The sequence below is a fragment of the Halomonas sp. CSM-2 genome (genome assembly GCF_002119345.1).
GTDB classification, from domain to species: Bacteria; Pseudomonadota; Gammaproteobacteria; order Pseudomonadales; family Halomonadaceae; genus Vreelandella; species Vreelandella janggokensis.
On the sequence record NZ_NBYR01000014.1, the window covers coordinates 1 to 56,429 of the forward strand.

The following is a 56,429-nucleotide window of genomic DNA, read 5'->3' on the forward strand; positions in this document are numbered from 1 at the left end:
GAGCAGGACCTCTTCCTGWWGCTGGCCAGCTTCAGGAAGAGGTCCTGCTCCGGGTACTGGCTGCTCAACATCAGCCGAATCGTGCGCGTGTTGCGGGTGATGACAGCGCCGATCTTCAGCAGCTTCAGGCGGAGGGTGTTGACCTGGGCCTGGGCGAAGGCGGTGCGCTTGAGGTAGACCCGGCGCAGCCGCTCCAGCAGCAGGTAGGCCAACCCCGACAGCAGCAGTCGGTACTGGTTGGGCCACCATTCGTGGCAGCTGGTGCGGTCGGAGAACAGGAACTGCTGCTCCTTGATACGGTTCTCCATCTCGCCCCGAGCACAGTAGCGGTGGTCATAGAGCCACTCGGCGCTGCAGCCGCGCAGGCTGGTGACCACATAGCGGGTGTTGAAGCCACGCCGGCTGGTCTCGGACTTGACGATGACCTTTCGTCGACGCTCCTTCCAGCTCTTGGCAGCGTACTCGATGAAGCCGAAGACACGCTCCTTCTCCCAGGTCTTCTCGAAGCGGATGGCCGACGCGTAGTCGATGTTCAGAGCCAGCTTGGCCAAGCGCTTGTTGCCGGCGAGGCCGATGATGTAATCGACGCCGTGGCGGTCACACCAGTTGAGGATCAGTGGACGGCAGAAGCCGCTGTCGCCTCGGAAGACGATCTTCACCTCAGGCCACGCCTGGCGCAGCCGCCGGACCAACAGGGCGAGGATGGCACCGGCGTGGTGAGCGGCATCCAGCGAGGCCGGACGCAGATAGCTGACCAGCAGCTGGTCGCCACAGAATACGAACAGCGGCAGGAAGATGTAGTGGTTGTAGTAGCCGTTGAAGTGCCGCCCGAGCTGCTGGCCATGCACCCGATCGTCGGTGGCATCGAAGTCGAGGTAGAGCGGTTTCTTGGGTGGCCGCCGGAACGAGCGGATGAACTGCTCGATCATCTCTTCGTGGATGGTGATCGCCCAGTCCCGGTCGGCTTGCTGCTCGAAGCGGCACAAGGTGGACTGACTGGCCAGCACGCCATCGGTATCGACGGCGGTCTGCAGGGCGATATCGTGACGCAGGGCCTGGTGGTCATTGAGATCCTCATAGCCCAGCGCCAGGCCGAACACGCGCTGCCGGACCAGGGTTTCGGTGCGATGCAGGCAGCGCTGAGCGTCGCGCTCGTCGCTGAGCCGGCGAGCGACGGCGCGGGTCAGGCCCATCTCGCGATCGAGCTGCCGCAGCAGCAGGATACCGCCGTCGGAAGTGAGATCACCGCCATCGAAACGGGCGATGACCTGACGGCCTTTGCAGCGTGGAAAGGAAGCGGACGGCGTGGTACATTTTGTCATGGCGGCTGAGGCGGTTGGTTCTTGTGTAGGAGCTTGAATTATAACCGATTTTCAGCCGCCTTTTTCATGTCTTATGCAATATCCAGGATAGCGGTCGGCGGCTTCATTCAGCATCATGCGCAATGGCGTCATGATGTGGTTGATACGACTGGCAGAGAGCTTCTTGCCGCTCCGGGAGTTAACTTTGGCGAGTGATGCCCGGAACTCAAGAATTTCTGCACGGGTGATGCTGCCGACCTCTTTATGCCCTAATGCTGGCAAGATATGGCGATCCAAACAGCCCTGCACCGTGACGATCTGCGACTCACGCCATTCGATTTCTTTCTCCGCAAACCACGTCTCTGCAAACTGCTTCAGCAATGGCGTCGCCTGATACCCCCCGACGGCCGTCAGTGCCCGTTTGCTTAGCGTCTTCGCTCGTGGGCTATCCGGAAAATAGCGCCCGTAATCAAACGAGCCCAGCGTAATCTCCGCTTCGATCTTCTCCAGGATCCGCTCTAACTTCTTACGGTTGGCAGCTGTGTTATCCAGAGAGGTCTGCTCGCGGCAACGTTTTCCCAAATAGCGAAAGTCAAAATACAGCTTGCCGGTTTCTTGGCGTGTAGCAATTTTACCCATGACATACACCCCCACCCGCCATCGGTACACCGATGCTTTCCTCTTGCGAATGCAGCTGCATATCGCGCTCGATCGGCTCCCACAGAAATAGAATCTTGCGGCCGCCAAATGGGCGGATGTAGTGAATACCTTCCAGCAACACGTCGTCTTTTAAGCACTCACGGATGGTGCGCGCATCGTATTTGATACGCTCAGCAAGCTCACCCGTTGTTAAGTAGTGAATAGACATCTTATGTCCTCTTTAGCGGCTTTATGTAGCTTACACGCTACATAATAGACATCGAAAAGATGCTGTCAAGCTACTTTTGTAGCTTTTTCTCAACATAAGATGCGGTAGACCACTGTATTTGATAGGATGCGACCAATATCAAAAGGTCATTTCCCATGATTCGATTTCGTTTAAAAGAGCTACTTGCTGAGAAAGGCTTTCAAGAAAATCGGCGGGTTACGCTTGATGAGGTATCACAGGAAACCGGCATACACCGGACAACACTTTCCAAAATTGCCAATCAACGTGGCTACAACACTGGCACAGAAAGTATTGATCGTTTATGCGCGTATTTCGACTGCAAGGTCGAAGACATTATCGAGTATGTGCCCATCTCAGATACGCCCAAATCAGCTGATTAACTTTATAGCCAAGGAAGCAACATGATCCTCACCCTCAACCAGCTGGAACGGCACCTGTTCAAGGCAGCCGATATCCTGCGTAGGCGCGGACGCCTCTGAGTTCAAGGAATACATATTCGGTATGCTTTTCCTGAAACGCTACTCGGATGTCTTCGAGCAGCGCCAGCAGCTCGCCCAAGCAGGCAAGAGCGAGATCGACATCGCCAACGTCATTGAGATGCCGAGCTGGTACAAGGCGACCTCGTAAGGAGTACGTCAATGGCGAGGGGTTTCTCTACCTTGGGCGCAGCTACCGGCTGAAGCGGGTGCCTAGCGATACTCAGGACACCCCATTGAAGCTCGTCGCCGGGCGCTTCCAACTGCGAGAGGACATCCTGGCCGACGCCCGGGAACATTTCGTCCGCTGGTACAGCGCCCGCGCCAGCGACTGGCTTACCACCAGAGTAAAGGAGCACGCCCGGCGGATGGGCGTCGAGCCCGCCGGCGTGACGGTGCAGGATCTCGGCTACCGCTGGGGTTCCTGCGGCAAGGGCAACCGCGTCTACTTCCACTGGAAGACCATCCTACTGCCCCGACATATCGCCGAGTACGTCGTGGTACACGAACTCGTCCACCTGTACGAACCCCATCACACCCCCGCCTTTTGGCGCCGCCTAGAGCGGGCCATGCCAGACTATGAGCAACGAAAGAGCTGGCTCTCCAGACATGGGATTGAAGTGGAGGGGATATAGGGCTTTCTTAGATGTGACCAAGCCTGTGACTACTAAAAGCCAAAGGTCACCGAGAAAAATGCTTACCACGAGTGTGGTTAAGATATTGTGGTCACGATGTGGTCACAGGATGGTCACACGCAAAATAAAAGGGCTCACGCATTAACGTAAGCCCTTGAAATCGTTGGCGCGCCCGGCAGGATTCGAACCTGCGACCCTCGGCTTCGGAGGCCGATACTCTATCCAACTGAGCTACGGGCGCTTAGGGGGCGTATCCTACCCGCGCGGGCGGGCTGTGTCCAGCCGCGGGAGCGCTTAGCGGCTTAAGTCAATTGACCCTTTTCAGTTCCTTGGTGCATCCTTAACGGGCATCTCTGAACCTCAAGAACCGGGAACACAATAAAATGAAAACATTTGTACGTAGCACGCTGGCACTGGGCATCTCACTGGCGCTGGTAGGTGCCGCTAATGCCTCCGTTGACGATATGGACCCCGTTACCCTGCGCCTGGCGCATGTGGTTAACGAGCAGGATGGCTTCCATATCGCCGCCACCAAGTTTGAAGAGCTTGTTGAAGAACGCACCGACGGCAAGGTGGATATCGAGATCTACCCCAACGCCTCGCTGGGCGATGAGCGTACGCTGCTCGAAGGCATGCAGATCGGCACCGTCGATATGGGCGTGATCACCAACGGGCCTGTGGCCAACTTTGTCGAGGAAATGGCGGTGTTTGAGCTGCCGTTCCTGTTTCCCTCACCGGAAGCCGCCTACGAAGTCCTCGATGGTCCCATCGGTCAGGAGCTGCTGGACAAGCTCTCCGAGGTCAACCTGAAAGGCCTGGCCTACGCCGAGCGTGGTTTCCGCAACCTGACCAACAGCGAACGCCCGGTCAACGCGCCGGAAGATATCGATGGTCTGCGCATTCGCGTGATGGAAAACCCGGTATACACCGATACGTTCCGCGCCCTGGGCGCCAACGCCATTCCCATGGCCTGGACTGAAGCCCTGACGGCCATGCAGCAGGGCACCATCGACGGTCAGGAAAACCCGGTCAACGTGATCCACTCGTTCAACCTGGACGAAACCCAGAACTACATGACCCTGTCCCGGCACACCTACGCGCCGGCGATTTTTGTCATGGGGTCTTCCGTGTGGAATCAACTCCCCGAAGACGCGCAGGTGATTCTGGAAGAAGCCGCTCAGGAAGCGGCCGAGCATGAACGCCAAGTCAACGCCGAGATGGAAGCCGAACAGCTGGCCGAGCTGCGCGAGGCAGGCATGGAAATCAATGACTCGCCGGATATCGAGGCCTTCCAGAAAGCCGTGCAGCCTGTATACGACGAATACGCCGAGCAGTTTGGTGACTATCTACCGCGCATTCGGGAGGCATTGGAATAAGTGACCCAACGCACCCGCGCGCTGATCGCGGGGCTGCGCCGTGTTGAGCACGGGCTGGATGCCATCATCCAGCCCGTGGTGTTTATGGCCATGGCGGCCCTGATTGGCGTTATCACACTACAAATCATTTCCCGCGTACTGTTCACCGCCGTGGAGTGGACCGAAGAAGTCGCCCGTTTTCTGCTGGTGTGGTTGACGTTTCTTGCCGGCACCCTGGCGTTCCAGCGCGGCCGACATATCGCGGTCGCCTTTGCCGTCGATGCCCTGCCCGCTCGGCTTCGCCTGTTAGCGCGGCTGCTGGCCTCATTGGTGGTCGTGGCGTTCTTGATTGCCCTGGCGGTGATTAGCGTGGAATACATGCAGGTACAGAGCTTCCAGAAGTCGGCGGCGCTGCGCGTGTCGATGTCTTATGTCTACGCCGTGGTGCCCTTCTGCGCCGCCGTGATGGCCTGGTACGCCCTGGTCGATGCCGTCGAACTGGTCGTCACTGGCGATACCCACGAGCCAAGGGAGACACCGTCATGACGATGCTCCTGTTCGGGCTGTTTTTTGCCTTGATGCTGCTCAACGTGCCCATCGCCTTTGCGATTGGCGCCAGCACGCTGTTTGCGCTTTATCAGGCGGGCGTGCCGCTGATGGTGGTGCCCCAGCAGATGTTCCAGGGGATTAACTCCTTCGCCCTGGTGGCAATCCCGATGTTTATTCTGGCCGGGGATTTAATGGCCCAGGGTAAGGTCAGCGAAAAGCTGGTGAGCTTTGCCGATTCATTGGTGGGCTTCATGCGCGGCGGGCTGTCGCTCGTTTCGATCATGGCGGGGATGTTCTTTGCCGCCATTTCCGGCTCGGGGGCGGCCACCACCGCCGCCGTCGGTTCAAGCCTGGTGCCGGAACTCAAGCGCAAAGGTTACGACCCCGCCTCCGCCGCCAGCTTGATCGCCGCCAGCGGTACCATTGGCGTGGTGATTCCGCCGTCGGTGCCGATGATCATCTACGCGGTGATCGCCCAACAATCAGTTTCCAAGCTGTTCTTGAACGGCTTTCTGCCGGGCCTGGCGATGGGCCTGGGGCTGATGGCAATCGCCATTACCCAGGCTTATCGGCGGCAGTACCCCAAGGGTACACCGCTGTCTTTGCCTGTTATTCTGCGCACCTTCAAAGACGCCAGTTGGGGACTGATGACGCCGGTGATTATCCTTGGCGGCATCTTCTCGGGCATCTTCACGCCGTCTGAGGCGGCGGTGGTCGCGGTCAACTACGCCATTATGGTGTCGTTGTTTGTGTATCGCGATTTAACGATCCGCAATGTGTACCAACTGCTGATTCGCTCGGCGATGACCACGTCGGTGATCATGCTGGTGATTGCCATGTCGGCGGTGCTCAGTTGGACGCTGTCCAGTTGGCAGGTACCTGGGGCTATTGCCCAGTCGGTGCTGTCGCTGTCCACCGACCCGTACGTGATCATGCTGCTGATCGTCGCGGTCATTCTGCTCACCGGGGTGTTTATCGAAACCGCCAGCGCGTTGATCATTCTGACCCCTGTGCTGCTGCCGCTTGCGCTGCAGTTGGGCATCGACCCGATCCACTTTGGCCTGATTATCGTGGTGGGGCTGTCCATCGGCATGATTACCCCGCCGGTGGCCATCAACCTCTATGTGGCTTCCTCGGTGACGCAACTGCCGCTGGAGCGCATCACCCAGGCTATTGTGCCATATCTACTGGGGTTGATCGGCGTACTGCTATTGGTGGTTTACGTGCCGATGTGGCTTGGCTGGTCGGGCTGAGTTGATAAATGCAGGGGAATCGTTATTCCCCTGCGGCCAGATCACGCACCGGCTGGCCTGTGTCAAAAGCCACGACGTTGTCGAACGCATCGCCAAAATAGAGCTCGTAGCTGTCTTTTTCGACATAGCCCAGGTGCGGCGTTGCCACGACGTTCGCCAGTTCCAGTAACGGGTGCGCCCGCACCGGCTCGTCATCGAACACATCCACGGCGGCCATGCCTGGCCGCCCGTCGTTGAGAGCAGCTTCAAGCGCGCCGTCTTCCACCAGCGGGGCGCGACTGGTGTTCACCAGCAGCGCCGTGGGCTTCATGGCGGCGAGGTTTTCGGCGGTGACGATGCCGCGGGTTTCCGGGTTTAGCCGCAGGTGCAGGCTGAGCACATCGCTGCGCGCGAAGAAGTCCGCCTGGGAATCCGCCACCTCAAGCCCTGCGGCCGCGGCTCGTTCACGGGTCGTCTCCCGCCCCCACACCAGCACCTCCATTTCAAACGCCTGACCGTAACGCCCCACCAGCTGGCCGATCTTGCCGTAGCCAAAAATACCCAGCGTGCGGCCTTTCAAGCCGGTACCCAGCGTCCGCTGCCAACGCCCGGCCTTGAGATTATTCACCTCGTCGGGGATATGCCGCATAGCAGCCAAGATCAACCCCCAGGTCAGCTCGGCGGCGGCATAGGGCGAGCCGGTACCCGCCAGCACGGTCACGCCGTGCTGGCGGCAGGCCGCCATGTCTACATGAGCCGCCCCACCGCCGGTCTGGCTGATCAATTTGAGCTTGGGTAGCCGCGCCAGCAACGACGCGGTTATCGGTGTGCGCTCGCGAATCAGCACCAGCACCTCGGCGTCTTGAAAGCGCGCCACTAACTGGTCTTCATCGGTCACCGTGTCGTTATAGACGGTGACCTGATGACCTGCCAGCTTGGCAAAGGCATCCAGCGTGCGGACACAATCCTGATAATCATCGGGAATCACTACCTTCATGAGCGCGTTTCCTTGGGGGGTTCAGAAGCAAGCGGGGTAGCGCCTTTAGGCGTAGGGGTCGCAAAACGCTGCCACGCGAAGATACCTGCTATAACGGCAATCCCGGCGACATCGGTGATGGCTTGCCCATTGATCAGCATCAGGGCGGCGAACAGCAGCAGTCCACGTTCTAACCAGGAACATGGGCGCGCAAAATAGCCGATGGTCGATGCCGCCAGGGCAATAATACCCAGCACCCCGGATGCCACTGCCATGCCAATTTCCAGCTTCGTGCCTTGGCCCAGAAGCGGCGGGTGGTAAATGAACATGAAGGGAATCAGGAAGCCGCCCAGCGAAATCTTGGTGGCCGTCAGTGCCGTACGGAACCAGTGGGAACCGGCAATCGCGCCACCGATATAAGCCGCCAGCGCGACAGGCGGCGTGACGCCTGACAGAATCGCGAAATAAAGGATAAACAGGTGTGCCGAAAGACTTGGCAGCCCCGCTTCGATAAAGGCCGCCGCGACCACCGATGCCGCCAGCATATAAGCGGCGACCGTGGGCAGGCCCATCCCCAGAATAATGGCCACCACCATCGCCAGCAAAAGCGTGATCAGCACATCACCGCCGCTCACCATGACGATCAGCGAGGACACCTTGAGCCCCAGCCCCGTTAGGCTGATCACCGCGGCAATCAGCGCGACACTGCCGATAATGACGGCAATCATGGCCGCTGTCATGGCACCGGCTTCGAGGGCCGCCGGCAGGGATTTTACCCGCTCCCATAGCGTTCCCTGACTGCGTGGCGATACCAGATATAGCACCATCGCCGTGAAGTACGCTGCCACCGCGGCGGTTGTCGGTGTATAGCGCAGTATCAGCATGGTAATCAGCACGATCAGCGGCAGCAGTAAGGTTTCTACGTTGAAAAACCCTTCGCGCAAGCTTGGCCGCTGGTCTTTGGGAATCGGGTCCAGCCCTAGGCGCTTGGCTTCAAAATGCACGCTCATCCAGATAGCCAGGTAAAAAAGCAGCGCCGGTATCAGGGCAGCACTGATAATGTCCAGGTAGCTGGTCGATATTACATCGGCCATGACGAACGCAGCCGCGCCCATGATGGGCGGCAGAATCTGTCCGCCGGTCGATGCCGACGCTTCAGTCGCCGCGGCAAAACGCGGGCTATAGCCGCTTTTCTTCATCAACGGAATGGTAAACACCCCGGTGGTGGCCACATTGGCCGCCGTGCTACCGCTGATGCTGCCAAACATGGCACTACACAAGGTAGCCGCTTTGGCGGGCCCGCCTGCCATTCCGCCGGTCGCGGCGGTGGAAAGCCGCATGAACGTATCGCCGCCGCCGGTCGTGACCAGCAGCGCTCCAAACATGATGAAGATGACGATCACCGTGGAGGAGGTGCGCATCAGACTGCCAAAGATGCCAGTGGGGCCGAGGTAGAAAGTCGCCACCAGATCGTCCCAGCGAAAGCCGCCGTGGCCCCACACGCCGGGCAGGTGTTGCCCAAAGGCTGCATACGCCAGGGCGATCAGCACCAGGATCGGGAAGGCCAGACCGATAGCGCGGCGACAGGCTTCCAGAAGCAGCAAGATCGCACTCACGCCCAGTATTAGATCCAGCGCGGTAGGCGTTAGATAGCCCAGCTGATAGATGATGCGGTCGAAGTGATAAACGTAGTAACCGCTGATCACGACGCTCATGACAATCGGGACAAGATCAAACCAGGGGATCTTCTGGGCATCCCGTACCCGGCAATGGTAAGCCAGAAAAATCAGCGGCATTGCAAACAGCAGGTGAACGGCGTTTTGCGTATTCACCGGCCCGGTAACGGCCGTATAGAGGTGGAAAATCGCCATCGCAACGGCGGCTGTGCGCACCACCACAAACCAGAAGCCCGAGAGCTGTCGCTTGCCCGAATCCTCCTGATACTTTTCAACAACATTGGGATTCTTAGCGGTATCCATGGGGGGAACTCCCGCGCCGCCCGACCAAAGACGGTCGAGCAACGCGTCAGGCTGATAGCTAACGCCCCCACCGGGATACCGGCGGGGGCTCAAGAGTGTGCTTACTGAGCTTCAGGCGGAATGATGTCTTCCGGAATGTCCAGACCCAACTCCTGATAATAGCGCAGCGCACCGGCATGCAGCGGGAAGGTGGCGGTATCCACCACGGTCTGTGGCTCAACGCTTGCCGCTGGCTTGAAAGAAGCAGCCACTTCGTCGTGGTTTTCCCAGTACGCCTTGGTCAGTTCATACACCGTATCGGCGTCAAGCTCGGTGCTTGCCGCCACGCCCATGTAGATCCCCAGTGACTGGGCTTCGCTCATCCCGGTATAGGTATCCGCCGGTACAATGGCAGGCGAAAGGAAGGGCAACTCTTCAATCACGGTCTCCACCTGTTCGTCCGTCAGCGACAGCAACTGTAGCGGGCGTGAGGAATGCACCTCGGTAAACAGCGGGATCGGCGGCACACCGTTGTAGCTAAAGCCCACCAGGCGACCATCGGTAACGCCTTCCGCCGCATCGTTCACCCGCATGCGCTGGAAGTCCGGCTCGATATTGAGGATGCCAAACACCTGCTCGGTAATGTACTCGCCGCCCCCACCAATGCTGCTGGGGTTAAAGCGTTCGCCGTTCAGGTCTTCAAAGGTTTCGATATCGCTATCCTGGCGAACCGCCCAGTGCATGGTGGACGGCGCAATCCAGTAAACGAGCCGCACATCCGGGTTGGGTGTATCCTCGAAACGGCCGACGCCGTTATAGAGCTCATACCCCACAAGGGCTTCGGTGAACGCCAGGTCAAGCTCGCCGTTATTCAGTCGTATGGCGTTTTCACGAGTGCCGCCCGTTTCACGTACGGTAATTTCGTAATCTGAATTGGCGCTTATCACGCGCGCGCCTTCCGAGATACCAAAGAACCAGCCGGTACCGGTGGGCACAGCGCCCATGTTAAGCGCGGTCTGTGCCTGAACAGTGCCTGTCGTAAGCGCACCAGCGACCAACAGGGAAGCGGGCAGTAGGTGGCGTAGTTTTATTGCAGTCATTGTTATTTCCTCTCAGCGTCGGGAAGCATGTTGTGCTGTTGTTTGCTGTGGGAGGCCAAGGTCGCGCCCCTCCCGAAAACTCACCAAGCAGGGGAACATCGCTTGATGGTTGCTAGAGTGATAGCGCTAAAGGTGGGTAGCTGTATATTGGTGATTGATGAACCTGCCTTCTCCAAACGCGAAAGCTGGACGAGGAAAGTGCACAACAGCTGACTTGGAGAGCCAGACAATCAACGCACCGCCGCGGCATTCACCAAATGGTCGACCAACACCCGGGCGGCCATGGAGAGCTTGTCTAAATCTTTCACATAGATACTCAGCCGACGCCGTGCCCAGCTGTCCCGGATCGCCAACACCTTGACGTTGAGGCCATCGACGTACTGACGAATGGCACCGCGGGGCAACACGCCGATTCCCAGGCCTTCCTGGACCATCAGGCATAGCGCGTCGTAGCTGGTCACCTGAATACGGATACGCAGTGTCTTATTGACCATGCTGGCGGCGCGCATAATCTCCAGATTGATGGCACTCGCGGTATGCAACCCCACATGGGGATAGTCCAGGCACTCGCGAAAATCGATCTGCTCCCGCTCGGCAAGCGGATGCTGCTTGGGGACCACCAGCACAAGGTCATCAACGTGGTAGGGAAACTCGATGAGGTCGTAGCCATGCAGCAGTTGGGCGCAAACCCCGATATCCGCGTTGTTGTTCATGACCTCGCGGGTAATGATGGGGCTTACTTTCTCTTCCAACTGCACGCCAATATCCGGGTGCTGCTCGAAAAAAACGCGCATTTCGTTGGGCAAGTATTGCGTGATCGCTGACATATTGGCGAACACCCGCACCATGCCGCGTTGACCACTGGAATAGTCGCGCATCTGCAGATCGAGGTCTTCCAGATTATGCAGTACGCCACGGGATAGATTCAGCAGAGCACTCCCGGCGGGCGTCAGCACGATGCCTCGATTGTTGCGCTTGAGCAGTGGCGTGTTGAAGTAGGCTTCCAGCTCGCTAAGCCGCTTGCTGACGGCCGAAGTCGCCATGAACGACGCATCGGCCGCGCCGCTGATGGTGCCCGTTTCAGCCACGCGCACAAACAGTCTGAGTGAGGTCGGGTCGAGTTTCATAGCAGCTGTCGCGCCAGGTCGGTGATGTCCTCGGCGACGAAATCGAAGCGGGGATCAATGGATAAATCAGGTGTGGCGTCGGGTCCGTGCTCCAGGGGACGCTTGATAAAGGCGGTGCGCATGCCCTGCCGATAGGCGGCCTGGAGGTCATCCTGATGCGCCGCCACCATCATCACCTGCGACGGCTTGAGGTCGAGCAGTCGCATTGCCATCTGATACACCTCCGGGTCACGCTTGTAGTGCCCGGCGAGCTCCGATGACAGCACGCAGTCCCAGGGCAGGCCAGCATGGCGCGCCATGTTCACCAGCAGCGAGACATTGCCGTTGGATAGCGTGGCCAACACATAGCGCTGTTTTAGCTTTGAAAGCCCCTCAGCGCTGTCAGGCCAGGGCGTCAAGCGGTGCCAGACCCGGTTCAAATGGTCTTTTTCGGTTTCATCCAGACAGCCGGCCAGGCCATAGTCATCGAGCAACCGGTCCAGCGTCATCCGATGCAACTCGTCCAGCCGAGTCCATGGCAGTTCACCCTGGCGCACGCGATCCATCGCCGGTGCATAGCCTCCGCGCCACTCGTCAGCAAAGCGTGCCCAGTCGATGTTGAGGCCCTTGGCGTCACCCAACTGCTGGCCTTCCCGAATGACACTACTGCGCCAGTCCACCACCGTGCCAAAGACATCAAAGGTGAGGGCTCTCACCTCGCTTGCAATGCTCTCGGTCATGCCCTTCTCCTGGGTTGTGATGTTCATGCACGTTATCGCTTTGCCGATGCGTTTAACATGGTCGGTTTTAAGCTACAGAGGCTGTTCGGGGGTATGAGGCGCCAACAGGTGATCGACCAGGTGGCGGGCCACCAGCGGCAGAGTGGCGTAATGACGCATTCCCACCACCAGCTCGCGCTTGGCCCACTCGTCGGCCAAGGGGATCATGCATAACTTTAAATCTTTCAAATCGCGATACAGCGTCTGCTGGGGCAATACACCAACGCCCATGCCGTAATGAATCATGCGGCAAATCGCATCAAAGCTGCGTACCTGAATTCGCATGCGCAGGGTTCTTCCCGCCTGGCTGGCCTGCTCATGCAGGAGCGATTGTAGCGACGTGTCCTGTTGCAAGCCTACAAAGTCGTATTCAGCGGCCTGATGCAAATGCAGCTGCTGATGAACAGCCAGCGGATGATCCTGCGGCGTCACCAGGACCAGCTGATCGCGCCGGTAGGGCTTTACCTCCAGCTCATCCGCCGCCACATGGCTGGCAAAAATGCCGATATCGGCCACGCCATCGCGCACGGCGGTAATCGCTTCACTGCTGGTACGTTCCTGCAGGTCGATCTTGATCTGCGGGTAGGTCAGGGCAAAGGCGCTTAAATCCTGGGGAAGAAAGGCGATGATCGCCGAGGTGTTGGAATGGATGCGCACATGACCGCGCACCCCTTCGCCGTATTCGCTCAGCTCGGCCTGCATTCGCGCCACGTCTTCGAGAATGCGTCGGGCATGGTGTAAAAACGCCCGGCCTGCCGGGGTAAGTTCAACTCCCCGGGGGCGGCGATACAAGAGTTCGGTGCCCACCAGCGCCTCCAGGTCGCTGACACGCTTGCTGACCGCTGCCACGGCAAGGTGTTCACGCTCAGCGGCGGCGGTGAGCCGCCCCTCATCGGCAATGGCGACAAACAGTTTCAAGGTAACAAAATCAAATCGCAGCATCGCGCTGACCGCCCTGCTATTGGGGTAAAAGAACGTACCTCGCCATCTTAGGCTTCGTCCATGACGAACACCTAGTTCCTGATTGCTTAATTGTTCTCACACGCCAGCTCGCCGATGCTAGGTGGAAAACAAACTGACAATAACGGCATCAACAGGGTTATCAGGAGCTCTTATTATGACCACGCGCCAGCTTCCCCTCGATGGACTGAAAGTCGTAGAGCTTGGCCAACTGATTGCAGGCCCGTTTGCCACCAAACTTCTCGGCGAATTTGGCGCTGACGTGATCAAGATCGAGCCCCCCGGCACCGGCGACCCTCTTCGTAAATGGCGGATTCTCGAAGAAGGCACCTCGCTCTGGTGGCATGTGCAAAGCCGTACCAAGCGCTCGGTAACGCTCGACCTGCGTACTGAAGAAGGCCAGGAAATGGTGCGCCGCCTGGCGGCAGAGGCGGATGTCATCGTTGAAAACTTTCGCCCCGGCACGCTAGAGGGCTGGGGGCTTGGCTATGAAGCACTGGCCGCGCATAACCCCGGGTTGATCATGGTGCGCGTTTCCGGCTTCGGCCAGACCGGCCCTTACCGTAACAAGCCAGGGTTCGGGGTCATCGGTGAGGCGATGGGCGGGCTGCGTTACCTGACCGGCCAGCCGGATGAACCCTCGGTAAGGGTCGGCGTCAGCATCGGTGATTCGCTATCCGCGCTATACGCCGTGATAGGCACGTTACTTGCTCTTCAGGAACGACAGCGCAGCGGCCTGGGGCAGGAAATTGACGTCGCGCTCTACGAGTCCGTCTTTGCCATGATGGAAAGCCTGCTGCCCGAATACGATGCGACCGGTCATGTCCGCGAACCCAGTGGTAGCGCACTGCCGGGCATCACGCCCTCGAATGCATACCGTACGCAGCAGGGTGACTATGTGCTTATCGCAGGCAACGGCGACAGCATTTTCAAGCGCCTGATGCAGGTCATTGGCCGCGACGACCTCGCGCAGAACCCTGCCATGGCGCATAACGATGGCCGTTCCCAGCATGCCCAGGCAATCGATGCCGCTATCGAGGCCTGGACCCAGACCCGGGAGCGCGACGAGATACTGCGCCTCCTGGAGGAGGCGCGCGTGCCGGCAGGCTACCCCTACACCGCTGCGGATATTGCCAACGACCCGCACTACCTGGCCCGCGAAATGATTCAGACCGTGACGCGTGCCGACGGTCGTTCGCTCAAGGTGCCGGGCGTCCTGCCCAAATTGAGCGCCACGCCCGGTAGGCTTGGGCAAGGTGGCCCGCCGCTGGGTGCCCATACCGATGAAGTGCTTGACGAGTTGGGCATCGATACCGAAACCCGTGAAAAACTGCGCCATGCAGGCATTATCTAACCTTGAGAGGGCACGATGGAGACGCTACAAATCAACGAAGTCGCTCCTCGGGATGGCTTTCAGAGCGAATCGCGTTTTATACCCACCGACCAGAAGGTGGCGTTGATTGATGCCCTGACCGCCACCGGCATTGCGCGCATCGAGGCCACCTCTTTTGTGTCGCCCAAGGCGATTCCCAACCTGCGTGATGCCGCCGAGGTCGTCAGCGCCATTCAACGTCGTCAAGGCGTCGACATAACCGTGCTGGTACCTAACCTGAAAGGTGCTGAGCGTGCACTTGCCTGCGGTGTCGACGAGATCAACCTGGTGATGTCGGCAAGCGATGCCCACGGTCGGGCCAACCTGCGCATGACGCCCGAAGTGTCACTCCAGCAGTTTGCCAACATCATTAATACCGTCAGGGGCAGCGGCGTGTTTATCAACGCCTCGCTGTCGACGGCCTTTGGTTGCCCGTTTGAAGGCAATGTGCCTGAAGCGCGGGTACTCGACCTCATCGAACAACAGCTGGCGCTGGGCGTAGAGGGTGTCACGCTCTGCGATACCACCGGTGTTGCCAATCCGGTTCAGGTGAGCGCGCTGTGTGCTCAGGTACTGAAACGCTTCCCTGGCGTACCGTTTACGCTACATTTTCATAATACCCGGGGCATGGGTCTTGCCAACGCGCTGGCCGCCTGGCAGGTCGGCATTACCCGCTTCGATGCCTCGCTGGGAGGGCTGGGCGGCTGTCCCTTTGCCCCCGGCGCAACGGGCAATGTGTGCACGGAAGACCTGGTACACATGTTTGAGCAGATGGGCGTCAACACGGGTGTCAATCTGCCCGCGCTGCTTGAGGCCTGTGCCACTCTCCCCGATTTGATCGGCCACGACACCCCAGGGCAGGTAGGCAAAGCAGGCAGCGCCGATCGTCGCTATCCCCTGCCTGCCCAGGTGTAACGCAACTCCACCGACGGAGAATAACAATGACTCAGTCCGCGACATCCGCCCAACCCTTGAACCTTTCCCAGCAGTTAATCCAGCGCCATCTCGTCAGCGGCGAGATGATCCCGGGTAGCGAAATCGCTCTGGAGATCAACCAGGCGTTGCTTCAGGACGTGCTGGGCACACTGGTCATGCTGGAACTCGAAGCCATGGGACTGGACCGTGTCCATACCCAGCCCAGCGTGCAGTATATCGACCACGGTCTGGTACAAGCGGACAACCTGAACGCGGAAACCTACCTGTTTCTGAAAAGTGCCTGCGAGCGTTTCGGCGTGTGGTACTCAGGCCCTGGCAATGGCATCAGCCACCCGGTGCATATGGAAAACTTCGGCGTCCCCGGTCAGTCGATCGTCGGCTGCGACAGCCACACCACGGCGGCAGGGGCGCTGGGGATGCTGGCCATTGGCGCAGGCGGTATTGAAGTCGCCATGGCCATGGCGGGCGAACCACTGTATATCACCATGCCCAAGATCTGGGGCATTAAGCTGGAAGGCCAACTCCCCGACTGGGTGTCCGCCAAGGACATCGTTCTCGAGCTGTTACGTCGGCACGGCGTTGCCGGTGGCAAAAACACGATGATCGAATATTACGGCCCCGGGCTTGCCCACCTTTCCGCCATGGACCGCCATGTATTGGCGAACATGGGCACTGAAATGGGCGCGACGGCCACGGTCTTCCCCAGCGACGAAGAAACCCGTCGCTTTCTGGCGGCTCGCGGACGGGAGAGTGACTGGCAGCCACTGGCCGCGGAACCCGGCTGTCGCTACGAACTCAACGATCATCTTGACCTCGCGACCTTGGAACCCATGATCGCACTGCCTTCCAGCCCGGATAATGTCGTCACCGTTCGCGAAGCGGCAGGCCAGCCACTCCATCAGGCCTATATCGGCTCTTCAGGTAATCCGGGATATCGTGATTTTGCGGTCGTGGCGGAAATCGTCCGCCACCGACAGGTGGCCGACGGTGTCTCGCTGGACATCAACCCGTCTTCTCGTCAGGTACTCACCACGCTGATTCAACAGGGTTATCTGGCTGATCTTGTTGCCAGTGGCGCGCGACTCCATCAGGCAGGTTGCAACGGCTGTATCGGCATGGGCCAGGCCCCAGCCGTGGGGCTCAACAGCCTGCGCACGGTACCGCGTAATTTTCCGGGGCGCTCGGGCACACGGGAAGACAGCGTTTTTCTATGCAGCCCGGAAACGGCGGCTGCCTCGGCGCTGGCCGGGGTCATTACCGACCCACGAACGCTTTCCATGGCGTATCCGCGCATTACCGAGCCAGACAAGATAGTCATTAACCGTGCGCTGTTTAACGCGCCGCTGCCTGTTGAAGAAGCCCGCCTCAAGCCCCTGCAAAAAACGGACAACACACCGGCATTACCGGCGTTGAGCCCCCTCCCCGATACGCTGGAAGTACCCGTATTACTGGTCGTCGGCGACAACATTTCAACCGATGACATCATGCCTGCCGGTCAGCGGGTGCTGCCTTACTGGAGCAGCATCTATGCGTCGGCCCCTTTCACGTTTGAAGCCGTCGATGACACCTACGCGACCCGCGCTGACACCACCCGCACCCAGGGCGGTCATGTGATTATCGGCGGTGTTAACTACGGCCAAGGGTCAAGTCGCGAGAATGCCGCGCTGGTGCCCCGCTACCTGGGCTTGCAGGTGGTGATCGCCAAGAGTTTTGCCCGCATTCATTGGCAGAACCTGATTTGTTTTGGCGCCTTACCGCTTACCTTTTGCCACCCCGAAGATAGCGAGCGCTTGAGTCAGGGAGACGCTATTGTGATCAAGGATCTTTACAACCAACTCGCCAAAGGCGATGACTTGATCGCCGAGGTCCCCGGCAAGGGGACAATGACCTTGCACCACGGGCTGACGGAGCGCCAGAAAACGTTGATTGCGCAAGGCGGCGTCATTAATCATTTGCGTGAGCGTAATGCTCAACAAGCGACGTCGACCAGCGGCTAATCAGCGCCCGGCAGATAACCATCGAAAAGGGTTTGTCCAGTGACAGGCCCATGATCAACCAGTACCCCCTTATAAAAAGCTGCCGATCTCGATCACGCCGCCACACTGGCTGGGGCTATAGCCTGGCAGACACTGCACCGCTTCCTGGAAGGAAGCGCTGCGCAACACCTGCAAAAAGTCGGTAAATTGCGACTCTTTCAGGGAACGATGATGGCACGCCAGCAAGTAGTCTTCAGTGGCCAACGGCACAAAATCTAGCCCGAACCGCTGCGCGGCGGCCTCGACACCAAAGCCAACATCCGCCATGCCCGCCGCCACATAGGCCGCTACCGCCGAGTGGGTGTACTCCTCAACCCCGTAACCATTGACGTTGGCGGCTGAAATACCGGCCTCGGCCAGCAGACTGTCCAGCAGTTCCCGGGTTCCGGACGACGCCTGCCGGTTGATAAACGTCACCGGCCTGTCGGCCAGTGCGGCAACGCCATCAATGCCCAACGGGTTACCTGGCGCCACCATTAGCCCCTGCTGGCGGGCGATAAATCCTATCAGCCGATGATAGCGGGGTTTGAGCAGGCGGCGGTATTTACGCCGTGCCTTTTCCCCCACAGCCCCCCTGGGCAGGTGGCAGCCCGCCAGATCACAGCGGTCTTGGTTCAGGGCTGCAAGCGCTTCCACCGAGCTGCAGTACTGCAGATAAAGCTGCAGCTCACCTAGATTCTGCGGCAGCAGCTCTATCGCAAACCCGTGGCTGGCGTGGAGGCGCAGGACGGGGTGCACGCCTTCCTGGTGCTGCTGAATGGCAAGGTTCAGCTCGGAGCTCAGGCTATCGAGCTGCAGGCTTAACCGAGCGGTGGCGCGCTGCTCGGCCCATAGCAGCTTCTCACCCAGCGGCGATAACCGCGCCCCTCGCCCCCGCGCCATTTCTACCAAAGTCACACCAAAGAACTCCCCGCCCTGGCGCAGTAGATTCCACGCGTGGCGATAGGAAATCCCCGCTTCCTCGGCGGCATGGGTCAACTTGCCGTGGCGATGAACCGCCCCCAGCAGGCGCAAAAGGTTGGGATCGAGCCGGTGCCCCTCTTCATCGCTAAAGCACCAGGTCGGCGTTACCTTGATCCGTTTCATAGGCACACTATTTCATATTTTTCAGTCGATAACTTGATGCTAGCTTTGTCTTAACCGTGATGCACGTCTTTTTAAATATGAAAAGCTGTGCATATTTAAAACATAATAAGCAGTTGTGAGGTGGGCATCATGAACCATTCCCAGGCGTGGGCGCCGCAGGCAATTCAGGCCGAGGTCGACGCCCTGAAGCACAAGCCCGGCGCCCTACTGCCGATCCTCCACGCCCTTCAGGATCGCATCGGCTTCATCCCAGAGGCAGCGGTACCCATCATCGCCGATGCCCTCCACCAGACACGTGCCGAAGTGCACGGTGTCATCAGCTTCTACCACCACTTTCGCACCACGCCGCCGGGGCGCCACGTCGTGCAGATCTGCCGTGCTGAGGCGTGTCAGTCGGTCGGGGCGCGCCAGCTCGAAGCCCACGCCAAGGCGCGTTTGGGGGTCGATTACCACCAGACCACGGCGGATCGCGAAATCACCCTCGAAGCCGTTTACTGCCTGGGCAACTGCGCCTGCGGCCCGTCGATCCGCGTGGACGACAGCATACGCGGCCGCGTCACGCCGGACGCCTTCGATGAATTGATAGATGAGCTACAAACCCGGCCGCTGGAGGTGATGGGATGAGCATTCGCGTTTTTGTCCCCCGAGATACCACCGCGCTTTCACTGGGGGCCGATACGGTCGCCAGCCGACTGGAGAAGGAGGCCGCCGCACGCGGCCACCCCATCACGCTGGTGCGCAATGGCTCCCGCGGTCTTGCCTGGCTTGAGCCGCTGGTGGAAGTGGAAACCCCCATTGGGCGCTTCGCCTACGGCCCCGTAACGCCGGGGGATGTAGCGGCGCTGCTCGACAACGGCTTGCTCGAAGGTAGCGTCAGCCATCCCCTGGCACTGGGCCCCACGGAAGAAATTGACTACCTCGCCCGCCAGCAGCGCTTGACCTTCGCGCGTATTGGCATCACTGACCCGCTGTCGATTGACGACTATCGCGCTCACAGCGGTTTTTGCGGCCTGGAGGCAGCCCTGCAACGCGAGCCTCAGGACATCGTCGAGGAAGTCAAAGCCTCCGGCCTGCGCGGTCGCGGCGGGGCGGCCTTCCCCACCGGCATCAAGTGGCAGACCGTGCTTGATACGCCCGCCGATCAGAAGTACATCGTCTGCAATGCCGATGAGGGCGACTCCGGCACCTTTGCCGACCGGCTGGCGATGGAGTGCGACCCTTACATGCTGATCGAGGGCATGACCATCGCCGGGCTCGCGGTGGGCGCGACGCAAGGCTATATCTACCTGCGCTCCGAGTATCCGCTGGCGAAAGAGATCCTCGACGAGGCCATTCGCCGCGCCGAGAGCACCGGGTATCTCGGCGGCGACCTCCTTGGCAGTGGCCACGCCTTCCACCTGGAAGTGCGTCTGGGCGCCGGTGCCTATATCTGTGGCGAAGAGACCTCGCTACTGGAAAGCCTCGAAGGCAAGCGCGGCCTGGTGCGTTTCAAGCCGCCGCTGCCCGCCATCGAGGGACTGTTCGGCCGCCCTACGGTGGTCAACAACGTGCTCTCGCTAGCCGCCGTACCGTTCATTCTGGCCGAAGGCGCCGAGGCCTACGCCAATCACGGCATGGGCCGCTCGCGGGGCACCCTGGCACTGCAGCTGGCGGGCAACGTCAAGCGCGGCGGTCTGGTAGAGCTCGCCTTTGGCACTACGCTGCGCACGCTGATGGAAGACTTCGGCGGCGGCACAGCCAGCGGCCGCCCGCTACGTGCCGTGCAGGTAGGCGGGCCACTATGCGCCTACCTGCCCGAAAGCCAATGGGACATGCCGCTGGATTACGAAACCTTCGCCGAGGTGGGCGCAGGCGTGGGGCACGGCGGCGTGGTGATGTTCGATGACAGCGTCGATATGGCCGAGCAGGCGCGCTTTTCGATGGAGTTCTGCAAGGTGGAATCCTGCGGTAAGTGCACACCGTGTCGTATCGGCTCGACCCGGGGGGTGGAGGTGATCGACCGCATTCGCGCCAACGACAATCGCGACGCCAACCTCACTCTACTCCACGACCTTTGCGAAACGATGGTCGACGGTTCGCTCTGCGCCATGGGCGGCATGACCCCCTTCCCGGTGCAGAGCGCCCTGAAACACTTCCCCGGCGACTTCCAGCGTCCGGCAAATGGAGACAGATCATGATTCAGCACTTCGACCCCAGCCAGCATGCCGGCAACGCTGGGCATTGCAAAGACCTTGGCACGCCCTTCCCTGCTCAGACCATCGGCACTGCCTCGGTGAGCCTTGATATCGACGGCGTGACGATCAGCGTGCCGGAAGGCACGTCGGTGCTGCGTGCGGCGGCGCTGGCGGATATCAACATTCCCAAGCTGTGCGCCACCGATAGCCTGGAAGCCTTTGGTTCTTGTCGGCTGTGCGCCGTGCAGGTAGAGGGGCGCCGGGGCTTTCCCGCCTCCTGCACCACGCCGGTGGTGGAAGGCATGAAGGTAACCACCCAGAACGAGCGGCTCGCCAAGCTGCGCCGCAACGTAATGGAGCTGTACATCTCCGACCACCCGCTGGACTGTTTGACCTGCCCGGCCAACGGCGACTGCGAGCTGCAGGACATGGCGGGTAGCGTCGGCCTACGTGAAGTGCGCTACGGCTTTACGGGCGAGAATCATCTGGAGGCGGTCAAGGACGAGTCCAACCCCTACTTCACCTTCGATCCCAGCAAGTGCATCCTCTGTTCGCGCTGCGTGCGCGCCTGCGACGAAGTCCAGGGCACCTTCGCGCTAACCATCGATGGCCGCGGATTCGAATCCAAGGTATCGGCCGGCCAGAACGACGCCTTCATGGACTCGGACTGCGTCTCCTGCGGGGCCTGCGTGCAGGCCTGCCCCACGGCCACGCTGATGGAGAAGAGCGTGATCGACCACGGCGTGCCGGACCATAGCGTGGTGACGACCTGCGCCTACTGCGGCGTGGGCTGCTCGTTTGAAGCCCAGATGAAGGGCGACCAACTGGTGCGCATGGTGCCCTACAAGGGCGGCGACGCCAACCACGGCCACTCCTGCGTGAAGGGGCGCTTTGCCTTCGGCTACACCACCCACCCGGATCGCCTGACCACGCCGATGATCCGCGACAGCATCGACCAGCCCTGGCGGGAAGTCAGTTGGGAAGAGGCGATCGGCTTTGCCGCCAGCCGCCTGAAAGCCATTCAGGCCGAGCACGGCCGCGAAAGCATCGGCGGGATTACCTCCTCGCGCTGTACCAACGAAGAAACCTATCTGGTGCAGAAGCTGATCCGCGCGGCGTTTGGCAACAACAACACCGACACCTGCGCGCGGGTCTGCCACTCGCCCACCGGCTACGGCTTGAAGACCACGCTGGGCGAGTCGGCGGGCACCCAGACCTTCGACTCGGTGATGAAGTCGGACGCGATCATCGTGATCGGCGCCAACCCCACCGACGCCCACCCGGTGTTCGGCTCGATGATGCGCAAGCGCCTGCGCCAGGGGGCGAAGCTGATCGTCGCCGACCCGCGCCGCATCGACCTTTTAAAGACCCCGCACATGAGCGAGGCGCAGCACCTGCCGCTGCGCCCGGGCACCAACGTGGCGCTGGTCAACGCCCTGGGCCACGTGGTGGTCACCGAAGGGTTGGAAGACTCAGAATTCGTCGCCAAGCGCTGCGATAGCGAGGCGTACCATGCCTGGCGCGACTTTATCAGCGAGGCACGCCACTCCCCGGAGGCCAGCGAAGCGGTTACCGGCGTACCCGCCGAGGCGGTGCGCCAGGCCGCGCGCACCTACGCTACGGCGGGCAACGGCGCGATTTACTACGGACTGGGCGTCACCGAACACAGCCAGGGTTCCACCATGGTGATGGGCATTGCCAACCTGGCCCTGGCCACCGGCAACATTGGCCGCGAGGGCGTGGGCGTGAACCCGCTGCGCGGCCAGAACAATGTCCAGGGTTCCTGTGACATGGGCTCCTTCCCCCACGAGCTACCGGGCTACCAGCACGTGGCCGACCCCACCGCCCGGGGCCGCTTTGAGTCCGTGTGGGGCGTGACGCTCGACGACGAGCCGGGGCTGCGCATTCCCAACATGTTCGACGCCGCCATCGAAGGCACCTTCAAGGCGCTCTACGTACAGGGCGAAGATATCGCCCAGTCCGATCCCAACACCCAGCACGTCGAGGCGGCGCTCACGTCGCTGGACTGCCTGATCGTGCAGGATATTTTCCTCAACGAAACGGCCAAGTTCGCCCACGTGCTGCTGCCGGGTTCCAGCTTCCTGGAGAAGAACGGCACCTTCACCAACGCCGAGCGACGTATCAACCGGGTACGCAAGGTGACGGCCCCGGTCGCCGGCAAGGAAGACTGGCAAGTCACCCAGGATCTGGCCAATGCGCTGGGTTACCCGATGCACTACACCCATCCGTCCGAGATCATGGACGAGATCGCCCAGTTGACGCCAAGCTTCGCGGGCGTCAGCTACGCCAAGCTCGAAGAGCACGGCAGCCTGCAGTGGCCCTGCAACGCCGAGTACCCGCTGGGCATGCCGACCATGCACGAGGTTGAGTTCCCCATCGGCCTGGGCCGCTTTGCGATTACCGAGTACGTGGCTACCGAGGAGCGGGCCAACCGCCGCTTCCCGCTGCTGCTGACGACCGGGCGGATCCTTAGCCAGTACAACGTGGGGGCCCAGACCCGACGCACCGACAACCAGCGCTGGCACGATGAGGACGTGCTGGAACTGCACCCGTCTGACGCCGAGCTGCGCGGCGTGCGCGACGGCGACTGGCTGGGCATTACCAGCCGCTCAGGCCAGACGGTACTGCGCGCGCGACTCAGCGAGCGTATGCAACCCGGCGTGGTGTATACCACCTTCCACCACCCCGGCAGCGGCGCCAACGTCATCACCACGGACAACTCGGACTGGGCCACCAACTGCCCGGAATACAAGGTCACGGCGGTGCAGGTGGAAAAAGTCAGCCAACCGTCGGCCTGGCAGCAGCGCTTTAGTGCCTTTGACCTGGCCCAGCGTGATTACCTGGCCAAGGCTCAGCAGGAGGCGCCATGAGTGCATCGATGAACGACACGGCACCAGCGCCGCAGTCCGCCCTGATGCGCCAGCAGGTGGAAGTGCACCGGGGTACCAACGGCTGGTACGCCGATGCCCAGGAGGATCTTCTGGCCTTGGAAAGGCCGGTGGCGCTGGTCTACAACGGCATTTCCCACGCCGTGATGATGGCCAGCCCCAGTGATCTTGAGGAGTTTGCCCTGGGCTTCAGCCTTTCCGAGGGCATCCTGGCCGATGTCACCGAGTGCTATGACCTCGATATCCACGCAGCGCCCCAAGGCCTCACCGTTCACCTCACCATTGCCAGCCAGCGGATGGCCGAACTCAAACAGCGGCGGCGCAGCCTGACAGGTCGCACCGGCTGCGGCCTGTGCGGCACCGAAGCCCTGGAGCAGGCCATCCGCCCGATTCCCCATGTGGTAGCGCCGCCGGTGAGCGATGGCGCCATTCAGCGCGCCCTGCAGGAACTGGCCGCCCACCAGCCGCTGCAGGCAGCCACTGGCGCCAGCCACGGTGCCGCCTGGTGCAATGCCCAGGGGCGTATCCAACGGCTGCGCGAGGATGTGGGCCGCCATAACGCCCTGGACAAACTGATTGGTGCCCTTGCCCGCGAGGCCCTTCCCCTCGACGAAGGGTTCGCGCTGGTCACCAGTCGCGCCAGCTACGAGATGGTGCACAAATGTGCCAGTGCCGGTATTGGTGCCCTGGTGGCGGTCTCGGCGGCCACGGCGCTCGCGGTGGAGCAGGCCCAGGCCGCGGGCCTGCTACTGGCTGGCTTTGCGCGGCCCGGCCGCCACCTGATTTACCATCGCCCCACGTCGGCGGCGATGGCCCACGGCTGAGGAGAAACGCAATGTCATCGCAACAAGATACGCAGCTGATTCACATGACTAACCAGATTGCCGCCAACCTGGGCGGCGGTCGTGATGAAGAAACGGCTGCCGCGGCCACCTGCCGCCACCTGGAAACCTTCTGGGCGCGCTCCATGAAGCATCGCCTGGTCGCCACACTGGAACGCGAGGATGCTGGGCTTTCACCGCCGGCTATGCGCGCCGTCGCCTTGCTGGCGGAAAGATTGGCCAAGCGCCATAACGGATAATCACCACTGACGTAAACGCAATGGGGCTTGCCAGATGGCAAGCCCCGTTTTTATCCCCATCGTTCATCAGTGCTGATATCGCCCGCACTGTTCGTCAGCGTTAGAACTCTTCCCAGTCATCTGCGGCATGCTTTGCCGGTGAGGGCTTTGACGATGGCTGTGATGAGGCGTGGGATGACAGCGCGGGACGTTTCATGGCGCTATCGCTGTCACGCTGCTGAGGCGCCGGAGAGGCGAGCGCCTGATGCTGTGGCTCGCCTTCGCCAAGGACAAAAGAGTTGATTAGCTGATTCAGATGCTCCGCGTGGCGGCGCATATCGGCGGCAGCAGTGGTCGACTGTTGCACCATGGCCGCATTTTGCTGGGTCATGGTATCCATTTCCGCCACGGCGGTGTTGATCTGGCCAATACCGCTGCTCTGTTCTTTCGCTCCGGCACTGATCTCGCCAATGACATCGGTCACCTTGGCCACGCTCTCGACAATCTCGCGCATGGTGGCGCCCGCATCGCGCACCAGCTTGGCGCCGGAATCTGTGTGCTGTACCGAGGCATCAATCAGCGTGCGGATTTCCTTGGACGCGTCGCTGGAACGGCTCGCCAGGGTTCGAACTTCCTCCGCCACCACGGCAAACCCACGGCCGTGTTCGCCCGCTCGAGCCGCTTCCACCGAAGCGTTGAGCGCCAGGATGTTGGTCTGGAAGGCGATGGAATCGATCATGGTAATGATATCGCTGATACGGCTGGCCGACGCATTGATATCCTGCATGGTGCGCTCGACCTGCTCCATGGACTGTTCGCCCTGATGAGCGACTTCTGCTGTGGACTGCACCAGCTTATTGGCCTGCTGGGCGTTGTCGGCACTGTGATTGACCGTCGAAGTAATTTCCTCCATGGAGGCGGAGGTTTCCTGTAGGTTGGCAGCCGCCTGCTCGGTCCGCGTCGACAGTTCCTCGCTGCTGCGGGATATCTCCCCGGCGGAATCGTAGACGCTGGAGGTACTGTGGCGAACATCTCGCAGCGTGTCCTGCATGCGCTCGACAAAGGCATTGAACTGCACGGCCAGCTCGCCGATCTCGTCGTTGCTTTCCACCGCGAGGCGCCGGGTCAGGTCACCGCGGCCCTGAGCAATATCACTCATGGCGGCAGCCGTGCGCTTGATCGGACCGACGGTGCGCCGCACAAAAATATACGCCACCAGGGCAACCACGATAAACACGACCAGCCCCAGCAGCGCGGCAAAGATGATGCCTTGGCGCAACTCGGCCGCTTTGGTGGCTTCCAGTTCGGTCATCGCTTCATCAACATCGGTCACGTAGACACCCGCACCGATTAACCAATCCCATTTTTCAAGGCGGTCAACATAAGAGTGCTTGGGTTGAAACTCGTCGGTACCTGGATATTCCCATACATAGCTATAGAACCCCCCGCCACTCTGGGCAACGTCGATAATCTCGCGGATCAGGTAGGTGCCATCTGGCGTTTGCGCATCAATCATGTTGGTCCCTTCGCGCTCAGGCGCGGGGGCCGTCACAATATTGTTACCGTCATAGTCGTAGATAAAGATGTAATTGTTATCTTCGAAGCGCATGGAACGCACAATCTCGGCGACCCGCTGCTTGGCTTCCTCATCGTTAACACCGGCATCTTCGTAAATCGGTTCGATGGCAGTCCTCGCCATTTGCACAATATCGCGGACCGCTCTGCGGCGCTCTTCAATTAATTGGTCACGCTGTTCCGCGAGCGTGTCACGGGCGTACTGGGTCATGGTGTAGGCTTTAAACCCCACGAGGGCAACCGTGACCAGGAACAAGGGTAGCAAGACCAGTATCAGCACCTTGGTTTGCAGGCCCAAGGCCCAGCGAGAGGGAGATTCAGAGGTAGTCATTGTGAGCGAATTCCAACGTTTGTGGGTTATGAAGTATTAAAATTATTATTCGTTTCTTATCGACAAACGTTGTTTAAACTTTAATTATTCAGGACCATTCGATGGTTTTTGGCCTATTCAGAGCGAAATTAGAATGTTCATAACATAAGTTAAGGTGATGGAAAGCGCGCCGGTCCAATGTAGGGGTGTGGTGGCCAGGGACGGCCCGTTTTAAGGCTTGATGCCACCCACCTTTGTTCAGTCGCCTCGACCCTTCAACCGCCTGGTCGGGGCGACTTTTTTATTGTGCCCACCCCAGCTTAGCCCGCGATGGCCGTCCGCCGCTCGTCCAGCATCCCTTTATCGAGAATAAAGCGGATAATCTCTTCAAGCCCTACCCCGTCATAAAGATTGGTGAACACAAAGGGCCGTTCGCCGCGCATCTTTTTCGAGTCGCGCTCCATCACATCCAGCGAGGCATGCACCTGCTCGGCGATATCGATCTTGTTGATAATCAGCAGGTCGGATTTGGTGATGCCCGGCCCACCCTTGCGCGGAATCTTGTCGCCAGCGGATACGTCGATCACGTAAAGCGTGAGATCCGAAAGCTCGGGGCTGAAGGTCGCCGACAGGTTATCGCCGCCGGACTCCACCATCACCATTTCCAGCTTGGGGTGGCGTTCCTGCAGCTCATCGATGGCCGCCAGGTTCATGGAGGCATCTTCTCGAATGGCGGTGTGCGGGCAGCCGCCGGTTTCCACACCTAGAATGCGGTCGGCCGGCAGCGCATCGTGCTTGAGCAGAAAGTCAGCATCTTCGCGGGTGTAGATATCGTTGGTCACCACGGCGATATCGTAGTGGTCGCGCAGCGCCAGGCAGAGCTGCTTTAACAGTGCGGTTTTGCCCGAGCCAACCGGGCCACCCACGCCAACGCGTAAACAGTGCGTCATGATGAATATCTCCTAACTTCTAAACAGTCGTGAATATTGGGTTTCGTGCAAGGCGCTGGCCAGCGCCAAACCAGGTAGCACGGGGCCGAGCTCTTCGTCATCAAGCGACATCGCCTGATCAACGGCACCGACAAGTGCCGGGCGCAACTGCTCGATCACCCGCTGGGCAGCAGTGTGGCCCAGGGGCAGGGCTTTGCAGGCTACAGCCAACTGGTTTTCCAGCCACGCCCAGGCAAAGCCGAGCAGCGTTTGTCGAACGGATACGCCACGGGTATGAGCAGTGTACGCAAACAGGGTTACATAACCTGATTGAACCGGTAACAAGGGCGGTAGTGAGTCTTCACTTGGCATCAAATTCAGGCTACCCAGCAGACGCTTGAGTGAGGCACCCAGGCGACTGTCTTCAGCGGCCAGCTCGGCAGTTTCGCGCGTTGCCGCCAGCCACGTATCCCACTGGGCAATCGTATCGCTATCGCCTTGGCCAATGGCCTGATGCAGCCGCGCCAGCACGGGTAACTCGCAACGGGTTAAGCCGTCTTCCAATACGCCGCTTAGCCAATCGGCCAGGCTTGCTTCGTCACTTACCCAGCCAAGTTCGAAGGCACTTTCCAGGCCTTGCGAGAAGGCAAAGGCGCCGATGGGCAGCGACGGGCTGACCAGTTGCATCAGCCCCAGCAGTGCCAGCTCATCGTTTTGGCTGTTTTGCGCGGTGACATCAGTGGGCATGGTGATGCTCATGGTCGTGCGAATGGTCATGAGGGTGGTCGTGGTCATGAGAATGACCATGTGAGTGACCACCGCCGCCTACCTGATTATAGGCGCCCGGCTCCGGGTCGAAGGTGGCGTTGTGGTGCTCTAATTCTGCACCTAACAACTCGGCGAGCTCTTCCAGTACATGATCCGGCGGGAAGCGCACCCAGCCGCCTTTTTCATCTTCCCCCAGCGCCAGCTGTACGTGGCGATTGCCCAGGTGGTAAGCAAGGCGCGCCAGTGGTAAGCCAGCACTTACTCGCGCGGTCACCACCGGTTCTACGGCGGCGCAGACACGCACAACTTCACCACTTTCCGCTTTTAGGCCTTCGCCACTACGCAACACCGGGCCGCGATCCAGAAACAGCCCCAGCTCACGACCGCTGTCGCTTTGGGCTTTCAAGCGTCCGCGGATGCGTAGCTCAAAAGGCAACGTGAGTGTATCGCTGGCGGCGCTCTCGTCTATCGGCCCTAAACGCTCTATCAGTTTCAGCATTGCTACCGTCCTTTCGCTATCTATGGGGCTGTGCCGGGGGTAGGTCTACGAGAGGGCGCTGTGAATACCTCCCTGTACGCTACTTTTGCCATCCGTGGCAAAAGACCCTCTCTACGACCTACCCCCGTCACCTCTACCTAAATGAAATAGCCTCGCTCAAAACAAGTGATATCGCTGGGCCAGCGGCAGCTCGGTGGCGGGCTCGCAGGTTAAAATTTCGCCATCACAGCGCACTTCGTAGGTCTGTGGGTCGACGGTCAGCTCTGGGCAGGCGTCGTTGAGCTTCATGTCCTGCTTGCGTACCTGGCGTACGTTTTTGCACGCGGCCAGTTGGCTATTCAGCCCCAGCGTTTGTTTAATCCCCGCATCCAGCGCCGCCTGGCTGACAAAGCTGAGCCGGGTCTGGCTGGCCGCTCGGCCCAGGGCACCAAACATGTAACGGTAATGCACCGGCTGTGGCGTGGGAATCGACGCATTGGGGTCGCCCATGGGCGCCGCCGCGATCATACCGCCCTTGATGATCATCGCCGGTTTGGTACCGAAAAACGCCGGTTTCCAAAGCACCAGATCCGCCATTTTTCCGACTTCGATGGAGCCGACTTCGTGGGCAATACCGTGGGTGATGGCCGGGTTAATGGTGTATTTGGCGATATAGCGCTTGGCGCGGAAATTATCGGCGCCCAGGACCTCGTCTTCCGGCAGCAGGCCGCGCTGCACTTTCATCTTGTGGGCCGTTTGCCAGGTGCGGCAGACCACTTCACCGACCCGCCCCATGGCCTGGGAGTCCGAGGCGATCATCGAGATCACGCCCAGGTCATGGAGGATATCCTCGGCGGCGATGGTTTCCCGGCGAATACGTGAGTCGGCGAAAGCCACGTCTTCGGGAATATTGGGGTCAAGGTGGTGGCACACCATCAGCATATCGAGGTGTTCGTCGATGGTGTTGACCGTATAGGGGCGCGTCGGGTTGGTGGACGACGGCAGCACATAGGGCTTGGCGCAGGCGGTGAGGATATCCGGCGCGTGACCACCCCCGGCCCCCTCGGTGTGGTAGGTGTGAATGCAGCGTTCTTTAAAGGCCCTCAGGGTGTCTTCCACAAAGCCCGACTCGTTCAGGGTGTCGGTGTGGATGGCCACCTGCACATCATAAACATCCGCCACGTTAAGGCAGTTATTGATCGAGGCGGGTGTCGTGCCCCAGTCCTCGTGCAGTTTGAGGCCCATGGCGCCTGCGTTTAGCTGGGCTTCCAGCGACTCGGGAAGGCTGGCGTTACCCTTGCCCAGTAAGCCAATGTTCATGGGCATATCGTCCACCGCCTGGAGCATTTTGCCGATATGCCAGGCGCCAGGGGTGCAGGTGGTGGCATTCGTGCCGGTGGCCGGCCCCGTGCCGCCGCCAAGCATGGTGGTAATGCCGCTCATCAGCGCTTCTTCCACCAGCTGCGGACAAATGAAATGAATGTGGGCATCCAGCGCCCCGGCGGTGAGAATCTTGCCTTCCCCGGAGATGATTTCGGTGCCGGGGCCAATCACGATCTCGACATCCGGCTGGGTATCCGGGTTACCGGCTTTGCCAATCGCGGCAATACGGCCGCTTTGAATGCCCACGTCGGCTTTGACGATGCCCCACCAGTCCAAGATCAGCGCATTGGTGATGACCGTATCCATCACCGTGTCGTCGGCCCGCTGGCTTTGGCCCATGCCGTCGCGGATAACCTTGCCGCCGCCAAATTTCACTTCGTCGCCGTAGTGGGTAGCGTCCTTTTCGACTTCAATCCACAGTTCGGTGTCGCCCAGCCGCACACGGTCACCCACCGTGGGGCCGTACATATCGGCGTAGGCCTGCCGACTGATCTTGTTGTCCGGTTTCATTGCTTACCTCCATCAAGCGCACCCATCACATCGCCGCGGAAGCCATAAATTTCCCGCTTACCGACATACGGGATCAAGGTAACTTCGCGGGTCTGGCCGGGCTCGAAGCGAATTGCCGTGCCCGCCGCGACGTCCAGGCGATAACCACGTGACTTGTCACGGTCAAACACCAGCGCCGGGTTGGCCTCGGCAAAATGATAGTGCGACCCCACCTGAATCGGCCGGTCACCGGTATTGGCCACCTCGACGCTGATACGTTCACGGCCGACACACAGCTCGATATCGCCGTCTTTTAACTGATACTGTCCTGGAATCATTGGGCCGGGAATCATGGCGACCTCCTAATTAATGGGGGTGTGAACAGTGACCAGCTTGGTGCCGTCGGGGAAGGTGGCTTCCACCTGAACCTCGTCGACCATCTCGGCCACCCCTTCCATCACGTCGTCGCGGCTTAATATCTCGCGGCCGTAACTCATCAGGTCGGCCACGCTGCGACCGTCACGGGCGCCTTCCATGATTTCAAAACTGATCAGCGCGACCGCTTCGGGGTAGTTGAGTTTCAGGCCGCGTGCGCGACGGCGCTCGGCAAGCTGGGCGGCTGAAAACAGTAATAGCTTGTCTTTGTCTCTCGGGGTTAATTCCATAGGGCGTCTCCGTTAGCGAGTTATTAGGTTAGCCAAATTCTCGGTGTGTGCGCTTCACGCTCGATCCAAAGGGGGCGCAGTAGATGCCAGGCCTGCTCGCACAGCGCCCAGGCTTCATTGCGGGCGTTGCCCAGATAGCGCAGCAACAATACGCCGTGGCGCACGGTAACGGCCCAGCGGGGGTTGTCAGGCAGCGCTTCGCGCAGGGCCTCGATAGCCCCCGCCACATCGGCTATGCCCACTGCCCAGAGCGTCGCCTGTACCGTCGCGCCCCCTTGCCCCCAGCGCCCGGTAAAGCGCGGGTGCAAAGGGTCGAGGGGCTGGCGCTCCAGCCACAGCGGCTTGCCGTCCAAGGTCAAACGAAAGTGCTGCTCAATGCGTCCCGACACATAGGGCAGCTCGCTCGCCGGGCGGCCCAGCGCCATCATTTCCCAGCCCAGGCAGCGGGCACTGCCGTGAAGGTCAATCTGCGTATACTGCTCGCCTCTGGAGCCGTCAAAGGCAATGGTTTCCTGGGGCAGCCATTCAAGGGTCGCGCCGTCGTCAACGCTTAGACAGGTGTGCTGGGTCCAGGCGACGCCTTGGCTGTCAGCTTTATAGAGCTTGTTGGCGGCGGGTGTCGTCAGCAGCGCGTGGGTGCCGTTTTCCGCATGTGCCTGGATGGTCAACGCATCACCGCTCACCAACCCACCCGGCGGGTGCAGCAGATAAACGTGACAGGCCTCATCCCGGCCTTCCGGGTAAAAAGGCCGCTGTACCCGTAATGGCCCCGAGTGGCGCGACTGCACCATACGGGTGACTCCTTGGCGATGGGCAAAGCGCAGCGCCAGCGATGCCGCCCAGTGGCGTTGTGCATCAAAGCGGTGTCCGGAGGTGTCATCCAATCTTGCAGGTTCACTCAGCAGCATGAGGCGTTTTCGCTTCCTTGTTGGCGCATGACTGACTTTCCAATGCAAAGAATGCGCCAAAATGGTGAAAACCGACTGACTAGCCCAGCGAGTGGCTACCATCGCAACGTGGTGGTCGAAATCCCGTCATAAAAATGCACTCAAAAGAAACACCGGATCCCTTCGCGCACAAATAAGGTGCAATATGCGCCTTATCTCTTGCCGCGACGCGACCCAAGCCGCTTGCCTGCGATAACAATGTGACAAATGACCGCGTTTTCAGGGCTGTGTATGCAACCACTTTCCGCTACCATCTAACCTTTGCCCTACCCACAGCTTTTATACTGTGCTTTTCAGGTAACCCTCCGTGCAGCTACGTCGTTCAGCAAATACCGCCTGGTATCGCTCCTCACATAGCCCATTACTCAGTTACCGCCAACACGGTTCTCCTCACGATCGCCTTGTTCAGCGGCCGTTTTTCAAAACTATCCGCCAGGCACCCATGGTTCGGCGGCGAGGAGTTTGAGTATGTCGACAACCTCTCAGCAGGCAGGCAAGCGTCATGCCTCTGACCTCTATCGCGCCGTTTGGCGTTGGCACTTCTATGCAGGCCTGTTGGTACTGCCGTTTATGATCACCCTGGCGATGACGGGAGGGCTGTACCTTTTTAAAGACGAGTTGGACGCGCTGATACACGCCGATATGAAGCGCGTGGCCGTTCAAGAGGCGACGCAACCGCCCTCTTCGCTGATCAGCGCGGCCCTGACGGCCCACCCCGGTAAAGCCGTCAAATTCACTGACCCCGCTACCCCGGAAAGCTCGGCGGAGATCACTGTCAAAACGGCGGGAGGCGAGCGTTTGGCGGTTTACGTCAACCCGTATACCACGAATGTGCTGGGAATGCTGGATGACCGTGGCACGGTGATGTGGACCGTTCGTTACCTGCACAGTTTGAAATACTTTGGACCCACTGCACGCAAACTGATTGAAATCGCCGGCGGCTGGTCAATCTTGCTGGTGCTTACCGGCCTTTACCTATGGTGGCCACGCCGTAAAGGCGCAGGGGGTGTCGTCAGCGTGCGCGGCAAACCCAAAAGCCGGACGTTCTGGCGCGATACCCATGCTGTTACCGGCCTTTTTGTCGGTGCCTTTATTGTGTTTCTCGCCATCACTGGCATGCCGTGGTCGGGCGTCTGGGGTGCGCAGGTCAACCAGTGGGCCAACGGCAATAACTTTGGCTACCCGTCGGGCGTGCGCGTGGAAGTCCCCATGTCAGACACCCGTCTGAGTGACCAGAGCTCGACCACCTGGTCGCTAGAGCAGGCGCAACTGCCCGAGTCCTCCACATCGTCTACCTCCATGACACCAATGGGGATAGACCAGGCCGTTGCCACCTTCGATGAGCTGGGGCTGCATCGCGGCTACGCTGTGAACCTTCCCAACACCGATACCGGCGTGTATACCGGCTCCGCCTACCCCAATGACCTCAGTCAGCAGCGTGTGGTGCACCTTGACCAATACAGCGGCGAACGCCTGCTTGACATGAGCTACGCCGATTACGGCCCGCTGGGACGCTGGCTGGAGTTTGGCATCAACGTGCATATGGGCCAGCAGTTCGGGCTTGCCAATCAACTGCTATTTCTAGCCGTATGCATAGCCATTATTCTGCTAGCTGTCTCAGCCGGAGTGATGTGGTGGAAGCGCCGTCCCGAGGGCAAGATGGGCGTTCCACCCCTGCCCTCGGACAAACGGGTGTTCCGCGGCCTGATCGCCATACTGGCCGTTGGCGGCCTACTGTTTCCGCTTGTGGGCGCGTCACTCATCGTCATGCTGGCCATTGACTGGCTGCTTATTCGTCCGCTCCAGGAGCGGCGTTTGAATAGCCGAGCGGTCTAACCAAGCGCCCGGCGCGTTAAGCGTCGGGCGATTTGCCCTTCACAGCTCCATGATTGAAAGCCACCAATATCAAACGGCTGCCCACTTGACATTAAATCCCTGACGCAAGAAACTTAGCCAAGGCTATACTTATTACTTGAGGCAACACAGTGTTGCGCGCAGCAACGTAGACGAGTATAACTCACCGGTGGGAGTTTCAGCATGGCAACAAGATACCCAGTGGCGCTATTGGGAGCGCTTTCGTTCGCAGCAACGGCCTCTGCTAACAACGAGCCGCTCAATGTGGTGGCGACCATCGGCATGATTGCCGATGTTGCTCAAGAGGCCGGGGGCGAGTGTGTCAGTGTGAACGCCATGATGGGTCCAGGCGTTGACCCCCATCTCTACCAGGCGAGCGCCAATGATGTGACGACGCTGCGTGACGCCGAACAGATTCTCTACTCGGGCTACTCGCTGGAGGGGCAGTTGGGTGAGGTGCTGGAAAACTTCTCTGAGCGCACACCGACCCTGGCGGTGGCTCCCGCCTCGATCGATCCAGGCGACTTGATTACCGCACAGGATATCTACGGCATCGACCCACACCTCTGGATGGACGTTTCCCTCTGGGCGCAAACGCTGCCCACGCTGCGCACCACGTTCAGTGAAGCGCGCCCTGACTGCGCCGACGCCATTGAAGCCAATACCGAGCGCTATCAGGCTCAATTGCTTGCCCTGCATGAATGGGTCAAAGAGAGTATCGCCAGCATCCCTGAAGAACAGCGCATTCTGGTCACCGCTCACGACGCATTCAGCTACTTTGGCCGCGCCTACGATATTGAAGTGGAAGGTGTGCAAGGCATCAGCACCGAGACCGAAACGGGCATTGCCGATATCCGCAGCATGGCGGATATTGTCGTGGAGCGGTCCGTACCCGCCGTCTTCATCGAAAGCACCATCAACCCACGTACGGTTCAGGCCGTGATGGATGCGGCCGAGCAACGCGGCCATGATGTCGAGATCGGCGGTGAACTCTACTCCGATGCCATGGGCGATGCGGGCACCTTGGATGGCACTTACATGGGTATGATCTATCGCAATACCCAGCACATTGTCGAAGCGCTGGGGGGGTCGCTAGCGCCCTTGCCTGCTGAGTTGAACGACTGGGCGAGCAAGTGGGAAATCGCTCAACATATCCGATAAGGCAGCCTATTGATGGCCACACTTAGCAATACCGACCCGGCCCTAAGCATCCGCAACCTGACGGTCAGCTACCATAGCCAGCCCGTGCTCTGGGACATTGATCTCGACATTCCCGCCGGCGTGATGGCTGGCATTGTCGGTCCCAATGGCGCAGGCAAGAGCACGCTGATCAAGAGCTTGCTCGGACTTGTCCCATCGCTGTCCGGCGATGTCATGGTGCATGGACGCCCTTACGCCGCGCAACGCAAGCGCGTCGGTTACGTGCCGCAACGCTCCAGCGTTGACTGGGACTTTCCCACTACGGCGCTGGATGTGGTCATCATGGGACTTTACGGGCGCCTGGGTTGGTTCAGGCGTCCGGGCCGCAAAGAACGCCACGAGGCATTGGAAGCGCTGGAAATGGTCGGCATGCAAGCCTTCGCCGATCGTCAGATCAGCCAGCTTTCCGGCGGCCAGCAGCAGCGGGTTTTTCTTGCTCGGGCGCTGGTTCAACAGGCCGATGTCTACTTTCTGGACGAGCCCATGGCGGGAGTTGACGCAACCACCGAGCGAGCCATCATCGACATCCTGCGCCGCCTGCGCGATGCGGGCAAGACGTTGATCGTGGTTCACCACGACCTGCAGACGGTACGGCACTACTTCGACTGGCTGCTACTGCTCAACGTCCGGGTGGTGGCCAGTGGCCAAGCTGATGACGTCTTCAAGGTCGAGCATCTGCGCCAAGCTTATGGTGGTCAGATCGCCCTGCTGAACGATAGTGATGCGCTCATGTTTGCCGCATCGAAGGTGACATAACGCATGCCGTTGTTCGATCTACTGTCTGACTACACCTTCCAGAACGTGGTAATGGGTGCCTCACTGCTCGGCTTGATCAGCGGCCCGTTGGGCTGTTTTGCGGTGCTTCGCCGTCAGAGTCTGCTGGGCGACGCCATTTCCCACGCCGCACTTCCTGGCATCTGTTTAAGCTTTATCATCACCGGCAGCCGCGATATTGGTGGAATCATCGTCGGTTCGTTGGCGACCGGCTCGCTCGCCGCACTGACCATGTTGATGCTGACCCGAATGAGTCGCCTGAAAACCGATGCCGGGCTGGGTATCTGCTTGAGTATCTTCTTTGCCGTGGGCATCGTGCTACTGACCTACATTCAGAACACCCATAATGCCTCCCAAGGTGGGCTGGAAGCCTTCCTTTTCGGCCAGGCCGCTGCCACTCTTCGCTCGGATCTATGGGTGATGGGCGGTATCACGCTGATTACCCTGCTGCTGTTAGCTGTTTTCTGGAAACAGGCCAAGCTGGTCACGTTCGATGCGGAGTACGCACGCACCCTTGGTATGCCCACCACCGCCATTGAGGCAACGCTCACCGCCATGGTGGCACTGGCTGTGGTCGTCGGCCTACAAATGGTCGGTGTGATTCTGATGGCCGCCATGATCGTGGCGCCTGCAGCGGCCGCCCGTCAGTGGAGCCGCCACCTGGGCGGCATGCTGGTGATTGCTGCCGCTATCGGTATTGTCAGCGGTGTCTCCGGCGCCACCGTTAGCACCCTCTCACGCGGCCTGGCCACCGGCCCACTGATCGTCCTTACCGCCACCACTATTGTTTTGATCTCGCTGGCACTGGCGCCTGGACGTGGCCTGCTGTGGGGCCTGGCGCAGCATTATCAGCGAAAAAGAGCGTTGCGTAGGCAGCAGTTGCTGTATGCCTTTTACAAGCACCCCTCCGCGCCCCCCCGCTACTACAACACCTTAGGTGTCCGCCTGATACTGTATCGACTACGGCGTCAGGGCTATCTAACACAGCAATCCAATCACGAGACGGGATCGCAGCGGATCACTCGCTGGAAGCTCACAGCCCGTGGCTACGAGGAGGCTAAGAAAGTGGTCGCAACGTTTGAGGCAACACCATCATGATGGCGGCGTTGCTCAGTAGCACGGATCTACAGATCATGCTGGTCGGCGCCATGGTGGGCATTGCCTCCTCGGCGGTGGGCACCTTTCTGGTACTGCGCGGCAACAGCATGCTGTCTGACGCCATCAGCCACTCGATCGTTTTTGGCATTGTCATCGTCTGGCTGCTTACCAAGCAGCAGAGCGGAACTGTACAACTGGTGGGAGCGGCCTTGACCGGCCTGTTGACGGTCCTGCTCACTGAGGCACTGGCCAGCACCAAGCGCGTCAAGCAGGACGCCGCCATCGGCCTGGTCTTTCCGGCACTGTTCTCCATCGGGGTGTTGCTGCTCAACATCTATGCCCATGACGTGCATATCGACACCCACACCGTCCTGCTCGGTGAGATCGGTTTCGTCTGGCTGGACACGGTCAATCTGTTTGGCCTGCCGATCCCCCAGGCGCTGGTCTCCATGAGCGTGATGACCGTACTGAATTATGGCTTTATCTTCCTGTTCTATAAGGAGTTGAAGCTGGCCACCTTTGACCCGGCACTGGCCAAGACCTTTGGTTTCATGCCGTCGGTTCTCTTCTACGTGCTCCTGATGCTCACAAGCTCAACCGCCGTGGCCGCCTTTGACGCCGTGGGGGCAGTGCTGTTTATCGCCTTCGCCATCGTGCCGGCCTCGGCAGCGTACCTGATGACCGACCGACTGTGGATGATGTTTGTCATCGGCGCGCTGGTCTCGATCGGCTCAAGCGTTTGTGGCTACTACCTCGCCGTACACCTCAACGTCTCCATCGGTGGCATGATGGCGGTAATGACCGGCATCTTCCTGATGCTTGCCTTCCTGGCCGGTCCGCGCTACGGCGTTATCACGCAGCAGATCAAGCGGCGCCGGGCACGCCAGACGCCGATGGAACCGCCTTCATTATCTTAGGCGCCGATCACACTCCCGGGGGACAAAACGTCTGCCATTGAGTGGGAGCGTTTTTAGACAGCGCAGCCCGCTGTGGATAACCTAAACCGTCAAATGCTGCTGGATCAGTTCATCGGAAAGCTCGCCGATATCGCCATTTACCACCGGCCGGCCGCGGTCCATGATCACGAAGCGGTCGGCGTATTTACGTGCAAAGGGTAGTTTTTGCTCTACCAGCAGTACCGTCAAGCCGTCCTCGTTGATCAACTGGCGAATCACCTGGCCGATTTGCGAGACGATATTGGGCTGGATGCCCTCGCCGGGCTCATCCAGGATCAACAATTTTGGCTCGATGACCAGAGCGCGACCGATAGCCAGCTGTTGCTGCTGGCCGCCGGAGAGATCGCCGCCGCGACGGTTTTTCATTTCCTTGAGCACCGGGAACAGCTCATACACCCGCTCGGGTATTTTTTTCACCCCGTCTTGGCGTGCCCCCAGTCCCGTTCGCAGATTATCTTCCACGGTGAGTAGCGGAAAAATCTGGCGCCCCTGGGGCACATAGCCGATGCCCAGGCGTGAACGTTCTTCAACGGCTTTTTGGGTCAGCTCAACCTCGCCTGTATCGCCGTTCGAGTAGCGTAGTGCACCGCTTTTCACCGCGACTTCCCCCATGACCGCCTTCAGCAGCGTGGTTTTGCCCACGCCGTTACGGCCCATCACGCAGGTGCACTGCCCGACGGGCACCTCAAGGTCCAGGTCCCACAGTGTGTGGCTTTCGCCGTAGAACTGATTGAGCTTTTCAATGGCTAGCATCAGGCGGCCTCCTCGTCATCGGCACCCAGGTAAACCTCAACCACACTGGGGTCGCTGGAGACTTGGTCCATGGTACCTTCCGCCAGCACGCTGCCCTGGTGTAAGACCGTCACCTGGCGGGCAATCGAACGCACAAAGCCCATGTCGTGTTCGACCACCACTACCGACTGCTGCCCCGCCAAGCCGGTGAGCAACTCGGCAGTGCGCTCCATTTCCTGCTCGGTCATACCGGCAACCGGTTCATCCACCAACAGCAGGCGCGGGCGCTGCATCAATAGCATGCCGATTTCCAGCCACTGCTTCTGGCCGTGGGAAAGAATACCCGCGGGTTGATAACGCAGCGTCGTCAGGCCGATGGTCTCCAGTACTTCGTCAATGCGGTCCTTGATCTCGCCGGTCAGGCGGGCGGTGAGGGTCGGTATGATCCGCTTATCCGCCGCCATCGCCAGTTCCAGGTTTTCAAATACCGTCAACGCCTCGAACACCGTAGGCTTCTGGAACTTGCGCCCGATGCCCAGGCTGGCAATCTCTGGCTCGTTCATGTGCAGCAGATTATGACGGCTGCCGAACCAAACGCTGCCTTCATCTGGGCGTGTCTTGCCGGTAATGATGTCCATCATGGTGGTTTTACCCGCCCCGTTGGGGCCGATAATGCAGCGCAATTCGCCATCGTCGATGGTCAGGTTCAGGTTGTTGATGGCCTTGAAGCCATCAAAGCTGACGGTGACATCCTCCATGTAGAGAATCGGCCCGTGGCGTACGTCCACCTTCGATAACTGGGGCGTCATGAAGTCGAACACCCGGTCGCGTTCGGTCAACGATTGGAAAAAACTCATGCCGTGGCCTCCTTTTCCGGCGTTACGTCAGTATCGTCTCGACGTCGCGCACGACGCTCCAAGAGCCCGGCGACGCCCTTGGGCAGGAACACCGTGACAAACACGAACAGCCCCCCAAGCGCGAACAGCCAGGCATCGGGCATGACCCCGGTAAACACGGTCTTGGCGTAGTTCACCAGCACCGCGCCGATCACCGCACCGTAAAGCGAGGCGCGGCCACCCAGCGCCACCCACAGGACTATCTCGATGGAGAAAATCGGATCAAATTCGCTGGGGTTGATAATACCCACCTGGGGCACGTAGAGCGCCCCGGCCACCCCCGCCAGCATGGCCGAGACGACAAACACGAACAGCTGGAAGCGCTCCACCCGATAGCCGAGAAAGCGCGTGCGCGCTTCCGCATCGCGGGTGGCGACGCACACCCGACCGAGTTTGCTACCGACAATCGACCGACATACCAAATAGCCCAACGCCAGTGCCACCCCGGAGGCAATGAACAAACCGAGGCGGGTGGCTTCACTGCGCAAATCAAAACCCAATAGCTCGCGGAAATCGGTCAGGCCGTTGTTGCCGCCAAAGCCCATCTCGTTGCGGAAGAAGGCCAGCATCAGCGCGAAAGTCATCGCCTGGGTGATGATCGACAGATACACCCCGGTGACCCGCGAGCGAAAGGCCAACCAGCCAAATACCAGCGCCAGCAGCCCCGGTGCTATCAGCACCATGGCAAAGGCAAACCAGGCCATATCAAACCCGTACCAGTACCACGGCAGGCTGTCCCAGTTCAGGAAGACCATGAAGTCGGGCAGGATAGGGGCGCCGTAGGTGCCGCGATCACCGATCTGGCGCATCAGGTACATGCCCATGGCATAGCCGCCAATGGCGAAAAAGGCGCCATGCCCCAGGCTCAAAATCCCCAGATAGCCCCACACCAGGTCCACCGCGACCGCCAACAGCGCATAGGTGAGATACTTGCCCAATAGTCCTACGGTATAGCCCGATACGTACAGCGGATGCCCGGCGGGTACCGCCAGGTGCAGCACCGTCACCACGGTGACCGCAAGTACCAGTATGAGCAGAAAAATCTGCGTCGAGCGTTCGTTGAAGGGTCGTGTTAGCCACATAATCGATTAGCCCTCCGCCGCCCGGCCCTTCTGCGGAAAGAGTCCGCGGGGGCGCTTTTGAATAAACAGGATGATGAATACCAGCACGATAATCTTCGCCAGTACCGCCCCTGCCCAGGGTTCCAGCACCTGGTTGATAATGCCCAGCGACATGCCGGCCACCAGCGTGCCCCATAGATTGCCGACACCACCGAAAACCACCACCATGAAGGAGTCGATGATGTAGTTCTGGCCGAGGTTGGGGCCAACATTGGTGAGCTGGGAGAGTGCCACGCCGGCAAGCCCCGCCACGCCGGAACCAAGCGCAAAGGTCATGATATCCACGCGTGTGGCGCGAATGCCCATTGAGCGGGCCATGTTGCGGTTCTGGGTGACCGCACGGACCTCAAGCCCCAGCCGTGTGTGGCGCATGATCAGTATCAGGCCCGCAAACACCACCAGCGCAAACCCCAGCACATACATGCGGTTAAGGGTTAGCGACAGCGCATCGTTCACCATCAGCGAACCGCTCATCCATTCCGGGGTAATCACCGTGCGGTTTTGCGGTGAGATCACCGTGCGTACCAGCTGCTGAAGAATCAGGCTGACACCGAACGTGGCCAGCAATGTCTCCAGCGGTCGGCCTTTCAGAAACTGAATCACGCCACGCTCAATCGCCACTCCTGCCAGAGCGGACACCATGAACCCGGCAGGGATCGCCAGTATCAGGGCCAGCCCCGGCTGGCCGGGCAGCAGTTGCTGCATGGCCCAGGTGGTATAGGCCCCCAGCATGATCAGCTCGCCGTGGGCCATGTTGATCACGCCCATCACGCCGAAGGTGATCGCCAGGCCAATGGCCGCGAGCACCAGCACCGAGCCCATGGAAAGGCCGAAGTAGAGCGTCTCGGCGGCGCGGTTGATTTTAAGGTTTTGCTCGATATCGGCCAGGGCGGCGGTGGCGGCGTCGACCATCTGCGGGTCATCCGATTGGGTAGCACGACCCAACGCCACCCGGACGTTACTGTTCAAGCTACCCGATAGCACCTCGACGGCCTCGATGTCGCCCTGGTTGAGGCGATAGACCGCCAGCGCTTGATTCAACCGATCGCGTACCGCTGCCGACGGTTCGTTTTCCAGCCGGTTGGTGAGCGGCTCGACCTGTTCTTCCTCTACCTCGCCAATCAGCCGTTTCGCCGCGTCCAAACGGGCGTCTTGATCGCCGTTATATAGCTCGACCAGCGAAATCGCCGAGCGCAGTTGCGTGCGTAGCGCGTTGTTGATGGTTAACCGATCCAGGTCGCGGCGGCTGACCTCGCCCAGGGCCTCCCCGGTCAGGGCATCTTCAACGGTGACGTCAAGCCCCGCGGTTTGTAGCGCGATCACAAAGCGGCCGTCGTCTTTCAGTCGCTGTAAGTCGCTATCCAGCAGCGCCTGCAACCAGACGTCGGCGCGCTCTTGCTCGCTTTCGATAATGGCGTTGATGGCCATGGCTTTGTCGTCGAATGAGCGCGTATCCAGCGCTTCAAGGAGCGCTTGACCATCGTCGTCCTGTGCCTGAACCGCCATGGGAAACCAGGCCAGCAGGCTGATAAGCAAACAGGTGACGATCCTTGACATGATACGTGCTGTCCACGAATAGCAAGGGATCCTCATGGGTGAGTCCTTCGAGTGGCGTGCCCCAGGCGGTGCCATAAGCAAGGCATCGCCTGGGTAGATGAATAAGGGGAAAACGGATCCAACAACGGGGCGGCTTACACCGCCCCTGACATAGGCTTACTCGGTCTGCGCTTCTTCAGCATCGCTACCCATGCAGCGGTTTTCCGCCACGTTGTAGTTGCCGCATTCCATTGGCTTGCGCCAGTCGCTGATCAGATCACGCGAACCGGGTAAGTAGTCCGACCAGGCATCGCCTGCCACGGTAGACGGCGTTTCCCAAACCACGGCGAACTGGCCGTTGTCCTGAATTTCCCCGATCATGACCGGCTTGGTGATGTGGTGGTTGGGCATCATCGCGGCCGAACCACCCGACAGGTTGGGCACGGTCACGCCGATGATGGCATCTTTAACCGCGTCCACATCGGTGGTACCGGCTTTCTGAACAGCCTCTACCCACATGTTGAAGCCGATGTAGTGGGCTTCCATCGGGTCGTTGGTCACGGCGTCGTCTTCGCCGGTATGCTCAAGCCAGGCGTCGATGAAGTCGTAGTTGGCGTCGGCATCCACGCTCATGAAGTAGTTCCAGGCTGCCAGGTGGCCCACCAGCGGCCCAGTATCGATCCCGGTGAGTTCCTGCTCGCCCACCGAGAAGGCGACGACGGGAATATCGGCCGCGTCGATACCCTGGTTGCCCAGCTCACGGTAGAACGGCACATTGGCATCACCGTTAACGGTGGATACCACGGCGGTTTTCTTGCCTTCGCTGCCGAAGCGGCCAATTTCCGACACGATATTCTGCCAATCGGAGTGACCAAAGGGCGTGTAGTTGACCATGATATCTTCGTCGGCCACGCCAAATTCTTCTTTCAGGTAGGCTTCCAGGATACGGTTAGTGGTGCGCGGATAGACGTAGTCGGTACCCGCCAGGACCCAGCGCTCCACGCCGACCTGATCATGCAGGTAGTTAACGGCCGGAATCGCCTGCTGGTTGGGTGCCGCGCCGGTGTAGAAGACGTTTTCGGACGACTCTTCACCTTCATATTGCACCGGATAGAACAGTAGCCCGTTCAACTCTTCCACCACGGGCAGTACCGATTTACGCGATACGGAGGTCCAGTTACCAAAAATGACGTCCACTTCTTCCTGCTCAAGAAGCTCCCGGGCGCGCTCGGCAAACAGGGGCCAGTCGGAAGCAGGGTCGACCACCACGGGTTCAATTTCACGGCCGAGCAGGCCGCCGGCTTCATTCTGCTGCTCAACCAGCATCTCGACGGTGTCTTTAAGGACGGTTTCGCTGATGGCCATGGTGCCGGACAGCGAGTGCAGGATACCGACTTTGATCGGGTCGTCGTCTTGTGCGACGGCCTGGGTACTGGCCCCCATCACAGCAGCGGTCAGCAGGGCAGTTGAGAACACTCTAGACGTCTTCGGGTGTGTCTTGCGTAGGAAAGTGGTCACTTGAATCTCCTTGCACCCCTTATGCTGGGGGCTCGTTTATTGGCGTCGTATGCCAAGCAACAAAGCTTGGTATACGTCCACTAGCAACAAACAATTTGCAAGGGCTGCGCCAGATTGGCACATAAGCAACTTATGGACGCACAATCAGCAACTTAAGATAAGTCTAAAAAACCAGAATACGACTAAGAGCACCAAGATAGCGCAGCAGCTGTCGGCGAGCGCACGCTGATCATGCACCAGTAACGCTCAATGCACTGTGACCGTGCAAAAACGGGGCGCCGACTCTCGTCGACGCCCCGTTTTTCAGGGTTGATGAATCCGTTCCAGGATTAATCGCTGCCAGACGCTCCCTCTTCGATGGGATTGCGCATCCGGCGGCGCAGGATGGGCCCAATAATATAGGGCAGGATCAAGCCCAGACCGGCAAATACCCAAAGGCCAATGGCCAGGCCGCTGTTCCATAGTATGGTCCAGTCACCGTCGGATATATCCATGGCGTGGCGCAGGTTCTTTTCCATCTCCGGCCCCAATAACAGACCGAGAATGATCGGCACCAGGGGAATCTCAAGCTTACGCAGCAGATAGCCGGCAACGCCAAAGATCACCATGAAGTAGAGATCGAAGACGGTATTGCTGATCGAGTAGATGCCGACAAAGGCAATCATGGTAACGATCGGCAGCAGGTACATGGGCGGTACCGACAGCAGCTTGACGAAGATCCCCACCATCGGAATGTTCAGGATCAGCAGCAGGAAGTTACCCACCAGGAGAGCGGCAATCACGCCCCAGACAATGTCGGCATTCTGGGTAAACATCAGCGGGCCCGGCGTGATGTTCAGCGAAATCAGCAGCGCCAGCAGCACCGCCGTCGTGCCGCTACCCGGCACACCCAATGTCAGCATGGGCACCAGCGCGCCGCTTGAAGCACCGTTGTTACCGGCCTCGGGACCTGCGACACCGCGTGGATCACCCTTGCCGAAGTAGCCTTTCTTGCCCACGACCTTTTTTTCCAGGGTATAACCAATAAAGCTACCCAGCGACGCACCGGCACCTGGCAGCACGCCAGCGATGAAGCCCAGCACCCCACCACGAAAGCTGGAGGGCAGGATCTCTCGGATATCCTTCCACTTGAGCGAGAGCTTGTTGACCGCCATTTTTTCCTTGCCACCACCGGCCTTCTCTTCGATGAAGAACAACAGCTCGGAAATGGCGAACAGCCCCACAATCGCAATGATGAAATCCACGCCCTCGTAGAGTTCCAGCGTTCCAAACGTAAAGCGCTGTACCCCGGTGGAATCGATACCCACCGTGGCAATCATCAAACCGATGGCGGCTGCTACAACGGTCTTCATTGGATTCTTGCCAGTGATACCGCCCAAGGTTGCGAACGCCAGCAGGAAGAGCGCGAAATACTCGGCAGGCCCGAAGGTCAAGGCGAACTTTGCCAACAGAGGTGCCAATATAATCAGCCCTATGGTGGCCACCAGGCTACCGATAAAGGACGCAACGGCAGAGATCGCCAACGCCTCGGACGCCTTGCCCTGTTGTGCCATCGGGTAGCCATCAAGACAGGTCATCATCGCCGGTTCGTCACCGGGAATATTGAGCAGTATCGAGGAAATGCGCCCGCCATACATCGCCCCGGCATACACCGACGTCAGCATGATGAGGGCGGTTTCCGGTGCCAGACCGAGGGTAAAGGCCAGCGGGATCAGGATCGCCACCCCGTTGGCCGGGCCAAGGCCTGGCAAGGCACCGATCAAAGTGCCCAAAAAGGCACCGATCAGCGCAAACATCAGGTTATGGGGCTGCAGCGCGACGCCAAACCCGTCCATCAAGAAGCCAAGCGTTTCCATTAGCCCACCTCCAAGAACGACAATATGCCTAGCGGTAGCGCCAGATCGAGGGCAAAACTGAATACCAGGTACACCACCACACCGGAAACCGCTCCAGTGATATAAGCCTTGACCGGGCGTGACCCCATGCGCCAGCAGAGAGTCCCCACAGCCAGTGCGGTGCTGATGATGAAGCCTAGCGGTTGCAGCAGCATGGCATACAGAACCAGCACCACGACCGCAACGATCAGTTCGATACCGGTACGGCTCCATGGCCAGGCATTATCCGGATCCGGCCGTACGACCATGTACAGGCTGGACAGCCCCAATACGACGGCTAATAACAGAGGAAATGTCTCGGGGCCGACCGCCTCGGACCCGCCAAACGGTTCGGGAAACTGAGTGGCGCCCCAGCCGTACGCGACGGCCAGGACGATCATCAGTATTCCAAAGATACGATCATTGAAAACCATCACTGAATCAGCCCGATATCCGTGGACAGCTGTTCGATATCTTTGATCTGGTCTTTAACGAAGGTCTCGAACTCACCGGCGCTCATGTGGAAAGGCATCAGGCCATTTTGCTGCATGACGTTCTTCCATTCATCGCTCGCATAGATGGTATCCATGGCATCGACCCAGTACTGCTTGGCTTCGTCAGAGATATCCGCTGGCATATAGAAGCCGCGCCAGTTGGGGCCCAGCGCATCAATGCCCTGTTCGCGTGCGGTGGGAATATCAGACAGGTCACCGGGTAGGCGCTCTTCAGACAGTACCGCTAACACCTTGAGATCACCCGATTCCATGAAGCCTTGAGCCTCGGTGATATCGCCGGTGAACGCTTCAACGTGGCCGCCGATCACCTGGGTCAGTGCTTCGCCGCCATTGTTGTAAGACAGGTAAGCGATGCGTGGCAGGTTCTCGACCTCGGCCGCCTGAGCCGCGATCAATACCTTGAGGTGATCCCAGCCGCCCTTGGCGCTCCCGCCAGCAAACTTCACGCTGCGTGGATCCTCTTTAAGGGCATCCATCAGCTCATTGAGATCATCGTATTCGGAATCGGCGGAGACGGCGATGATGCCGTAGTCAGCGCCCAGCGCCCCAATCCAGTTGACCATGTCCGCGGTCATGTCAGGGAACTGACCCTGGGCAAGGCGAGTCGTAGTGGCCGTAGACGCCGCGACGAGAAGCTCCTCATCGCCAGCGCGCTTGCTGATGGTATGACCGTAAGCCACACCGCCACCGGCACCGGCCATATTGATGGTCTGAACGTTACCCGACACCAGGTCGAGCTCCTGGAGCACGTTGCCGACACTACGGCAGGTAAAGTCCCAACCGCCGCCCGGGTCAGAGGGCGCGATACACTCGACTTTACCTTCCGGTTCGAAGGCAGCGGCAGTGCTGGAAAAAGTCGTCATTGCGGCCAGCGGCAGAGCCAGCAGCGTTACGTACTTCAAGGAAGACTTGAGAGTCATAGCGTTCTCCACGTTTCAAACTGTTGTTGTAGTGAGCGTGTTGTCGTGATGCATAGCACTTCACGCTGTGAACGTTAGAAGAAAGCAGACCCGGGCGACAAGCTTGTGAACATTAAGCACAAAAAAAGCATTCTGCGCATTGTGTTCATTTTGCTCACGGTGCTGTCAGGACGTTTAAACCGCTTCGTTTTTGTTCCTGATTAAAGGCCCTCAAGCCAACCATTGGCACCGGCCCGCAAACGGTAACGGCGTTCGGGTCTACCTACATCACCATAGCCCAATTCGGCGTCTACCACTTGCACTGAGACCAAAAACTCTAAGTAGCGGCGTGCCGTGGAACGGCTTGCTCCCATCCCCCGTGCCACCTGGGTGGCAGCCAACGGCTGATGCGCTTGCCTGAGCGCCTCAATCACCGAACGTAACGTCAGGCGGTCGATACCTTTTGGCAGGCTTCGCCCACTGGGGACGTTGGGTTCAACAGGCGTTGCGCGGGCCAGCACCTGGTCAAGCTCGGCTTGATTCATCTCCGCGCGGCTGGCCAATGCCTCGCGCTCTCGGCGAAAGCGCGCCAGCATCTGCTGCATACGACCGGCTTCAATGGGTTTGATAAGGTAATCAAAAACACCGCCGCGCAGCGCCTCGCTAATGGTATCCACCTCACGGGCGGCGGTGACCATGACAATATCCACCTGTACGTAATCACGACGCAGCGCCCATAGCAGCTCCAGCCCTTCCACATCGGGCAGATAAGCATCCAGCAAGATCAACTGCACGTGCTGGCCTTGCTCGGCCATCAGGGCATTGGTTTCAGCGGCGTTGCGGGCCATGCCGACAACATGAAAACCCTCGCTTTGCTCGATAAAAGCGCGGTGGATATCGGCAATGCGAAAGTCATCTTCTACCACCAAAATACCGTACTCGTGCGCCGACATAAGGCTTCCTTTAACCGAATTACAGGCCATTAGTTGTCATTGTAAGAATCTGCGCCGGTTAGCTTATCACGGACGATGACGCGTCACCGTCGGCACATAGTGAGCGGTCCAGCACCGCGATAAAGCAGGCACCGCCGAGTTCGCTGTCTTCCAGGGTGACCGTGCCACCATGCTGGCGACACAGTCGCGCCACCAGCGCCAGGCCTAGTCCCTGATGCTGACCGGTTTTGGTCGAGAAGCCTTCGCTAAAAATCGACTCGACATGCTCAGGGACAACACCAGGCCCGTTATCCTCCACTTCAATGAGCAATTGCTCGCCCAGGTCGGTGAAAAACAAGCGTACCCGTGGCGGGTCATTCGGCCCATGCAGGGCTGCGTAGCAGGCGTTATCCAGCAGGTTACCCACCACACTCATCATCACTTCCTGCCCGGTCGGCGTTAGCGGGCGGCTAAGTGAGCTTTGTTCATCAATATCCAGCGTTACGCCCAGTTCCCTGGCACGGGTCAGTTTGCCCATCAGGGTACCGCTCAAAACGGTATCGACGACGTTACGCATCAAGAAGCTCATCTGCGCCTGAGCGCGCTTGGTTTCCTGGTGGATCAACGTCAGCGCCTCATCAATGCGCTCGAGCTGCAGCAAGCCGGAAATGGTGTAGAGCTTATTGGAAAACTCGTGCGCCTGGGCGCGCAGCATGTCGACATCGCGGCTAGCCTGGGTCAGCGCCTGGGATAGATCGACAATCTCCCGACGGCTGCGAAATGTCGCCACCGCTCCCTCGATCTCGCCCTCGTGGACAATCGGCACGCGGTTAACCACCACCGGATGATCCCCCAGCCACATTTGCTGGTCGAACTCCTGCTGACCGTACTTAAGCACTTCCTGGAGCCGCGAATTGGGAACCACCTCGCGGATCGGCTGGCCGAGGAGAATATGCTCGTCGGCCAACCCCAGGAACCACCGAGCCTGTTGGTTCACCAGCGTAATCTGGCCTTCGCGGTTCACCGCCAGGATACCCTCGTGTATCGATTGCAGGATGGCCTCTTTCTCCATCGCCAGACGGGCAATTTCGTAGGGCTCCAACCCCAGAATGACACGCTTTAGATGCTGGGAGAGCCAATAGGCACCGGCAAACCCCAGCACGATCATCAGCGCCACCAATGACCAGCCCAGGCTGTTATAGCGAGCGATATCCATTGCGACGCGATCAAGCATGAAGCCGACCGAGACAATGCCGATGATATTCCCCGCTTCATCGCGCACCGGCGTTTTACCGCGCATGGCGGACCCCAATGTACCGGTCGCTTCCGATACATAGGACTCGCCTCCTTCAAGCGCCCGCGCGTTATCGCCGCCTACCATGGTCAAGCCGATACGCTCGGGCACCGGATGCGAATAGCGCACGCTTTGGTTATTACCGACCACCACGTACCGCGCGCCGGTTTCACGACGCACGCGTTCGGCCAGCGGCTGTATCACGCTTGCGGGATTGTCATCGTCAAAGGCATCGATAAGTGCGGGCATTGAGGCCACCGTCTTGGCTACCGCCAAGGCCCGCTCCCCCATTTGCGTGCTGATGATCTCGGCTTTACGGTGATTCAGATAGGTGCCTTGTGCCAACAGCATGCCCGCCAGCAAAAGACCGACAAGCAGCATGACCTGAAGGCGAAAGCTGCGTTTGTACCAGCGCCGCCTGGAGCGCGTTCGACGCCAGCGTTGCAACTCAGCTAATGTTTTGTTCGGGCGGGAGGATGGCATGACGGCACTCACAAGCGGTAACGGCCTCATTATGGCATGCGCATGCAGAGGGCGTTAAACTTCGCTGCTTTGGTCAACTGGACAGGTAACAGGCCTTGCACTGCCAGATCAGGGAGAGCGGTATGCTAGCGAAGGATTGGGGAAAGGGAGTGGCCATTTTACTGGGTGTTCTCTGGAGCGCGTCAGCCATTGCAAGCCCCTTTTACGCCCCTGACCCTCCGTCCGACGATACCCCCGTTTTCAGCGGCGACTCTGAATTGGGCTACAACCGCCTCACGGGCAATACCAACAGTGAAACGCTCATCGGCAAAACCCGCTTGCAATGGTTGACGGGCGATTTGACCCACTCGCTGCGCGGCGAAGTGCGCCACGTCAGCAAGGAAGACGACACTGCCGCCGAACAGTACCTGCTGGCGGCCCGCGAACGCTACGACTTCAACGGGCCCCATTACCTGTTTGGCTTTGCCCGTTGGGAAAAAGATCGCTTTGCCGGTTACGATCAGCAGCTCAGCGCGATTGGCGGCTACGGGCGGCAGATCCTCGACAACGAGCGTCATACGCTGTCGCTGGAAGCCGGCCCGGGCTACCGCCACGACCGGCTCCGCGAGCACGGTAATGAGCGCCTGGGCGTTGCCTATTCGGCCATCGATTATCGCTGGGAATTTGCCGACTACGCCGATATCCGTCAGGAAGCGTCGCTGGAATACACGCGCCAGAATGTCACCTCGCGCTCGCTCACCGCCCTGACGACACGGCTGAACTCAAAGCTTTCGCTCCGCCTCTCCTACGAGATCAAACACAATTCAGAGCCCCCTGACGATGCCGACAAACGCAGCGACACCACCACCAGCGCGTCGCTGCTTTTCCACTGGTAGCGCACCATAATGCAGCAAGCCGTGTTAGACGTTGGTCTATAAAGACGTTACAATGTGCTCAGTTTCCTGTCCTAGCGCCATTCCATGAATGGCGCTTTTTTTTTCCCACTTTTCAACGCGGCAAGCTGTTAAGTTTGACGACCATCTTGCCCAATTCCCAAACGGACTCTCATGACGACACAATCAACTCAAGACGCGATGCCACGAAGTGGTCTACGCGCCCTCGGTGATCCTCTGGTGCTGCTGCTCAGCATCGGCTTTATCGTGGCCTTTATTGGTCTATCACTTTACGATGTCGACCTCGTTGCCAACAGCATCAGTACCGGCTTCGCCTGGACAGCGCGGGTATTTGGAACCTACTTTCAACTGCTGCTGATCGCCACCTTCTTGATTGCCATTGGCCTGGCCTTTACCCCCGCCGCCAACGCCAAAATCGGCAACCTCGATGCGCCGGAAATGAGTACCTTCAAGTGGCTATCAATCATTCTGTGCACCTTGCTGGCCGGTGGCGGGGTGTTTTTCGCAGCAGGCGAGCCGGTTTATCACTTTGTGGTCACCCCTCCCGCGTTCGACAGCGAAGCCGGCACGCCAGAAGCCGTGGCAAACGCACTCGCCCAATCATTCAACCATTGGGGTTTTTTGGCCTGGGCGGTACTCGGGTCGCTTTCGGCGGTGGTACTGGCGCATGCCCACTATGTGAAAGGCCAGCCGCTTCAGCCCCGCACCCTGCTGTACCCGGTATTTGGTGAGCGTCTGCTACGTGGGCCGCTGGGCGGCATTATCGATGCGTGCTGTGTGATTGCCCTGGTGGCAGGCACCGTGGGGCCGATCGGTTTTCTGGCGACCCAGGTCAGTTTTGGTTTACACGAGCTATTTGGTCTGCCGGAAGGCTATACCGGCCAGTTGATCATTCTTGCGGCGCTGGGCAGCATTTACGTGCTGTCCTCAATGAGCGGTGTCCATAAAGGCATTCAGCTACTCAGTCGGTTCAACGTGCTGCTGGCGCTCACGATTGGTGCGGTCATCTTTATCTTCGGCCCGACCCTGTTCCTGACCAACAGCTATGTGGCAGGGCTGGGCACCTATGTGAGCGAGTTCTTCACCATGGCAACCACGACGGCGGACACCGCGCCCGACTGGTGGATGCAGTGGTGGACGGTGTTCTTCTTTGCCTGGTTCATCGGCTATGCGCCGCTGATGGCCATTTTCGTGGCGCGCATTTCCCGTGGCCGCACCATTCGCCAGATGATTGTCGCCGTCGCCGTTATCGCGCCGATTGCCACCAGCGTGTGGTTTACCCTGCTTGGCGGCTCGGGCATCTACTATCAGCTCAGCGGTGCCATCGAGCTGACCGAAGCGCTGAACAACTTCCAGTTTGACGTGGCCACGCTGACCGTCGCTCAAGCACTTCCCGGCGGTACCTGGATGGCGTTGGCGATCTTGCTGTTAACGACCATTTTCGTGGCGACCACCGGTGACTCGATGAGCTACGCCATCGCCGTCGTGGGCGCTGGTCACGATGACCCCAACCCTTACATCCGCGCCTTCTGGGGGATCGCCATGGCCCTGATGGCGGCGATATTGCTGAACATGGGCGCCGGGCAAATCAGTGCGCTACAGCAGTTTATCGTGATCACCGCCATTCCCGTGTCGCTGATCCTGCTGCCCACTTTATGGCACGGCCCCAAGGCTGCGTATGCCATGGCGCGTGAGCAGGGCATTATTAAGTAGCCACTAGAGCCCTTCCAGCAGTCGCAGAATCATCTGCGGCTGCTGGTTGGCCTGGGCCAAAATAGCGATGCCTACCTGCTGAAGGATCTGAGCGCGCACCAGATTTGAAACTTCCTTGGCGTAATCAGCATCCTGAATGCGCGACCGGGCGGCGGACGTGTTGATAATATTGGTATTAAGCCCGTCGATCACGCTTTCAAAGCGATTCTGCACGGCCCCCATATAGCTGCGCTGACGGTCTACGCGCTTGATAGCGTCATCCAGGGTCGCTAGCGGCTCTTCGGTGGCACTACCGTCATCAAGAATACTAAAGCCTTCCAGGCCCAGGGCCTGCAACCCCATCCCTTCAAAACGTACTGCGATGCTACTGCCATCGTTAGCACCCACCTGGATGTTTAACGACTTTGGCTCGTCAATCAGCCCTATGCCGTTGAAATTACTCTGCCCGGCAATGCGATCAATCTCTTCTAAACGCTGATCGATTTCGTCTTGGATAGAAACCAGGTCGTCGGAAGAGTTGGTGCCGTTCGCTGCTTGCACGCTCAGCTCGCGGATGCGTTGCAGGTTGTCGTTAACCTGATTTAGCGAGCCTTCCGCTGTCTGCACCATTGATATGCCATCGTTGGTGTTGCGAATCGCCTGGGTCATGCCCTTGATTTGTGCTGTCATGCGGTTGGCAATCGCCTGGCCAGCAGGATCATCCTTGGCACTATTGATGCGCAGGCCGGACGAAAGCCGCTGCATGGCGGTTTGCATCGACTGCTGGCTACTCCGCAGGTGCTGAAGAGTAAGCAAGGAACTGATATTGGTTTTGAGGCTTACCACCGATTTCTCCCAAGCGGCACAGCGCTTAAAGGAAACAGCCAGGAATATTACTTATCGGCCGTTTAGTACCCGGCGTTAGCCCCAAGGAAGGATTTATTTGCGCTCCACTGCCGACAGCAACTCATCAACGGGGACCCGCACATAATCGTGCTCAAGATAGCCCTCATCCACCAGCTCGCCATCCCAGGCAACAATGTCCAGATCCATGGTCCTCGGCCCCGACTTGATCGGGCCACGAACCCGGCCGAGGCGATCTTCCACACCTTTCAGGTAGGCACGAAAGTCACTCATCGATAAGCGCGTGCGCACCAGTAAGGCCGCGTTGAGAAAGTTGGGCTGCTGCTGGTAGCCGACCGGCGTGGTAACGATTTCACGGGAGCGGCCGACCATTTCACACTCTTGGCAAAGGATATCCAGTGCCTCGGCCGCGTGCCGCTCGGGCTCTATATTGGAGCCCAGCGAAATGACGCATTCGTGAAGCGAGGTATCGGGTTGGGCATATAAACGTGATTGAGACATGTTATCCATCCTTGAGCGAAGCGCCGATAAAACCCAAGCCTAACGTTCTGCACCGTTTGTGCAAGTACTGTACAATTTATTGACAAACGCTGCCCTCACGCAGACAGTCATGTCATCCTACACCGATCAAGCACCCTATCACGACGAGGATTGTTCAATGAGTACACCGGCCGCATTGGTTACCGGCGGGGCAACGCGCCTGGGACGTCATTTTGCCGAATCACTGGCTGACGCGGGCTATGACATCGCGCTGCACGTAAACCGCTCCCGCGATGAGGCAGAGGAAGTCGCCGAAGGCATCCGCGCAAAAGGTCGGGATTGCGAGCTATTCAGCTGCGATTTCTTGCACGGCGATGTGGGCCGACTGATCGAGCAGGTAACACAGCGATTCCCAAAGCTGAGCGTCCTGCTCAACAGCGCATCCGCCTACACGCCCGCGCCCCTTGCCGAGACCGACCTTGAGATGCTGGAAACCCAGTTCCGGGTGAATCTGTTTACCCCACTATTGTTAACCCGGCACTTTGCAAGCGCTGTCGACACGGGCCAGGTGATCAATATCATCGACAACAAGGTGGCCTACCACCAGTACCCCTACGCCGCCTATTTGCTGTCCAAAAAGAGTCTGGCGGAGATGACACGCATGGCGGCGCTGGAGTTTGCCCCCCGCATCCGGGTGAACGGCATCGCGCCGGGCGTCGTGCTACCCGCCTCCCAGCGTACCAGCGACTACATCGACTGGCGCATCGACGGGATCCCCGTCAAGCAACAAGGCGAACCCGACCATCTCGTGCAGGCGTTGCATTACCTGCTCAACAACGACTTTGTCGCCGGGCAGATTCTATTTGTCGACGGCGGCGAATCCATCAATGTGGAAGGGCGTCACTCGGAAAACTATCCGGGGTAACCCGCAAAGCAAAGGGGCTGCCCGATGGCAGCCCCTTTGCGTATTACGATGCGGCGTTTAGCGCCCGTCAGGCGTATCAACGTCGTCGTGGTCGGGCTTGATGTGATCCGAGTCCGACGCTTGCTGCACATCCTGATGAGAGGCCGGTTGTTGTTCTCCAGCGTCCTGACGGGGAGCCTGCTTGCCGTCTGTTTCCTCGGCGGTGGAGTCGATAACCCGGACGTTCGCGGGCGGTGCGCTACCGTCCTTGTTTTCGCCGAAGTACAGCGTGGTATGCGGGAAGGGTATTTCGATACCGGCTTCATCAAAGCGCAGCTTGACGAAACGGTTATACGCACGCCCAACCGCCCACTGGTCGCCCGGCGTGGTCTTGATCACCACACGGATATTGACCGAGCTATCCGCCAGCGCGATGACCCCGGCAACGGTCATGTCTTCGAGCAGCTTGTGGCCATGCTCTTCGCTGGCCTTGAGGTCCTCGAACGCGACTTTTAGTTGCTCGATCGCATCGTCAATACTTTCGCGATAGGCAATGCCGTACTCGCCGACGTGGTTACCGAACTCGCGCATGTAGTTGGAGACCGTATCGACGCTGGAGAACGGCACGATATGGAAGGTGCCGCTAAGATCACGGATACCCACCGAGCGGATACTGAGTTTTTCCGCCGTGCCGGTAATGCCGCCAACGGTGACCACATCGCCGGTATTCATGGCGTTTTCCACCTGGATGAAGACGCCGGTGATGACATCCTGAACCAGTTTTTGCGCACCGAAACCAATTGCCAGGCCAAGCACACCGGCACCCGCAATCAGCGGGCCGATATTGATGCCGATCTCCGACAGCACGATCATGCCGGTGATGGTCACCATGGCAATGGCCAGTGCGTTGCGGAACAGGCTGAGCAGCGTTTTTGCCCGTGCGGTGGGCTCGCCTACTCCGGTATCCGGATTGAGCTTGTGTTCGATCAGACTGGCAAGCCCCAGCCACGCGCCGATCGCAACGATAAGTATAATGGCCACGCTGATTAACTTGCTAACCAGGCCAGCTCCGGCTTCAGAGGCATACCAGGCGGCCAGATCGAACGCGCCCCAGGCATCCAGCACCACCATGATGACCGTTACCACAATCACCGTGCGCAGAATACGCAGCGCATTGGGCACGTAGCGATTAAGACGCTTTTCCAACAGCGGCAGCTTGCGGCGCATGTCAGGCGAGAGCTGAATGCGGCGGCCAATGGTTTGCGTCAGGAACGACGACACCAAGAGGCCCGCGACGACCGCTGCCAGCGTTTTCAGTGTCGCAAACAGCACAAACGGCAAGGCATCGCCTGGACGAACCAGCGTCAGCACCAACACCATCAGGAAGTAGAGCAGCGCGAACAGGTGCCAAGTGCGGGCGAACAGCTGAAGAGACACACGGCTGGCGGCTAGTGTCGAGCGTGCACCGACGGTATTCAGGT

General features: G+C 59.5%; 53 protein-coding genes and 1 tRNA gene (1 of these 54 running past the window's edge). 22 read left to right on the plus strand and 32 right to left on the minus strand.

Annotated elements, in window-relative coordinates; all coding sequences use genetic code 11:
* The 3 genes from B7L15_RS13000 to B7L15_RS19580 form a co-directional block, all read right to left on the minus strand.
* Positions 1 to 1,322: IS1380 family transposase (locus tag B7L15_RS13000; protein WP_139839375.1), on the minus strand; the 1,322-nt coding region annotated here is incomplete at its 3' end.
* Positions 1,323 to 1,373: 51 nt separating this feature from the next.
* Positions 1,374 to 1,940, minus strand: a complete 567-nt coding sequence (locus B7L15_RS13005) for an Arm DNA-binding domain-containing protein (RefSeq protein WP_254902939.1) — start codon at positions 1,938 to 1,940, stop codon at positions 1,374 to 1,376.
* Entirely contained in the window at positions 1,933 to 2,169 is a 237-nt protein-coding gene (locus tag B7L15_RS19580) for a hypothetical protein (RefSeq protein WP_176243688.1), read from the minus strand. The genes B7L15_RS13005 and B7L15_RS19580 overlap by 8 nt, the downstream gene beginning before the upstream one ends.
* A gap of 155 nt (positions 2,170 to 2,324) precedes the next feature.
* Here B7L15_RS19580 and B7L15_RS13010 point away from each other — a divergent pair, with 155 nt between their 5' ends.
* The 3 genes from B7L15_RS13010 (at position 2,325) to B7L15_RS13020 (ending at position 3,301) form a co-directional block, all read left to right on the plus strand.
* Positions 2,325 to 2,570 carry a helix-turn-helix domain-containing protein gene (locus tag B7L15_RS13010; RefSeq protein ID WP_085919389.1) on the plus strand — a complete coding sequence of 82 codons (246 nt, stop codon included), beginning with the start codon at positions 2,325 to 2,327 and terminating at the stop codon, positions 2,568 to 2,570.
* Between the two features lie 121 nt (positions 2,571 to 2,691).
* Positions 2,692 to 2,817, plus strand: coding sequence for a hypothetical protein (locus B7L15_RS19845; RefSeq protein ID WP_254902940.1), 126 nt, complete (start codon positions 2,692 to 2,694; stop codon positions 2,815 to 2,817).
* Positions 2,783 to 3,301, plus strand: coding sequence for a M48 family metallopeptidase (locus tag B7L15_RS13020; protein WP_254902941.1), 519 nt, complete (start codon positions 2,783 to 2,785; stop codon positions 3,299 to 3,301). Before B7L15_RS19845 ends, B7L15_RS13020 begins: the two co-directional genes overlap by 35 nt.
* Positions 3,302 to 3,465: 164 nt before the next feature.
* Here the strand turns inward: B7L15_RS13020 and B7L15_RS13025 are convergent.
* Positions 3,466 to 3,542, minus strand: a tRNA-Arg gene (locus B7L15_RS13025).
* A gap of 142 nt (positions 3,543 to 3,684) precedes the next feature.
* Here B7L15_RS13025 and B7L15_RS13030 point away from each other — a divergent pair.
* From B7L15_RS13030 to B7L15_RS13040, 3 genes are read left to right on the plus strand one after another with little or no spacing between them, the layout of a single operon-like run.
* Positions 3,685 to 4,677 (plus strand): TRAP transporter substrate-binding protein, encoded by a 993-nt coding sequence (locus tag B7L15_RS13030; protein ID WP_085919391.1) that lies wholly within the window; start codon positions 3,685 to 3,687, stop codon positions 4,675 to 4,677.
* Positions 4,678 to 5,202 carry a TRAP transporter small permease gene (locus B7L15_RS13035; RefSeq protein ID WP_254902942.1) on the plus strand — a complete coding sequence of 175 codons (525 nt, stop codon included), beginning with the start codon at positions 4,678 to 4,680 and terminating at the stop codon, positions 5,200 to 5,202.
* Positions 5,199 to 6,458 carry a TRAP transporter large permease gene (locus tag B7L15_RS13040; RefSeq protein ID WP_085919392.1) on the plus strand — a complete coding sequence of 420 codons (1,260 nt, stop codon included), beginning with the start codon at positions 5,199 to 5,201 and terminating at the stop codon, positions 6,456 to 6,458. Before B7L15_RS13035 ends, B7L15_RS13040 begins: the two co-directional genes overlap by 4 nt.
* A gap of 22 nt (positions 6,459 to 6,480) precedes the next feature.
* Here B7L15_RS13040 and B7L15_RS13045 read toward each other — a convergent pair whose 3' ends face one another.
* The 6 genes from B7L15_RS13045 to B7L15_RS13070 form a co-directional block, all read right to left on the minus strand.
* The gene (locus tag B7L15_RS13045) at positions 6,481 to 7,434 is read right to left on the minus strand and encodes a D-2-hydroxyacid dehydrogenase family protein (RefSeq protein ID WP_085919393.1); all 954 of its coding nucleotides are present in this window, start codon (positions 7,432 to 7,434) and stop codon (positions 6,481 to 6,483) included.
* Complete coding sequence (locus B7L15_RS13050) at positions 7,431 to 9,392, minus strand: TRAP transporter permease (RefSeq protein ID WP_085919394.1); 1,962 nt, start codon at positions 9,390 to 9,392, stop codon at positions 7,431 to 7,433. The genes B7L15_RS13045 and B7L15_RS13050 overlap by 4 nt, the downstream gene beginning before the upstream one ends.
* A 101-nt stretch (positions 9,393 to 9,493) precedes the next feature.
* On the minus strand, positions 9,494 to 10,471 hold the full coding sequence (locus B7L15_RS13055; RefSeq protein ID WP_085919395.1) for a TAXI family TRAP transporter solute-binding subunit: 978 nt from the start codon (positions 10,469 to 10,471) through the stop codon (positions 9,494 to 9,496).
* 230 nt (positions 10,472 to 10,701) lie between these two features.
* Positions 10,702 to 11,598, minus strand: coding sequence for a LysR family transcriptional regulator (locus B7L15_RS13060; RefSeq protein ID WP_085919396.1), 897 nt, complete (start codon positions 11,596 to 11,598; stop codon positions 10,702 to 10,704).
* The gene (locus tag B7L15_RS13065) at positions 11,595 to 12,317 is read right to left on the minus strand and encodes a haloacid dehalogenase type II (protein WP_085919397.1); all 723 of its coding nucleotides are present in this window, start codon (positions 12,315 to 12,317) and stop codon (positions 11,595 to 11,597) included. The genes B7L15_RS13060 and B7L15_RS13065 overlap by 4 nt, the downstream gene beginning before the upstream one ends.
* Before the next feature lie 72 nt (positions 12,318 to 12,389).
* Positions 12,390 to 13,298: a LysR family transcriptional regulator gene (locus tag B7L15_RS13070; protein WP_085919398.1), complete on the minus strand. Its 909-nt coding sequence runs from the start codon at positions 13,296 to 13,298 to the stop codon at positions 12,390 to 12,392.
* Between the two features lie 175 nt (positions 13,299 to 13,473).
* Here B7L15_RS13070 and B7L15_RS13075 point away from each other — a divergent pair, with 175 nt between their 5' ends.
* The 3 genes from B7L15_RS13075 to B7L15_RS13085 are packed head-to-tail and all read left to right on the plus strand — an operon-like array spanning position 13,474 to position 17,621.
* The gene (locus B7L15_RS13075; protein ID WP_085919399.1) at positions 13,474 to 14,670 is read left to right on the plus strand and encodes a CaiB/BaiF CoA transferase family protein; all 1,197 of its coding nucleotides are present in this window, start codon (positions 13,474 to 13,476) and stop codon (positions 14,668 to 14,670) included.
* 15 nt (positions 14,671 to 14,685) lie between these two features.
* Positions 14,686 to 15,603 carry a hydroxymethylglutaryl-CoA lyase gene (locus tag B7L15_RS13080; protein WP_085919400.1) on the plus strand — a complete coding sequence of 306 codons (918 nt, stop codon included), beginning with the start codon at positions 14,686 to 14,688 and terminating at the stop codon, positions 15,601 to 15,603.
* 26 nt (positions 15,604 to 15,629) lie between these two features.
* Positions 15,630 to 17,621 (plus strand): aconitate hydratase, encoded by a 1,992-nt coding sequence (locus B7L15_RS13085; protein ID WP_085919401.1) that lies wholly within the window; start codon positions 15,630 to 15,632, stop codon positions 17,619 to 17,621.
* A gap of 69 nt (positions 17,622 to 17,690) precedes the next feature.
* Here the strand turns inward: B7L15_RS13085 and B7L15_RS13090 are convergent, their stop codons facing one another.
* Complete coding sequence (locus B7L15_RS13090) at positions 17,691 to 18,746, minus strand: substrate-binding domain-containing protein (RefSeq protein WP_085919402.1); 1,056 nt, start codon at positions 18,744 to 18,746, stop codon at positions 17,691 to 17,693.
* Positions 18,747 to 18,875: 129 nt separating this feature from the next.
* On the opposite strand from B7L15_RS13090, the gene B7L15_RS13095 reads away from it, so the two are divergent.
* From B7L15_RS13095 to B7L15_RS13115, 5 genes are read left to right on the plus strand one after another with little or no spacing between them, the layout of a single operon-like run.
* Entirely contained in the window at positions 18,876 to 19,370 is a 495-nt protein-coding gene (locus B7L15_RS13095) for a formate dehydrogenase subunit gamma (RefSeq protein WP_085919403.1), read from the plus strand.
* Entirely contained in the window at positions 19,367 to 20,923 is a 1,557-nt protein-coding gene (locus tag B7L15_RS13100) for a formate dehydrogenase beta subunit (protein ID WP_085919404.1), read from the plus strand. Before B7L15_RS13095 ends, B7L15_RS13100 begins: the two co-directional genes overlap by 4 nt.
* The gene (fdhF, locus tag B7L15_RS13105; protein ID WP_085919405.1) at positions 20,920 to 23,811 is read left to right on the plus strand and encodes a formate dehydrogenase subunit alpha; all 2,892 of its coding nucleotides are present in this window, start codon (positions 20,920 to 20,922) and stop codon (positions 23,809 to 23,811) included. Before B7L15_RS13100 ends, fdhF begins: the two co-directional genes overlap by 4 nt.
* A complete protein-coding gene (fdhD, locus tag B7L15_RS13110; RefSeq protein ID WP_085919406.1) occupies positions 23,808 to 24,653 on the plus strand; it encodes a formate dehydrogenase accessory sulfurtransferase FdhD in 846 nt (281 codons plus the stop codon). The genes fdhF and fdhD overlap by 4 nt, the downstream gene beginning before the upstream one ends.
* An 11-nt stretch (positions 24,654 to 24,664) precedes the next feature.
* Positions 24,665 to 24,910 carry a formate dehydrogenase subunit delta gene (locus tag B7L15_RS13115; RefSeq protein WP_085919407.1) on the plus strand — a complete coding sequence of 82 codons (246 nt, stop codon included), beginning with the start codon at positions 24,665 to 24,667 and terminating at the stop codon, positions 24,908 to 24,910.
* A gap of 100 nt (positions 24,911 to 25,010) precedes the next feature.
* Here B7L15_RS13115 and B7L15_RS13120 read toward each other — a convergent pair whose 3' ends face one another.
* From B7L15_RS13120 to B7L15_RS13155, 8 genes are all read right to left on the minus strand, one after another.
* A complete protein-coding gene (locus B7L15_RS13120; RefSeq protein WP_085919408.1) occupies positions 25,011 to 26,795 on the minus strand; it encodes a methyl-accepting chemotaxis protein in 1,785 nt (594 codons plus the stop codon).
* Positions 26,796 to 27,094: 299 nt separating this feature from the next.
* A complete protein-coding gene (ureG, locus tag B7L15_RS13125) occupies positions 27,095 to 27,724 on the minus strand; it encodes an urease accessory protein UreG (protein ID WP_085919409.1) in 630 nt (209 codons plus the stop codon).
* A gap of 12 nt (positions 27,725 to 27,736) precedes the next feature.
* Positions 27,737 to 28,450: an urease accessory protein UreF gene (locus tag B7L15_RS13130; RefSeq protein ID WP_369596864.1), complete on the minus strand. Its 714-nt coding sequence runs from the start codon at positions 28,448 to 28,450 to the stop codon at positions 27,737 to 27,739.
* Complete coding sequence (ureE, locus tag B7L15_RS13135; RefSeq protein WP_085919410.1) at positions 28,440 to 28,970, minus strand: urease accessory protein UreE; 531 nt, start codon at positions 28,968 to 28,970, stop codon at positions 28,440 to 28,442. The genes B7L15_RS13130 and ureE overlap by 11 nt, the downstream gene beginning before the upstream one ends.
* A gap of 156 nt (positions 28,971 to 29,126) precedes the next feature.
* Positions 29,127 to 30,842: an urease subunit alpha gene (gene ureC / locus B7L15_RS13140; protein ID WP_085919411.1), complete on the minus strand. Its 1,716-nt coding sequence runs from the start codon at positions 30,840 to 30,842 to the stop codon at positions 29,127 to 29,129.
* Entirely contained in the window at positions 30,839 to 31,159 is a 321-nt protein-coding gene (locus B7L15_RS13145; RefSeq protein WP_085919501.1) for an urease subunit beta, read from the minus strand. Before B7L15_RS13145 ends, ureC begins: the two co-directional genes overlap by 4 nt.
* A gap of 24 nt (positions 31,160 to 31,183) precedes the next feature.
* Positions 31,184 to 31,486 carry an urease subunit gamma gene (locus B7L15_RS13150; RefSeq protein WP_085919412.1) on the minus strand — a complete coding sequence of 101 codons (303 nt, stop codon included), beginning with the start codon at positions 31,484 to 31,486 and terminating at the stop codon, positions 31,184 to 31,186.
* Between the two features lie 23 nt (positions 31,487 to 31,509).
* Positions 31,510 to 32,394 carry an urease accessory protein UreD gene (locus tag B7L15_RS13155; protein ID WP_085919413.1) on the minus strand — a complete coding sequence of 295 codons (885 nt, stop codon included), beginning with the start codon at positions 32,392 to 32,394 and terminating at the stop codon, positions 31,510 to 31,512.
* A gap of 507 nt (positions 32,395 to 32,901) precedes the next feature.
* On the opposite strand from B7L15_RS13155, the gene B7L15_RS13160 reads away from it, so the two are divergent.
* The 5 genes from B7L15_RS13160 to B7L15_RS13180 all read left to right on the plus strand — a co-directional run bounded on the left by B7L15_RS13160 (position 32,902) and on the right by B7L15_RS13180 (position 38,276).
* Positions 32,902 to 34,269 (plus strand): PepSY-associated TM helix domain-containing protein, encoded by a 1,368-nt coding sequence (locus B7L15_RS13160; RefSeq protein ID WP_085919414.1) that lies wholly within the window; start codon positions 32,902 to 32,904, stop codon positions 34,267 to 34,269.
* Between the two features lie 201 nt (positions 34,270 to 34,470).
* Positions 34,471 to 35,448, plus strand: coding sequence for a metal ABC transporter solute-binding protein, Zn/Mn family (locus B7L15_RS13165; protein ID WP_085919415.1), 978 nt, complete (start codon positions 34,471 to 34,473; stop codon positions 35,446 to 35,448).
* A gap of 12 nt (positions 35,449 to 35,460) precedes the next feature.
* Complete coding sequence (locus tag B7L15_RS13170; RefSeq protein ID WP_085919416.1) at positions 35,461 to 36,243, plus strand: metal ABC transporter ATP-binding protein; 783 nt, start codon at positions 35,461 to 35,463, stop codon at positions 36,241 to 36,243.
* 3 nt (positions 36,244 to 36,246) lie between these two features.
* Positions 36,247 to 37,359, plus strand: a complete 1,113-nt coding sequence (locus B7L15_RS13175) for a metal ABC transporter permease (protein WP_085919417.1) — start codon at positions 36,247 to 36,249, stop codon at positions 37,357 to 37,359.
* Entirely contained in the window at positions 37,356 to 38,276 is a 921-nt protein-coding gene (locus tag B7L15_RS13180) for a metal ABC transporter permease (RefSeq protein ID WP_085919418.1), read from the plus strand. The genes B7L15_RS13175 and B7L15_RS13180 overlap by 4 nt, the downstream gene beginning before the upstream one ends.
* A gap of 81 nt (positions 38,277 to 38,357) precedes the next feature.
* On the opposite strand, the gene urtE is transcribed toward B7L15_RS13180, so the two are convergent.
* The 10 genes from urtE to B7L15_RS13230 form a co-directional block, all read right to left on the minus strand.
* Complete coding sequence (gene urtE, locus B7L15_RS13185; RefSeq protein ID WP_085919419.1) at positions 38,358 to 39,068, minus strand: urea ABC transporter ATP-binding subunit UrtE; 711 nt, start codon at positions 39,066 to 39,068, stop codon at positions 38,358 to 38,360.
* Positions 39,068 to 39,904, minus strand: coding sequence for an urea ABC transporter ATP-binding protein UrtD (gene urtD / locus B7L15_RS13190; RefSeq protein WP_085919420.1), 837 nt, complete (start codon positions 39,902 to 39,904; stop codon positions 39,068 to 39,070). The genes urtE and urtD overlap by 1 nt, the downstream gene beginning before the upstream one ends.
* On the minus strand, positions 39,901 to 41,025 hold the full coding sequence (gene urtC / locus B7L15_RS13195) for an urea ABC transporter permease subunit UrtC (RefSeq protein WP_085919421.1): 1,125 nt from the start codon (positions 41,023 to 41,025) through the stop codon (positions 39,901 to 39,903). The genes urtD and urtC overlap by 4 nt, the downstream gene beginning before the upstream one ends.
* 6 nt (positions 41,026 to 41,031) lie before the next feature.
* Positions 41,032 to 42,621 carry an urea ABC transporter permease subunit UrtB gene (gene urtB, locus B7L15_RS13200; RefSeq protein WP_085919422.1) on the minus strand — a complete coding sequence of 530 codons (1,590 nt, stop codon included), beginning with the start codon at positions 42,619 to 42,621 and terminating at the stop codon, positions 41,032 to 41,034.
* A 156-nt stretch (positions 42,622 to 42,777) separates the two neighbouring features.
* A complete protein-coding gene (urtA, locus tag B7L15_RS13205; RefSeq protein WP_085919423.1) occupies positions 42,778 to 44,118 on the minus strand; it encodes an urea ABC transporter substrate-binding protein in 1,341 nt (446 codons plus the stop codon).
* Positions 44,119 to 44,447: 329 nt separating this feature from the next.
* Positions 44,448 to 45,974 (minus strand): tripartite tricarboxylate transporter permease, encoded by a 1,527-nt coding sequence (locus tag B7L15_RS13210; RefSeq protein WP_085919424.1) that lies wholly within the window; start codon positions 45,972 to 45,974, stop codon positions 44,448 to 44,450.
* Complete coding sequence (locus B7L15_RS13215; protein ID WP_176243693.1) at positions 45,974 to 46,426, minus strand: tripartite tricarboxylate transporter TctB family protein; 453 nt, start codon at positions 46,424 to 46,426, stop codon at positions 45,974 to 45,976. Before B7L15_RS13215 ends, B7L15_RS13210 begins: the two co-directional genes overlap by 1 nt.
* Complete coding sequence (locus B7L15_RS13220) at positions 46,426 to 47,427, minus strand: Bug family tripartite tricarboxylate transporter substrate binding protein (RefSeq protein WP_176243689.1); 1,002 nt, start codon at positions 47,425 to 47,427, stop codon at positions 46,426 to 46,428. Before B7L15_RS13220 ends, B7L15_RS13215 begins: the two co-directional genes overlap by 1 nt.
* 200 nt (positions 47,428 to 47,627) lie before the next feature.
* On the minus strand, positions 47,628 to 48,359 hold the full coding sequence (locus tag B7L15_RS13225) for a response regulator (protein ID WP_085919426.1): 732 nt from the start codon (positions 48,357 to 48,359) through the stop codon (positions 47,628 to 47,630).
* Between the two features lie 58 nt (positions 48,360 to 48,417).
* Positions 48,418 to 50,115: an ATP-binding protein gene (locus B7L15_RS13230; RefSeq protein WP_085919427.1), complete on the minus strand. Its 1,698-nt coding sequence runs from the start codon at positions 50,113 to 50,115 to the stop codon at positions 48,418 to 48,420.
* A 122-nt stretch (positions 50,116 to 50,237) separates the two neighbouring features.
* On the opposite strand from B7L15_RS13230, the gene B7L15_RS13235 reads away from it, so the two are divergent.
* Both B7L15_RS13235 and B7L15_RS13240 read left to right on the plus strand, forming a co-directional pair.
* Complete coding sequence (locus B7L15_RS13235) at positions 50,238 to 50,990, plus strand: DUF481 domain-containing protein (protein WP_085919428.1); 753 nt, start codon at positions 50,238 to 50,240, stop codon at positions 50,988 to 50,990.
* A 171-nt stretch (positions 50,991 to 51,161) separates the two neighbouring features.
* A complete protein-coding gene (locus tag B7L15_RS13240) occupies positions 51,162 to 52,721 on the plus strand; it encodes a BCCT family transporter (RefSeq protein WP_176243690.1) in 1,560 nt (519 codons plus the stop codon).
* Between the two features lie 3 nt (positions 52,722 to 52,724).
* Here B7L15_RS13240 and B7L15_RS13245 read toward each other — a convergent pair whose 3' ends face one another.
* Together B7L15_RS13245 and folK are read right to left on the minus strand one after the other, a co-directional pair.
* Positions 52,725 to 53,546 (minus strand): flagellin N-terminal helical domain-containing protein, encoded by an 822-nt coding sequence (locus B7L15_RS13245; RefSeq protein WP_085919430.1) that lies wholly within the window; start codon positions 53,544 to 53,546, stop codon positions 52,725 to 52,727.
* Positions 53,547 to 53,639: 93 nt separating this feature from the next.
* Positions 53,640 to 54,065, minus strand: a complete 426-nt coding sequence (gene folK, locus B7L15_RS13250) for a 2-amino-4-hydroxy-6-hydroxymethyldihydropteridine diphosphokinase (protein WP_085919431.1) — start codon at positions 54,063 to 54,065, stop codon at positions 53,640 to 53,642.
* Between the two features lie 157 nt (positions 54,066 to 54,222).
* Between folK and B7L15_RS13255 the strand changes: the two genes are divergently transcribed.
* The gene (locus B7L15_RS13255; protein WP_085919432.1) at positions 54,223 to 54,969 is read left to right on the plus strand and encodes an SDR family oxidoreductase; all 747 of its coding nucleotides are present in this window, start codon (positions 54,223 to 54,225) and stop codon (positions 54,967 to 54,969) included.
* Between the two features lie 57 nt (positions 54,970 to 55,026).
* On the opposite strand, the gene ybiO is transcribed toward B7L15_RS13255, so the two are convergent.
* A protein-coding gene (gene ybiO / locus B7L15_RS13260) for a mechanosensitive channel protein (RefSeq protein ID WP_085919433.1) crosses the window boundary here: on the minus strand, positions 55,027 to 56,429 show its 3' portion. Its footprint extends 988 nt past the window's final position; the window shows 1,403 of its 2,391 coding nt (coding positions 989-2,391); the start codon falls outside the window, past its right edge; the stop codon is at positions 55,027 to 55,029.

What these genes read in the sequence shown, in the direction of transcription:
- B7L15_RS13090 (WP_085919402.1), bottom strand. Translation starts at nt 18,746, where the DNA reads ATGAAACGGATCAAGGTAACGCCGACCTGGTGCTTTAGCGATGAAGAG.
- B7L15_RS13170 (WP_085919416.1), top strand. Translation starts at nt 35,461, where the DNA reads ATGGCCACACTTAGCAATACCGACCCGGCCCTAAGCATCCGCAACCTG.
- B7L15_RS13215 (WP_176243693.1), bottom strand. Translation starts at nt 46,426, where the DNA reads ATGGTTTTCAATGATCGTATCTTTGGAATACTGATGATCGTCCTGGCC.
- urtE (WP_085919419.1), bottom strand. Translation starts at nt 39,068, where the DNA reads ATGCTAGCCATTGAAAAGCTCAATCAGTTCTACGGCGAAAGCCACACA.
- ureG (WP_085919409.1), bottom strand. Translation starts at nt 27,724, where the DNA reads ATGACGCACTGTTTACGCGTTGGCGTGGGTGGCCCGGTTGGCTCGGGC.
- fdhD (WP_085919406.1), top strand. Translation starts at nt 23,808, where the DNA reads ATGAGTGCATCGATGAACGACACGGCACCAGCGCCGCAGTCCGCCCTG.
- ureC (WP_085919411.1), bottom strand. Translation starts at nt 30,842, where the DNA reads ATGAAACCGGACAACAAGATCAGTCGGCAGGCCTACGCCGATATGTAC.
- B7L15_RS13235 (WP_085919428.1), top strand. Translation starts at nt 50,238, where the DNA reads ATGCTAGCGAAGGATTGGGGAAAGGGAGTGGCCATTTTACTGGGTGTT.
- folK (WP_085919431.1), bottom strand. Translation starts at nt 54,065, where the DNA reads ATGTCTCAATCACGTTTATATGCCCAACCCGATACCTCGCTTCACGAA.
- B7L15_RS13160 (WP_085919414.1), top strand. Translation starts at nt 32,902, where the DNA reads ATGTCGACAACCTCTCAGCAGGCAGGCAAGCGTCATGCCTCTGACCTC.
- B7L15_RS13070 (WP_085919398.1), bottom strand. Translation starts at nt 13,298, where the DNA reads ATGCTGCGATTTGATTTTGTTACCTTGAAACTGTTTGTCGCCATTGCC.
- B7L15_RS13175 (WP_085919417.1), top strand. Translation starts at nt 36,247, where the DNA reads ATGCCGTTGTTCGATCTACTGTCTGACTACACCTTCCAGAACGTGGTA.
- B7L15_RS13165 (WP_085919415.1), top strand. Translation starts at nt 34,471, where the DNA reads ATGGCAACAAGATACCCAGTGGCGCTATTGGGAGCGCTTTCGTTCGCA.
- B7L15_RS13130 (WP_369596864.1), bottom strand. Translation starts at nt 28,450, where the DNA reads ATGCCCACTGATGTCACCGCGCAAAACAGCCAAAACGATGAGCTGGCA.
- B7L15_RS13005 (WP_254902939.1), bottom strand. Translation starts at nt 1,940, where the DNA reads ATGGGTAAAATTGCTACACGCCAAGAAACCGGCAAGCTGTATTTTGAC.
- B7L15_RS13095 (WP_085919403.1), top strand. Translation starts at nt 18,876, where the DNA reads ATGAACCATTCCCAGGCGTGGGCGCCGCAGGCAATTCAGGCCGAGGTC.
- B7L15_RS13180 (WP_085919418.1), top strand. Translation starts at nt 37,356, where the DNA reads ATGATGGCGGCGTTGCTCAGTAGCACGGATCTACAGATCATGCTGGTC.
- B7L15_RS13150 (WP_085919412.1), bottom strand. Translation starts at nt 31,486, where the DNA reads ATGGAATTAACCCCGAGAGACAAAGACAAGCTATTACTGTTTTCAGCC.
- urtC (WP_085919421.1), bottom strand. Translation starts at nt 41,025, where the DNA reads ATGTGGCTAACACGACCCTTCAACGAACGCTCGACGCAGATTTTTCTG.
- B7L15_RS13210 (WP_085919424.1), bottom strand. Translation starts at nt 45,974, where the DNA reads ATGGAAACGCTTGGCTTCTTGATGGACGGGTTTGGCGTCGCGCTGCAG.
- B7L15_RS13225 (WP_085919426.1), bottom strand. Translation starts at nt 48,359, where the DNA reads ATGTCGGCGCACGAGTACGGTATTTTGGTGGTAGAAGATGACTTTCGC.
- B7L15_RS13220 (WP_176243689.1), bottom strand. Translation starts at nt 47,427, where the DNA reads ATGACTCTCAAGTCTTCCTTGAAGTACGTAACGCTGCTGGCTCTGCCG.
- B7L15_RS13240 (WP_176243690.1), top strand. Translation starts at nt 51,162, where the DNA reads ATGACGACACAATCAACTCAAGACGCGATGCCACGAAGTGGTCTACGC.
- B7L15_RS13115 (WP_085919407.1), top strand. Translation starts at nt 24,665, where the DNA reads ATGTCATCGCAACAAGATACGCAGCTGATTCACATGACTAACCAGATT.
- B7L15_RS13055 (WP_085919395.1), bottom strand. Translation starts at nt 10,471, where the DNA reads ATGACTGCAATAAAACTACGCCACCTACTGCCCGCTTCCCTGTTGGTC.
- B7L15_RS13030 (WP_085919391.1), top strand. Translation starts at nt 3,685, where the DNA reads ATGAAAACATTTGTACGTAGCACGCTGGCACTGGGCATCTCACTGGCG.
- B7L15_RS13040 (WP_085919392.1), top strand. Translation starts at nt 5,199, where the DNA reads ATGACGATGCTCCTGTTCGGGCTGTTTTTTGCCTTGATGCTGCTCAAC.
- B7L15_RS13230 (WP_085919427.1), bottom strand. Translation starts at nt 50,115, where the DNA reads ATGCCATCCTCCCGCCCGAACAAAACATTAGCTGAGTTGCAACGCTGG.
- ureE (WP_085919410.1), bottom strand. Translation starts at nt 28,970, where the DNA reads ATGCTGAAACTGATAGAGCGTTTAGGGCCGATAGACGAGAGCGCCGCC.
- B7L15_RS13080 (WP_085919400.1), top strand. Translation starts at nt 14,686, where the DNA reads ATGGAGACGCTACAAATCAACGAAGTCGCTCCTCGGGATGGCTTTCAG.
- B7L15_RS13255 (WP_085919432.1), top strand. Translation starts at nt 54,223, where the DNA reads ATGAGTACACCGGCCGCATTGGTTACCGGCGGGGCAACGCGCCTGGGA.
- B7L15_RS13120 (WP_085919408.1), bottom strand. Translation starts at nt 26,795, where the DNA reads ATGACTACCTCTGAATCTCCCTCTCGCTGGGCCTTGGGCCTGCAAACC.
- urtD (WP_085919420.1), bottom strand. Translation starts at nt 39,904, where the DNA reads ATGAGTTTTTTCCAATCGTTGACCGAACGCGACCGGGTGTTCGACTTC.
- B7L15_RS13060 (WP_085919396.1), bottom strand. Translation starts at nt 11,598, where the DNA reads ATGAAACTCGACCCGACCTCACTCAGACTGTTTGTGCGCGTGGCTGAA.
- B7L15_RS13145 (WP_085919501.1), bottom strand. Translation starts at nt 31,159, where the DNA reads ATGATTCCAGGACAGTATCAGTTAAAAGACGGCGATATCGAGCTGTGT.
- B7L15_RS19845 (WP_254902940.1), top strand. Translation starts at nt 2,692, where the DNA reads ATGCTTTTCCTGAAACGCTACTCGGATGTCTTCGAGCAGCGCCAGCAG.
- B7L15_RS13155 (WP_085919413.1), bottom strand. Translation starts at nt 32,394, where the DNA reads ATGCTGCTGAGTGAACCTGCAAGATTGGATGACACCTCCGGACACCGC.
- urtB (WP_085919422.1), bottom strand. Translation starts at nt 42,621, where the DNA reads ATGTCAAGGATCGTCACCTGTTTGCTTATCAGCCTGCTGGCCTGGTTT.
- B7L15_RS13050 (WP_085919394.1), bottom strand. Translation starts at nt 9,392, where the DNA reads ATGGATACCGCTAAGAATCCCAATGTTGTTGAAAAGTATCAGGAGGAT.
- B7L15_RS13045 (WP_085919393.1), bottom strand. Translation starts at nt 7,434, where the DNA reads ATGAAGGTAGTGATTCCCGATGATTATCAGGATTGTGTCCGCACGCTG.
- B7L15_RS13010 (WP_085919389.1), top strand. Translation starts at nt 2,325, where the DNA reads ATGATTCGATTTCGTTTAAAAGAGCTACTTGCTGAGAAAGGCTTTCAA.
- B7L15_RS13100 (WP_085919404.1), top strand. Translation starts at nt 19,367, where the DNA reads ATGAGCATTCGCGTTTTTGTCCCCCGAGATACCACCGCGCTTTCACTG.
- B7L15_RS13065 (WP_085919397.1), bottom strand. Translation starts at nt 12,317, where the DNA reads ATGACCGAGAGCATTGCAAGCGAGGTGAGAGCCCTCACCTTTGATGTC.
- B7L15_RS19580 (WP_176243688.1), bottom strand. Translation starts at nt 2,169, where the DNA reads ATGTCTATTCACTACTTAACAACGGGTGAGCTTGCTGAGCGTATCAAA.
- B7L15_RS13085 (WP_085919401.1), top strand. Translation starts at nt 15,630, where the DNA reads ATGACTCAGTCCGCGACATCCGCCCAACCCTTGAACCTTTCCCAGCAG.
- fdhF (WP_085919405.1), top strand. Translation starts at nt 20,920, where the DNA reads ATGATTCAGCACTTCGACCCCAGCCAGCATGCCGGCAACGCTGGGCAT.
- B7L15_RS13075 (WP_085919399.1), top strand. Translation starts at nt 13,474, where the DNA reads ATGACCACGCGCCAGCTTCCCCTCGATGGACTGAAAGTCGTAGAGCTT.